Origin of the sequence: Deinococcus frigens DSM 12807 (genome assembly GCF_000701425.1) — a bacterium.
In the GTDB taxonomy this organism is placed as follows: Bacteria; Deinococcota; Deinococci; order Deinococcales; family Deinococcaceae; genus Deinococcus; species Deinococcus frigens.
In genome coordinates this window covers 1-43,368 of record NZ_JNIW01000031.1, presented here as the reverse complement: position 1 = coordinate 43,368, position 43,368 = coordinate 1, and the positions used below count along the sequence as shown (strand labels likewise).

At 66.3% G+C, this 43,368-nt stretch carries 34 protein-coding genes, 1 tRNA gene and 1 pseudogene; 20 read left to right on the top strand and 16 right to left on the bottom strand.

Annotation, left to right across the window (positions count from 1 at the left end):
- The 5 genes from Q322_RS21775 to Q322_RS21770 all read left to right on the top strand — a co-directional run.
- The coding region (locus Q322_RS21775) for an NPCBM/NEW2 domain-containing protein (protein ID WP_156953023.1) at window positions 1–1,506 on the top strand (1,506 nt) is incomplete at its 5' end.
- A 121-nt stretch (window positions 1,507–1,627) separates the two neighbouring features.
- The gene (locus Q322_RS0111900; RefSeq protein ID WP_156953022.1) at window positions 1,628–2,590 is read left to right on the top strand and encodes a GumC domain-containing protein; all 963 of its coding nucleotides are present in this window, start codon (window positions 1,628–1,630) and stop codon (window positions 2,588–2,590) included.
- Between the two features lie 526 nt (window positions 2,591–3,116).
- Window positions 3,117–4,556: a UDP-glucose dehydrogenase family protein gene (locus Q322_RS0111895; RefSeq protein WP_084147962.1), complete on the top strand. Its 1,440-nt coding sequence runs from the start codon at window positions 3,117–3,119 to the stop codon at window positions 4,554–4,556.
- Window positions 4,553–5,557 (top strand): UDP-glucuronic acid decarboxylase family protein, encoded by a 1,005-nt coding sequence (locus tag Q322_RS0111890; RefSeq protein WP_051668486.1) that lies wholly within the window; start codon window positions 4,553–4,555, stop codon window positions 5,555–5,557. Before Q322_RS0111895 ends, Q322_RS0111890 begins: the two co-directional genes overlap by 4 nt.
- On the top strand, window positions 5,554–7,758 hold the full coding sequence (locus Q322_RS21770) for a glycosyltransferase (protein WP_051668485.1): 2,205 nt from the start codon (window positions 5,554–5,556) through the stop codon (window positions 7,756–7,758). Before Q322_RS0111890 ends, Q322_RS21770 begins: the two co-directional genes overlap by 4 nt.
- 345 nt (window positions 7,759–8,103) lie before the next feature.
- Here Q322_RS21770 and Q322_RS21765 read toward each other — a convergent pair whose 3' ends face one another.
- The 9 genes and pseudogenes from Q322_RS21765 to Q322_RS23375 form a co-directional block, all read right to left on the bottom strand.
- A complete protein-coding gene (locus tag Q322_RS21765) occupies window positions 8,104–9,981 on the bottom strand; it encodes an NPCBM/NEW2 domain-containing protein (protein WP_051668484.1) in 1,878 nt (625 codons plus the stop codon).
- 628 nt (window positions 9,982–10,609) lie between these two features.
- Window positions 10,610–11,090, bottom strand: a pseudogene (locus Q322_RS22475) (transposase).
- Window positions 11,087–12,814: an adenine deaminase C-terminal domain-containing protein gene (locus Q322_RS0111875; protein WP_051668483.1), complete on the bottom strand. Its 1,728-nt coding sequence runs from the start codon at window positions 12,812–12,814 to the stop codon at window positions 11,087–11,089. Before Q322_RS0111875 ends, Q322_RS22475 begins: the two are co-directional and overlap by 4 nt.
- A gap of 190 nt (window positions 12,815–13,004) precedes the next feature.
- On the bottom strand, window positions 13,005–13,850 hold the full coding sequence (locus Q322_RS0111870) for a hypothetical protein (RefSeq protein WP_029478129.1): 846 nt from the start codon (window positions 13,848–13,850) through the stop codon (window positions 13,005–13,007).
- A gap of 133 nt (window positions 13,851–13,983) precedes the next feature.
- The gene (locus Q322_RS0111865; protein WP_029478128.1) at window positions 13,984–15,036 is read right to left on the bottom strand and encodes a peptidase C39 family protein; all 1,053 of its coding nucleotides are present in this window, start codon (window positions 15,034–15,036) and stop codon (window positions 13,984–13,986) included.
- Window positions 15,037–15,084: 48 nt separating this feature from the next.
- The gene (locus Q322_RS0111860) at window positions 15,085–16,092 is read right to left on the bottom strand and encodes an alpha/beta hydrolase (protein ID WP_029478127.1); all 1,008 of its coding nucleotides are present in this window, start codon (window positions 16,090–16,092) and stop codon (window positions 15,085–15,087) included.
- A 10-nt stretch (window positions 16,093–16,102) separates the two neighbouring features.
- Complete coding sequence (locus Q322_RS0111855) at window positions 16,103–16,879, bottom strand: nucleotidyltransferase domain-containing protein (protein WP_029478126.1); 777 nt, start codon at window positions 16,877–16,879, stop codon at window positions 16,103–16,105.
- Between the two features lie 230 nt (window positions 16,880–17,109).
- Entirely contained in the window at window positions 17,110–18,798 is a 1,689-nt protein-coding gene (locus tag Q322_RS0111850) for a long-chain fatty acid--CoA ligase (RefSeq protein WP_034418453.1), read from the bottom strand.
- Window positions 18,799–19,023: 225 nt separating this feature from the next.
- Window positions 19,024–19,257, bottom strand: coding sequence for a hypothetical protein (locus Q322_RS23375; protein WP_156953021.1), 234 nt, complete (start codon window positions 19,255–19,257; stop codon window positions 19,024–19,026).
- Window positions 19,258–19,277: 20 nt separating this feature from the next.
- Here Q322_RS23375 and Q322_RS0111845 point away from each other — a divergent pair, with 20 nt between their 5' ends.
- Window positions 19,278–19,895 (top strand): VOC family protein, encoded by a 618-nt coding sequence (locus Q322_RS0111845; protein WP_029478124.1) that lies wholly within the window; start codon window positions 19,278–19,280, stop codon window positions 19,893–19,895.
- A gap of 159 nt (window positions 19,896–20,054) precedes the next feature.
- On the opposite strand, the gene Q322_RS0111840 is transcribed toward Q322_RS0111845, so the two are convergent.
- Window positions 20,055–20,681, bottom strand: coding sequence for a rhomboid family intramembrane serine protease (locus Q322_RS0111840; protein WP_034418452.1), 627 nt, complete (start codon window positions 20,679–20,681; stop codon window positions 20,055–20,057).
- Window positions 20,682–20,750: 69 nt separating this feature from the next.
- Here Q322_RS0111840 and Q322_RS0111835 point away from each other — a divergent pair, with 69 nt between their 5' ends.
- Window positions 20,751–21,773 (top strand): hypothetical protein, encoded by a 1,023-nt coding sequence (locus Q322_RS0111835; protein ID WP_029478122.1) that lies wholly within the window; start codon window positions 20,751–20,753, stop codon window positions 21,771–21,773.
- Window position 21,774: 1 nt separating this feature from the next.
- Here the strand turns inward: Q322_RS0111835 and Q322_RS0111830 are convergent, their stop codons facing one another.
- The 6 genes from Q322_RS0111830 to plsY all read right to left on the bottom strand — a co-directional run bounded on the left by Q322_RS0111830 (window position 21,775) and on the right by plsY (window position 28,419).
- On the bottom strand, window positions 21,775–23,529 hold the full coding sequence (locus tag Q322_RS0111830) for a proline--tRNA ligase (RefSeq protein WP_029478121.1): 1,755 nt from the start codon (window positions 23,527–23,529) through the stop codon (window positions 21,775–21,777).
- 211 nt (window positions 23,530–23,740) lie between these two features.
- Window positions 23,741–24,631 carry a C39 family peptidase gene (locus tag Q322_RS0111825; RefSeq protein WP_211248897.1) on the bottom strand — a complete coding sequence of 297 codons (891 nt, stop codon included), beginning with the start codon at window positions 24,629–24,631 and terminating at the stop codon, window positions 23,741–23,743.
- A 355-nt stretch (window positions 24,632–24,986) separates the two neighbouring features.
- The gene (locus Q322_RS0111820) at window positions 24,987–25,928 is read right to left on the bottom strand and encodes a dienelactone hydrolase family protein (RefSeq protein ID WP_029478119.1); all 942 of its coding nucleotides are present in this window, start codon (window positions 25,926–25,928) and stop codon (window positions 24,987–24,989) included.
- Between the two features lie 255 nt (window positions 25,929–26,183).
- Window positions 26,184–27,203 (bottom strand): aspartate-semialdehyde dehydrogenase, encoded by a 1,020-nt coding sequence (locus Q322_RS0111815; RefSeq protein ID WP_029478118.1) that lies wholly within the window; start codon window positions 27,201–27,203, stop codon window positions 26,184–26,186.
- A gap of 198 nt (window positions 27,204–27,401) precedes the next feature.
- On the bottom strand, window positions 27,402–27,701 hold the full coding sequence (locus Q322_RS0111810; protein ID WP_029478117.1) for a hypothetical protein: 300 nt from the start codon (window positions 27,699–27,701) through the stop codon (window positions 27,402–27,404).
- 109 nt (window positions 27,702–27,810) lie between these two features.
- Window positions 27,811–28,419 carry a glycerol-3-phosphate 1-O-acyltransferase PlsY gene (gene plsY / locus Q322_RS0111805; protein WP_415831129.1) on the bottom strand — a complete coding sequence of 203 codons (609 nt, stop codon included), beginning with the start codon at window positions 28,417–28,419 and terminating at the stop codon, window positions 27,811–27,813.
- Between the two features lie 154 nt (window positions 28,420–28,573).
- Here plsY and Q322_RS0111800 point away from each other — a divergent pair.
- The 13 genes from Q322_RS0111800 (at window position 28,574) to Q322_RS0111740 (ending at window position 43,006) form a co-directional block, all read left to right on the top strand.
- Window positions 28,574–28,663: transfer RNA gene (locus Q322_RS0111800), tRNA-Ser, on the top strand.
- A 731-nt stretch (window positions 28,664–29,394) separates the two neighbouring features.
- Window positions 29,395–30,360, top strand: coding sequence for a LacI family DNA-binding transcriptional regulator (locus Q322_RS0111795; protein WP_029478115.1), 966 nt, complete (start codon window positions 29,395–29,397; stop codon window positions 30,358–30,360).
- On the top strand, window positions 30,357–31,601 hold the full coding sequence (locus Q322_RS0111790) for an extracellular solute-binding protein (protein WP_029478114.1): 1,245 nt from the start codon (window positions 30,357–30,359) through the stop codon (window positions 31,599–31,601). The genes Q322_RS0111795 and Q322_RS0111790 overlap by 4 nt, the downstream gene beginning before the upstream one ends.
- 98 nt (window positions 31,602–31,699) lie before the next feature.
- Window positions 31,700–32,794: a carbohydrate ABC transporter permease gene (locus Q322_RS0111785; RefSeq protein ID WP_029478113.1), complete on the top strand. Its 1,095-nt coding sequence runs from the start codon at window positions 31,700–31,702 to the stop codon at window positions 32,792–32,794.
- 1 nt (window position 32,795) lies between these two features.
- Window positions 32,796–34,325: a carbohydrate ABC transporter permease gene (locus Q322_RS0111780; protein ID WP_029478112.1), complete on the top strand. Its 1,530-nt coding sequence runs from the start codon at window positions 32,796–32,798 to the stop codon at window positions 34,323–34,325.
- Between the two features lie 143 nt (window positions 34,326–34,468).
- Window positions 34,469–36,367 carry an amylo-alpha-1,6-glucosidase gene (locus tag Q322_RS0111775; protein WP_029478111.1) on the top strand — a complete coding sequence of 633 codons (1,899 nt, stop codon included), beginning with the start codon at window positions 34,469–34,471 and terminating at the stop codon, window positions 36,365–36,367.
- Between the two features lie 672 nt (window positions 36,368–37,039).
- A complete protein-coding gene (locus Q322_RS0111770) occupies window positions 37,040–38,014 on the top strand; it encodes a LacI family DNA-binding transcriptional regulator (RefSeq protein WP_051668482.1) in 975 nt (324 codons plus the stop codon).
- A gap of 74 nt (window positions 38,015–38,088) precedes the next feature.
- On the top strand, window positions 38,089–39,045 hold the full coding sequence (locus Q322_RS0111765; protein WP_029478109.1) for a 2-hydroxyacid dehydrogenase: 957 nt from the start codon (window positions 38,089–38,091) through the stop codon (window positions 39,043–39,045).
- A complete protein-coding gene (locus tag Q322_RS0111760; protein WP_051668487.1) occupies window positions 39,042–40,109 on the top strand; it encodes an L-idonate 5-dehydrogenase in 1,068 nt (355 codons plus the stop codon). The genes Q322_RS0111765 and Q322_RS0111760 overlap by 4 nt, the downstream gene beginning before the upstream one ends.
- A complete protein-coding gene (locus tag Q322_RS0111755) occupies window positions 40,109–40,453 on the top strand; it encodes a cupin domain-containing protein (RefSeq protein WP_029478107.1) in 345 nt (114 codons plus the stop codon). Before Q322_RS0111760 ends, Q322_RS0111755 begins: the two co-directional genes overlap by 1 nt.
- Entirely contained in the window at window positions 40,450–41,352 is a 903-nt protein-coding gene (locus tag Q322_RS0111750) for an SMP-30/gluconolactonase/LRE family protein (protein WP_029478106.1), read from the top strand. Before Q322_RS0111755 ends, Q322_RS0111750 begins: the two co-directional genes overlap by 4 nt.
- The gene (locus Q322_RS0111745) at window positions 41,352–42,245 is read left to right on the top strand and encodes an NAD(P)-dependent oxidoreductase (protein ID WP_029478105.1); all 894 of its coding nucleotides are present in this window, start codon (window positions 41,352–41,354) and stop codon (window positions 42,243–42,245) included. Before Q322_RS0111750 ends, Q322_RS0111745 begins: the two co-directional genes overlap by 1 nt.
- The gene (locus Q322_RS0111740) at window positions 42,242–43,006 is read left to right on the top strand and encodes an SDR family oxidoreductase (protein ID WP_029478104.1); all 765 of its coding nucleotides are present in this window, start codon (window positions 42,242–42,244) and stop codon (window positions 43,004–43,006) included. Before Q322_RS0111745 ends, Q322_RS0111740 begins: the two co-directional genes overlap by 4 nt.
- The last annotated feature ends 362 nt before the right edge of the window (window positions 43,007–43,368 follow it).

Sequence of the window (43,368 nt, the reverse complement as noted above, 5' to 3'; positions counted from 1 at the left end):
GACCCCTACGCGGGCGGCAAGTCGTACCCCTGGGTGGGCCAGCCGGACGCCAAACCCAGACCCCTGACGCAGGGCCAGAACTTCCTGTCCGATCTGAGCTACGCGGCGGCCCGCAACGCCTGGGGACCCATCGAACTGGACCGCAGCAACGGCACCCAGCAGGGCGGAGACGGTGAGACCCTCACGCTCGGCACCCAGACTTTCAAAAAAGGCATCGGCGTGCATGCGGGCAGTGAGCTGACATACACGCTCAACGCTCAGTGCTCCACCTTCAGCGCGACTGTGGGCATTGACGAGGAGGTGGGTGAGAAGGGCAGCGTGGTGTTTGAGGTGTACGGGGACGGCAAGTTGCTGACGGCCAGCGGGAAGATGACGGGCGCAGATGCAGCGAAGGTGCTCACGGCCCCCCTTGAAGGGGTCAAGGAGCTGCGGCTGGTGGTGACGAATGCCGGGGACGGGATCGCCTACGATCACGCCGACTGGGCCGACGCCCAGGTGACCTGCGAACTCGCTGTCGTTACGCCACCAGATCCGCCTCCACCAAATCCGCCGCCCCCGCCCGCGCCCACCAACACCTACCGGTATGCGGACATCGCGCCCCAGCCTCAGCGGGTAGGTGAGGCCCAGGGCGAGGTGGTGGGCGGCAAGCTGTACGTGTTCGGCGGCTTCGACAGCCTCAAGTCCTGCTGCACCCCCACGGACCGCGCCCAGCAGTATGACCCGGCCACCAACCGCTGGACCGCGCTGGTCCCCATGCCTGGCCGGGGCGCAACCCACGCCGGCATGGCCACCGACGGCACCGACATCTACTATGCGGGTGGGTATATTGCCAACACGTCCTGGACCGCGCAGGTCTTCGGCACGCGGGCGGTCTGGAAGTACAACATCGCCGGGGGCAGCTACACGGCCCTGCCAGAACTGCCGGTGCCCAGCGCTGCCGGGCAACTGGAATATCTGGCGGGCAAGCTGCATTACTTCGGCGGCACCAATCCCGAGCGCACCCGTGACCTGAATACGCATTACGTGCTGGATCTGGCCGCAGGCGGCAAAGCATGGCAGGCTGCGGCCCCGCTCGCGGTGGCCCGTAACCACCTGGGATCAGCGGTGCTGGACGGCCTGCTCTATGCCATCGGCGGTCAGACCGGACACGACGCGCGCCTGACCACGCTGAACACCGTGGAGGTCTACGATCTGGCCACGGACCGCTGGAAGGCGCTGGCCCCCATGCCGCAGGCGCTCAGCCACATCACCAACTCCACCTTTATCCTGAACGGGCGCATCGTGGTGGCGGGCGGCGAGACGGCGCATGACGTGCCGACCAGTCAAGTCAGCGCCTACGACCCGCGCGGCAACACCTGGACCTCCCTGACCCCGCTGCCAAAAGTGCGGGTGTCGGGTGTGGCGGCGGCCCTCGGGGACAGCTTCATCTTCAGCGGCGGCAATTCGCCGCGTGATGGGGGAACGCAGGCGGGCGGCTGGCGGGCCAGTCCAGCCTCTGCTCCCTGAGTCATTGGCTCCCTGAGTCATTGGCCCGCGAGTCACCAGTCCGCAACCGCCACACGCCCCCGTCCGTCTCCACCAGCCCTGACGCTGAGCAGGCTCCGGGCTTCATAAAGGAAAATGCATGATGCCAAGTTCTTCTCCCCACCCCAATACCACCCACCGCGACCTCGAACTTCCGCAGGTCATCCACCTGCTGCGACGCGCCGCCCTGCCCATCCTGGGCGTGACGGCGCTGGCCGGGGTGGGCGCTTACCTGCTGTCCGGGCTGCAACCCAAGGTCTACGAGGCCACCAGCAGCCTGTTCACCGAGCAGAGCGGCGGCAACAACGCGCTAAACGATAGCCTATTGCGGCCCTCGCCCCTACCGCGCGGCGGTCTGGAACAGGCCCTGCACAGCCCGGCGGTGGTCAAGCTGGTGATCAACCGCCTGCGGGCCGCCGAGATCGCGCCCGCGACAGTTGCCAAGGTGCAGGCTGACCTTCAGGCTGAGCTGAGCACGGGCGGCTTTAAGAAATTGCAGGTGGCCCCTGACTCGAACAGCCCCAGCAACTCCAACAGCGGCGTCGTCTATATCCTGAGCGCCCGCGCCAACACCCCCGAACTGGCCCGCGTGCTAGCCAATTCCAGCGTCGCCGCGCTGCAATTGTGGGACATCCAGCGCGCCCAGCGCCGCTCAGAGCAGGCCCGTATTGCCCTTGAACTGCAACTCAATGTATTGGACCGCACGGCGCAGGACGGAGGTCTCAGCACCGATTCCGTTAACGATCAGACCCGCGCCGCCATTTTGCGTGACCTGATCGTTATCAAGACCTCGCGCCAGAGCGTGTCGGGCACGCTGGACGTGATCGCCGAGGCGGTCAATCCTGCCCGACCCGTGACCCCCCGGCCCCAGCGCACGGCGGCGCTGGCCGCTTTGCTGACCCTGCTGTTTGCTGGCGGCGGCGCAGTGTTGCTGGGCAGTCGCCGCCAGCCCACCGAAACCGCCGTGGCCACGGACCGGGGCAGCGTGCCCGCAGACGCCCCGGCCCTGTACCGCCACGAGTCCAGCGAGGCCCGCAATGTGACGTCCTCTGTGCCGCAGCGCTAAAACCGCACTTCGCCCGAAGCCGCCGGAGGCCCGTCCTTCCGGCGGCTGTTGTGTTTGCCGAGATTGATGGTCCCGCTCCTGTCTAGGGGAGTTTGCGCCAGCCGGCATGCGCCTCCCCGGACCAGGCCCTTTATGAAGCGTTCAGAAGTAGCGAGGCAGAGTCTTCAGGGGCCGCTCTGACCGGGGAAAAATTCGACGGGTACGGTTAATTTTCCCTATCCAGTCGCTGGTCTGTCACAACCTGAGCGGCCACCTCTGGCGCTTCTGGCTGGGCAGCCGAAATTTATTTCTCGTTAGCGCCTTACCGATTAGGCTCGCAGCGTGGGAATTGATCGCAGGCATTTGGCCTTATGCTCAAGCCCAAAGCGGACGCCACAGGCCACCCCACCAGATGTCCGGGGCCGCGCGCCTGACCCGATCAAATTCGCCGTCTAGAGACCGCTCCATCCATCCTTTGCATTCGCCCAGTTCGTGCGCCGGTCCGAGAGCCGCCCTGCCCCCCTACCCTCCGAGGAGATTTCTGAACATGCCACACACCCCTAATCTGCATACCCCCCTGAAGGTCGCCGTCGTGGGCACCGGTTATGTCGGCCTGGGCACCGCCGCCCTGCTCGCGTATTTCGGTCATCAGGTCATGGGCCTGGACATCGATCAGGACAAGGTGGACATGCTCGTGCGCGGCGAACTCCCGATCTACGAGCCGGGCCTGGGCGAACTGATGGCCGAGTGCGGAGGCCGCCTGCGCTGGACCACCGACTACGCGGCGGCCATCCCGGACGCCGACGTGATCTTTATCTGCGTGGGCACGCCGCCGCTGCCGGGCGGACAGCCGGACCTGCGCTATCTGGCAGCGGCGGCGCAGGACGTGGCGCGGCACCTGAACGGCAAGATGCAGGTGGTGGTCAACAAGAGCACGGTGCCGGTGGGCACAGGCGACTGGGTGGCGCGCATCATCGAGGAGCACGCCCTGGACTACAAGGCCCACCAGTACACCGTGGTCAGCAACCCCGAATTTCTGCGCGAGGGCACGGCGCTGTTTGACAGCCTGTACCCGGACCGCCTGGTGCTGGGCGGCAACGACGGCCAGGGCATCGCGCGCCTGCTGGAACTGTACGCCCCGCTGATCGAGCAGGATTTCGAGGCCCCGGCGCATGTGCCCCGCCCGCAGGGATACACCCGCCCCGAAGTGGTGGCGACCAGCCTGAGCAGCGCCGAGATGATCAAGTATGCCGCCAACGCTTTTCTGGCCCTCAAGATCAGCTTTGCCAACGAGATCGCCGGGCTGTGCGAGCGGGTGGACGCCGATATCGAGGAAGTCGCGCGCGGCATCGGCAGCGACGCGCGGATCGGGCGGCAGTTCCTGTCGGCTGGGGCCGGCTGGGGCGGCTCGTGCTTCGGCAAGGACACCTCGGCTTTAATCAGCACCGGCGAGGAATACGGCTACGACATGCCCATCCTGCGCGCCGCCGTGGCGGTCAACCAGGGCCAGCGGCAACTGGTGATCGCCAAGCTGCAAAAGCATCTGCACCGCCTTCAGGGCAAGCGCGTGGCCGTGCTGGGCATGGCCTTCAAGCCCAACACCGACGATCTGCGCGACGCCCCGGCCCACGACGCCATTGCGCGCCTGAACGAGCTGGGCGCGACAGTGGTGGCGCACGATCCGGTGGCGATGCCGCGCGCCCGCCGCGAGTGGGGCCACCTGAACTACGCCGAGGCCGACTCCGCCGAGGCCGCCCTGATGGGCGCGGACGCCGTGCTGCTCATGACCGAGTGGAAGGAGTACACCGAGCTGGACTGGGACGGGGCCGTGCGGACCATGCGCCAGCCGCTGGTGATCGACACCCGCAATGCGCTGCGCTGCGTGCTGTCCACCGGAGTCCTGGAGCAGATCGGACGGCGCGGCCAGGGCCAGACCGTGCCCGCGCAGACCGAGCCGACGCAGGCTGGACCTCAGGTGCTTGGGTGAATGTTCTCCTAACCGGCAGCGCTGGCTTTGTCGGCAGTCACCTGACCGAGCGGCTGCTCGCCGACGGCCACACCGTGACCGGGGTGGACAACTACATCAGCGGGCAGCCGGGCAACACCGCGCTGTTCGTGGACCACCCCAACTTCAAGTTCATTCAGGCGGACGTCAGCGAGGGCATTCCGTACAAGGCCGCCGCCTTCGACGGTCAGACGCTGGATTTCGTGCTGCATTTCGCCAGCCCGGCCAGCCCACCGCACTACCAGCAATTTCCCATTGAGACGCTGATGGTGGGCGCGCAGGGTACCCAGCACGCGCTGGAGCTGGCCCACGCGCACGGGGCCACGTTCCTGCTGGCCTCTACCTCGGAGGTTTACGGCGATCCGCAGGTGCATCCGCAGCCGGAAAGTTACTGGGGCCACGTCAATCCCAACGGCCTGCGGAGCTGCTACGACGAGGCCAAGCGTTACGCCGAGGCCATCACCTTCGCCTATCACCGCCGCCACGGCGTGGATACCCGCGTTATCCGCATCTTTAACACCTATGGCCCGCGCATGCGCCCCGACGACGGGCGGGTGGTCACCAACCTGATCGTGCAGGCGCTGGCCGGACGTCCCCTGACGGTCTACGGCGACGGCGCACAGACCCGCAGCTTCCAGTACGTGACCGATCTGGTGGACGGCACCGTGGCCCTGATGGATCAGCCCGAGTCCGGGGCCGTGCATGCCCCGGTTAATCTAGGCAACCCGGACGAGTACACCATCCTGGAGTTCGCGCAGGTCATCCGCGAGCTGATCGATCCGGATCTGGAGATCATCCACGAAGCCCTGCCCGCCGACGATCCCCGCCAGCGCAAGCCCGACATCTCCCGCGCCCGCGGGCTGCTGGGCTGGTCCCCGCAAGTCGGCCTCCGCGCGGGCCTGACGCGCACGGTGGAGAGCTTCCGCCAGTCCGGGTCCGCCGCTGCCGAGCCTGCTGAACGGACGCCTGTCACCGCAGAATGAGTTCGCCAGTCAAGACGGCCAGCGTGTCCGCCCCGCTGGTCTCGGTCATCACGCCCACGCGCGGGCGGCCCGAACTGCTGCTGTCGCGGGCGCTACGCAGCGCGCTGGCCCAGACGCTGGACACCATCGAGATCATCGTGGTGGTGGACGGCCCCGACCCGGCCACCGAGGCCGCGCTGGCCACCATCCAGGATCCCCGTGTGCGCCTGATCGCATTGCCCCACCCGGTGGGCGGCTCGGAAGCGCGCAACGTCGGTGTGCGGGCGGCGCGCTCGGAGTGGATCGCGCTGCTGGATGACGATGACGAGTGGCTGCCGCACAAGCTGGAGGCGCAACTGGCGCTGGCCCAGGCCACCGTTCAGGACCCAGGAGTCCGCCCCATCGTGGCCTGCCACTGGATCACGCGGACCCCGCGCGGCGACACGCCCCAGCCGCCGCGCCTGCCGGACCCAGGCGAACCCCTCAGCGAGTACATGCTGGCGCGGCGCAGCCCACTGGAAAAGACCTGCGGGCTGGTCAGCACGCTGCTCTTTACTTCCCGCGAGCTGCTGCTGGACGTGCCGTTCACGCCGGGGCTGCCCAAGCATCAGGACTGGGACTGGCTGCTGCGGGCCGCCATGCTGCCGGAGGTGCAGGTGGTCTTCGTGCCCGAGATCTCGGCCATCTGGTATTACGAGGAACCGCGCCCCTCGGTGAGCACCACTCTGGACTGGCGGGCTTCCCTGCGCTGGGCACGCCGGATGTGGGCGCACGGCACCATGACCCGGCGGGCCTTTGCGGGCTTTCTGAACTCGCACATCGTGCCCGCCGCGCAGCATGTGGGGGACCGCCGCGCGGCCTTGACCCTGCTGCCCTCCCTGCTGGCCGCCCGGCCCCGGCCCTTTGAACTGGGGTTGTTCGTCGCCAACTCCGCGCTGCCCACCGACGCCCGCCGCCAGGCCCGCGCCCGACTGGACCGGGTGCTGGGGCGGGGGCAATCCGTCTCGGCGGCCAGGCCCGCTCTTGCCGCAGTTCAAGGTCCGCAGATCAAAACGGTGGCGCTGATCGATCCGCTGTCCGGCGGGCACCACGGCAGCTACGCCGTCACGCTGGCCCAGGAGCTGACCGGGCGCGGCAGCCGGGTTCACGTGATCGGCCCGGTTCCGTTTGTCGAGGAAGTCTGCCGGGCCGTGCCGCAGGCCACCGGACACGTCCTGCCGCTGTTTCCGGGAAGCGGGCCGGACCGTGGCCCGGCGTATTACCGTCTGGGTCGCCTGGCGCGGGACCGCGTGAATCTGCGGTTCCTGCGTGCGGCGCTGCGAATGGCCGGTGGGGTGGGGGCGGACACGGCGCATCTGCTGTGGCTGGACAGCTTCGTGCTGTCGCTCTTGGCCGCGCGCCTGGGCCAGATGAACCGCCCGCCCCGGCTGCGGGCCACGCTGCACTGGGCCTACTTCTTGCAGGAATTCCAGGGTGGGGGGGTCAGTCAGCAGGTCCACCGCCTGCTGTTGCGGGCGCTGGGGGCGCTGGGCGTGCGCGTGATGATGCATTCCAGGGCACTGACGCGGGGGATTCAGGCTGGACTGCTGGACGCCCTGCCGTACCCCACCGCGCTGCCGCAAACCCCGGCGGAGGGGCGCGGATACGTCCGGCAGATGGTGCGCCAGCAGATGGAAGTTCCGCCGGAAGCCACCGTCTTACTGGCCTTCGGCGGCACCCGGCACGACAAGGGCAGTGATCTGGCGCTGGAGGCTCTGGCGCTGCTGCCCTCGCACGTTCACCTGCTGGTGGTCGGCCCCACCCGCGCCTTCGATGCCGACGCGCTGCGCGAGAGCGGACAGCGGCTGGGCGTCATGGACCGGCTGCACCTGCGCCTGGAACATGTTCCAGACGAGGATGTGGAGGGCTTTTTTCTGGCCTCCGATGCCTGTCTGCTGCCGTACCGGCGCAACTTCGCGGGCCAGAGCGGGCCGCTGCTGATCGCGGCGTCGCTGGGTTTGCCTGTGCTGGCCGCCGACGTGGGCGTGCTGGCCGAGACGGTGGAGGCGTACGGCCTAGGCGACCTGTTCGCCCCCGAGGACCCGGCGGCGCTGGCCCGCTGTGTGCTGGAGTTTGACGCGGCGGCCTTTGACCCCCACACCACCCGCTTCCAGCAGGACCACGCCCCCCGGGCGTTTGCGGACGCCGTGCTGCGCAGCTACCTGGGTGGGGCGGAGGATTAGAACATAGGTCCGCATGACAGCATCAGAAGAAAGGACACCTGAAAGCTTCCGTGCTCCCCAATGCCCGGCAACATTCCCTCACGGTCCTGGGCAGCAGAGCCGGTCGTCATGGACAGCCGCCCATGAGGCTGCTCTTCCTCCCCAGGTGGACGCTGGCCCGCCCGTTCGGTCAACAGCAAGCAGCTCTTTTGACCAGCGCTCTAGAAAAGGTTTCCGACTGCCCACGGGCGGCTACGACAGCATTCATCCAGTCCACTTGCACGCCACTTTCCCTGTCTTGAATGAATGAAGCCGGAAAAAGCCCCCTTCAAATGGAGGGGGCTTATGCAGGTAGAGAGGCGTGGGTCAGCGCGGGCCGGTCACCATGCCAGCGGCCTTGGCGCGGCCTTCCCAGGCGGCGATGGCCTGGACCAGCACCTGCGGGTCGACGGCGCGTTTCTGATCCTGGACGCGGGTGTTGTTGCGCTCGGTGCCAGCGTTGACGGACCAGTCCCAGCGGGCATTGGGGTTGCTGGGGTTCGGAACGGTCCAGCCCACGGTATTGCCCTCGGCGATCACGGTGCTGGTGTCATTGGGCGTCTGGCAGTAGTTGCGCAGGTAGAAGCCGGCGTCGTTGTCGGCGTCCAGCAGGGTGCCGTCGCTCAGCTTGCCCAGCGCCAGGATGGTGTTGCCCCGGACGGTCTGGTGGTGGCCGCCCGCCACCGCGATGCCGTAATTGCTGGTCTCCACAACGGTGTTGTTCACGGCCTCGGTGTAGCCCGAGTCGCAGCCGTCGCCCAGCATGATGCCGCCGCCGCTGTACGGGGCGTCGGGACGTCCGGCGAACGCACCGTTGATTAGGTTATCGTGGATACGGATCGGGCTGCCGGGCGTGCCGGTGGAGGCGTAGAGGTTGATCACATCCTCGACCTGGCTCTGGCGCGCCGTGTTGTCCACACGGTTCCAGGCGATCTCGGCCCCGTTCAGGTCACGCATGCCGTTGAACTGCACGAACTGAACCCGGTAGAACTTGTCCTGGAATCCGCCGTTGCCGTCGCTATAACGGCCCTCAATGTTGCGGGCCAGGTTGTTGCGGATCACGACGGTCACGGGCAGGCCCTTGTTGCCCTGCCACCCGTTGATGTAGATGCCGCTGGTCTTTTCCATGAAGTTGTTCTCGATCAGCAGAGAGACGATGCCCTCGGCCTGGAGGAAACGGCCCGGATAGCGGCTCGGGTCATTGGGGTTCAGGCCGTAGCCCTTGCAGTTGCGGACCGTCAGGTTGGCCGAGGTCCACGAGGCGTCGATCAGGTGGCCGCGTCCACGCAGCGTGCAGTTTTCCAGAATGACCGGCTCGGTGGTCTTGATCTTGATCGCCGCGACGGCGGGGTCGTTGCTCAGGTATTCGCCGCTGTAGATGCCGCCCTTGGTGATCACCAGCGGTCCATTGACGACGGCAGGGGCGGGCGCAGGGGCGGGAACCGGAGCGGGAACCGGAGCGGGGATAGGCACAGGCTCGAGGGCAGGCGCGGGGGCGGGCGGGACCACTGCCGCCATCGGGACCACGCAGCCCTGAAGCATTGGAGCGGCCCAGTCCGCGTGATCGTAGGCATTCTTGTCGCCCGCGTCCGTGACCGTCAGCTTCAGCACCTTGCGGCCCTCGATATCGACTTTCAGGCTCTTGCTGGCGCTGACCCCGGTCATCTTGCCGCTGTCGTAAAGCTTCGTGTTGTCGCCGAAGACCTGGAAGACCACGCTGCCCCGGCTGCCCACCTCGTCGTCGATGCCGATATCGGCCACGAGATACTTGCATGCTGCGGTCAGGTTGAACGTGACGGTGGAGTTGGCATGAACGCCCAGACCGGTCGTGTATTTCTTGCCGTTCAGGGTGATGGTCCGCCCATCGCCGCTCTTGATCTCGCCGTTGCTGGCGTTGCGCTCGACCGGCCCCCAGCCGTTGGTGGCCGCCGTCCAGGGCATGTTACTCAGCACATTGTCCCCAGCGGTCAGCGCCTCCTGGGTCAGCCTGGTGCCCGTCTCTTCATCGGTCCAGGACTGGTCCGTGCCGTCATACACGCCGTCCTCAAGCGCAGTCTGCTGGGCATTCACGTCGGCCTGGTCCTCGGGCACGCCGGGACCCGAGCAGGCGGCCAGGATCAGGGGCGCACACCACACCAGCCAGCGCAGCGGGTGGACGGCTGTGGCAGGCGGGGACTGCGGACCAGGGGATGGGATGGGTGACATGTGATTCCTCCTGAACAGTGGATGGTGAGTGGGGAAAGGCGGGTGGTCGGTCTATGGTAAATGGCGTGAAGGTCGCTACAGAGAGGGAAACTTCTTTCGAGTGCCGAATCTACAGAGTGCTCTTAAACGAAATACCTCTAATACTGGATTTAAAACGAAAATACTGGTTTAATAGCCGATCAATGGAGCTATAGCGGGAGAATTAACTCCTTTAAGTACTCTACACCGAAACAGAATATCGGTTCAATAGCCAATCAGCGGGGGTATATGGGGGAGGGTTATTCTCTTTAAGCACTTCGAAGTATGAAATCTGTAAGGAAGTTTTAGAAATTGAACTAATTCTGCTGGTTATAATCCAATGATCTTAATTTGAACAGAAGTAAGAAGTCTGTGAGGAAGAGTATTCTAACTTACTATAGAACGGAACAAATAGTAAATCATCCATCTTTTCAATGACTAAGTTAACAAATTAACTCATTAGTACAGTTTAGAAGAGTCAGGCTTCGCTTAGCGATATTTGCCTGATTAGACTTCATCCCAATTTGGCCCTTACCAATACGGCAAGAGTGCGACTTCAACAGGCGACAGAATGTCGTTTGAAAGCGCGTTTTCAAAACTTTTCAATGCTTCAAACTAAGTTCAGACTGGCCTCTAGAGGCCATCCGGCAAGCGATCCAAAAAGCGGCTGTAATTTATTTGCCAACAGAACGCTCGCTGCCAGGAAATGAAAGCCAGTCAGCGTGCTGCTCAACCGCTCCAAACCACGTCCCAGTCACCTAAATCTTGAGAACCAGGCAAACGAGCGTTCCACCACCCAGCGTTTTGGAAGCAGTATGAAGACCTTCTCGCCTCCGGCCCGGCGGCATCAGATGCCGCCGTTTCACCGGTGTATCCCTGATCAGCAAACAATGGACGATTTTACACGGTGGGGCATCATGGGGTAGGTAGGCCCACAGGCTGCCTGTTTTGGCAATCCACAGCGTGGCATTCAAGACCTCACGAAGTGGATACCTGCGCTGCACAGCGTGTTCCGGCTTTAAGACCAGATGCATCACCATAAAGTGATACAGGTCATCATCAAGGTCACTGGGGTAGGCGCGGCGCGTCACTCCTTGACTATGCCCCCAACAGATTCTTGGCTCCACTTTACGAATTCTTGCCGGACCGGCTCTAGTAACTTCCACTCTTCCACGTCCAGCAGACCGCGTGGAGTCAGTTTCAGCGCCGGGATCACGCTCAGGCCCAGGAAACTGAGGGTGGTCACCGGATAGGGCAGCACGCAACCCAGGGCGCGGGCGGCGGCGGTCACCTCGCCCAGGTGTGCTGCGGCCTGCTGGGGGGGCAGATCGGTCATCAGGCCCGCGTAGGGCAGCGGCAGGCTGGCCCGGACCACGCCGCCCGACACCACCACCGCGCCGCCGCCCATCTCGCGCAGGGCGCGGCCCGCCGCCCGCACGTCCCTGTCGCTGCCGCCCAGAAAAGCGGCGTTGTGGGCGTCGTGCAGGATGCTCAGGCCCAGCGTGCCGCCGCCCCCCATGCCGCTGCCGGAGGTCCAGCACGCCGCCCGGTGGCCGCGCCCGTAGCGGTCCGCCACCACCAGGCGCGCCTCCCCGCTGCCGGGTGCGCCCCGGCCCGTGGTGATCTGGTCCGGGCTGATCTGCATCACCGGCCAGTGGGTTGGCACGTCGAAGGTGGCCGTGTCCCAGCCGGCCCCCAGGTCTATGCCGCCGCCGTCCAGGGGCGGAGTGACCTCGCCGGGCCGGGCCTCGGTGCCGCCAATAAAGGTCTCCAGCACCTCAAACCCCTGCAAGTCGCGCAGCAGCACCATGTCCGCGTGGTAGCCGGGAGCGATCAGACCGCAGTCGTGCAGACCCCAGTATTCCGCCGGATTGCAGGTGACCAGGCTCAGCGCATCCGCCGGGTGCAGGCCGCCCGCCACGCAGGTTCGCAGCAATCGGTCCAGGTGACCCAGTTGCAGCAGTTCGTCCACGCTCACGTCGTCGCTGACCAGCATGGCGCGGCGCGGACGCTCCAGCAATACCGGCAACAGGGCGTTTAAGTTGCGGGCCGCCGAACCTTCACGGACCATCAGCCACAGGCCCGCGCGCAGGCGCTGGCGGGCTTCTTCCGGCGTGGCGGCCTCGTGGTCCGAGTGCAGGCCCGCCGCCGCGTAAGCCATCAGTTCGCGCCCATGCACTCCGGCAGCGTGACCGTCCATGCGCCCACCCACCGCGCGGCCCGCCTCCAGAATGTTCCAGACCTCCTCATCGCCGCCCAGCACGCCGGGGTAATTCATCATCTCGGCCAGGCCCAGCACGCCGAGCACGCGCAGCATACGGGCGGTTTCTGCCGCCGTAACGTGCGCGCCGCCGTCCTCGAACTCGCTGGCGGGCACGCACGATGGCGCGGAGGCCCACACGCGCAGGCCCGAGCTGGCTCCGGCTTCCAGCATCCATTCCAGACCGCGCACGCCCAGCACGTTGACCACCTCGTGTGGCTCAGCCACCACGCCCACCGTGCCGCGCGGCAGCACCGCCCGCGCAAAACCCGCCGGGGTCAGCAGGCTGGACTCGATGTGGATGTGCCCGTCGATGAAACCGGGGGCCAGGAACGCCCCGCGCGCCTCAATGGTCCGCGCGGCCTCGAAGTTCATGCCAGCGCCGCCCAGCGCGGCCACCCGCCCGCCTGCCACCAGCACGTCGGCCTCAAAAATCTCGCGCGTGGCGGGCTGGACCACCTGCGCGCCGCGGATCAGCAGATCGCCCGCCTCCTGTCCCCGCGCCACCCGGACCAGCCGTCGCCGGTCACCCTGCCGATCACTGTCAAACTGCATGGCGCAGTGTACGGGGGGAAGGTCCAACCGTCTAACGGTTCAACGGTCCGGCGGCCAGAAGAAAAGCGCTGGCAGGGGCCTTCAGCGCGTTCGTCGAAGACGAGGCATCACCCTGAGCGCAGCCGAGAAGCTCTCCCGGCTGCGCCCGCTATACCCATGTTTTCGGCTGGCCTCCCTGGCGTTCAGACCGTCAGACTTTCTGACCCGTGTCCTCCATCCCCCCCTTGAACCGCTTGAGCAATTCTCCCCGCTCGGTCAGCGCCCGCTGAAACAGCGCCTGCTGCTGGGCCTGCTGGTAGGCGCGGACGCTGTTCATGCCGCTTCTGGGCGCGGGCTGCGCGTCGGTCTTGCCAGTTTTGGGCATGGGCACGAGGCTACCGAAACGGCGGGCGCGGAACATGCCGGGATGTTCCTCGAAGACCGCCGTCACGCCGTCCGGCAGCGCGGCCAGATGCAGGGCGAAGGCCTGTTCCTGGGCCAGTTCGGCCTGCTTTGCGCCGCCCCCCAGCTCGGTCAGCAGGCGGTCGATCAGGGCGAAGACCTGCGCGGCATAGCCTTCCACATCGCCGCGTGTGGGCAACTCGCCCCGGTGGATCACGCGGTTGCGAAAGTCCGCGCCCAGCGCCGCAGGACTCAGGAAGTCCGGCTCCCGGCCCTCTCTGAGCAGATACGCCAGCGCGAACATGCCCAGTTGCCGCTCGGACTGGCTGGCGACGTGCCTCCAGGTGCCGGCCAAGGCCGCCGTCGCCGCCCCGAAATCCACCGCCGTATCCGAGGCCCGCTCCAAGACGTAGGCGCGCACGTAGAACTCGAAAAAACGTTCCAGCGCCGCCGCAAAACTGGCCACCGCCTCGCGGGCGTAGCCGTCCATCAAAGCGCGGGTGCCCAGATCGAACAGCACCTCGAACTTCTGCTTGCGCACCAGCACGCAGTATCTCGCCCCGCAGTGCACGCAGGTCAGGTCATGCACGCTGCTGTCGGCGTACTCGGCGCGGTTCTCGCGGCCACAGATGGGGCAGGTGGTGGGAAAGTCCATGCTGGGGGTGAGTGTACGGGGTCTGAAGGTCAAACCGTCTGACGGTCGAACCGCCCGGAGCGAGAAATGGCCCGACGGCATGCACGGTTAGACCGTTAGACTTTTTAGACGGCTCGACCGCGCCGCAGGTGCATCACTCCCCAATCACGTAACTCAGCCCTCCGCTGTGCGAGAGCCACAGTTTCTCAAAGGCGGCGCGCGGGTAGGTGCGGCGCACGGTTTCATCGCTGGGCGCGGCAGGATCGTTCAGGACGGGATTCCCGGAGTTGTCGAAGCCGATGAGGACCATCAGGTGACCGCTGCTGCTGGCAAGCGCCGTACCGGGCAACTCGCCCTTCTTCCAGCCTAGGCTGACGGCCAGCGGCAGGCCCGCGCCCGTGAATTTCTCGGCGGCGGCCAGGCTGGGCAGCCGGGTCACGTAGGCGCGCAGTCCCAGCGCCCCGGCGTAGGCGGTGTTAAACGGCCAGTTGCCGTTGCCCTCGTAGGCACGGTCATAGGTGGATTTCGCCGCCTGCGGCACCGTGACGTTGATCCCGTGCGCGGCCAGGATCATCGAGACGCTGGTGGGGCTGCACCACACCTCGCCGCCGTTCGGGTAGATCATCTGCGAACGCCCCGGCACGTCAACGACCTTGCCCCAGGCCGCCCGGTCACTGGCCGTTCCCAGTCCGGCGCTCTGGCGGGCGCGCTCGGAGGTATTGAAGGCCAGCAGGCGCAGGGTGGTTCCCTCGCCGCGCAGGGTCACGCGGTACTGGTAGCTGGTGGCCTTTTTGCTCAGGCGCAGCGTGTCGGTTAGGACCTGTCCGGCGCTGTCCTTCTGGCCACTGGCACTGCTGCGGCCCTCGGCGCTGCTCCAGGTTCCAAACGAGTACCAGCGGGACCAGCCCGCGCCCATCTGCGCCCGGACCTCCACGGTGACGCTGCCCGCGCCCGGCGTGAGCGCGTTCCATGACGGCACCAGCTCGTCGAAGGCTGGAACGCTCAGCGGGGCCGAGGTCAGGGTGCCGCTCGTGACGCCAGGAGGCAGCGTGGCGGCCTCGGCGTGAAGCTGCACGCCTTTGACCTCCGCGCCCGCCCAGTCGGCGGCCCGCTCGTGGATGGTGGTGGTGCTGTTGGGATAGGTCATGGTAAGCGCCCCCGCGCCGCCCAGCGTCAGAAGAAGAGAGAACAGCAGGATATGTCGCATGAATAGCGCGACTATGCCGCTTACGTCGCGGACGGTGGTGAGGAGGATTTACCCCTGCATGTACAGCAACGCCTCCGGCAGCGCCTCGCGCCACGTCATCCAGTTGTGGCCGCTGGGGTATTCGCGGTACTGGTGGGGCAGGGCCAGGTCGGCAAACAGGCCCGCCATGCGCCGATTCGGGCCGGTCAGCCATTCCAGCACGCCGGTATCCAGACTGGTTTTCAGGTGCGTAGGAGGATTCTGGCGCAGCTCCTCCAGCAACCATTCTCCGGCCCCGGTGGTGTCGATCACGCCCGCCCCATCCCGCACGCCAGGCCGGGCGATAAATGCCCCGCTGTGGCTCACCACGCGGCCAAACAGCTCCGGATGCCGCCCTCCCAGATACAGCGAGATCAGGCCGCCCAGGCTCGCGCCCCAGAGTCCTCGTTCCTGAACCGTGACCAGCTCGCCCTCCACACGCGGAAAGACCTCCTGGGTCAAAAAATCCAGGTAACGGTCATTCAGGTAATACTCCTCGTTGCGGTCCCCCGGTTCCACAAAGACTAGCGCCGCGCCCGTCGCCAGCCCCGCCTCCAGCGCGCGGTCCATCACCTCGCTCAGCTTGCCGGTGCGGTAAAAGGCCACGCCGTCCTGCACGTAATAGACCGGAATCGGGGTGCCTGCCGTATAGCCGTGCGGGGTGTACACGATGGCGCGGCGGGTGCCTGGGAAAACGCCGCCCTCCCAGGTCAGGCGCTGAGCCGTGCCTTTCTGCGCCGCTTCCGGGGCCAGCCACAGCGGATGGCGCGCGTACTCGCCCATCACCGCCGCGCGCGGGTAGGGCCACCATGGATTCAGGGACTTCTGAGGGTTGTCGGGGTCCGCGAACGCCTCACCCGCCGCGTCCAGCCAGGCGTATTCCACCCACGCGCCGCGCGGCAGCCGGAGCGCAATGGGCTGCCCCGCCGTGACGGGCAGCGGCGCTCCCTTGCGCCAGTCGGTAAAGTCCCCCACCAGGGCCACTGCGCCGGGTGGGGGGTTGAAGGTCACTTGTTGCCCCGAGACGGAAACGGCCATAGGGGGGATTCTACGTTCTGGGCGCTCCAGCAAGAGTCCGCACAGCCGCCGCCCGCGCCGCCGCCCCGTGGGCCAGCTCGCGTTCCGGGCCGTCCGTCCAGCGTATTGAAACCACCGCGCGGAAGTAAGCGCTCAACGCGGCGTGACCTCTGGCCCAGACATTGCCACCCTCCAGCCCCGCCAGCACGCCGTAAGCACTGGCCCACTTCGCATCGGCCCAGGCATCCCGCGCCCGGTCCAGAAAGACGTTCTCGCTGGGCAACGGCGTTCCGGCAGACAGCAGCGCCACCTTGCCTAGTGCCAGCGTCAGGCCCAGGCAGGCGTAGGCCACCTTCGCGCCGTCGCCAGCGCTCAATCCGCCCATCACCTTGTGCAGCTCCTCGGCGTTGTCGGCCAGCAGCTCGGCGGCCCGCGCGTCGGCGTGTGCCGCCAGCCCGGCCCAGCGCACGGCCCGCGCCCGCGCTTGCAGATCGGCATAGATCCCGTGCGGATCGTGCAGCGCCCGACCCGTTTGCAGCGAGACGAGGTTCCACAGCGCCGCCTCCGGCTCCGTGAACGCCCTGGCCCGGTGCGCGGCGGTGGACCGCTCCACGCTGAGCAGCACGCCATTTCGGTAACTCACCGTGTTGTGAACGAGATCATCCGACTCCACCAGCACGCTGAGGTCCAGATCGCTGAATTCGTCCGCCTCGCCGCGCGCCACGCTGCCGGTCAGGAAGATGGCCTGCACACCGTCTTCCCGCTGGAGTTCGGGCAGGACTTCGGCCAGCACCCTTTCAAGTGACATGGACGCAGCCTGGCACGCCGCCAGTCCTTCAGGCATGGGCCAGATGGCGCAGAGCTGCCATACAGTCCGGTCCGGGAATTGTCATGCCAGCTCAACCCCTCCGCCCTTTCAGGGGACCTCCGCTTGAGGGGAGGCAAATTGCTTTCCCTTCCACTTCATCGCTCACCTAGCCCCAAGCGAACAAAAAAACGCCACCCACACCACGGAGGCGGCGCTTTTAACTCAAACGTTCACTGTGGTTGCTCGGCCCGTACCGGCGAGTGGCCCGCCGAATAGCCCCGGTACTCCTCGCGCAGCTCGCGCTTCAGGAATTTGCCGGTCGCGCCGATGGGCAGGCTGTCGGTCAGCACGGTGGCGTCGGGCAGCCAGAACTTGGCAAAATGGGGTTCCAGCAGGTCCAGCAGCTCCTGATGCGTCACGCTCTGGCCGGGGCGCGGGACCACCACGGCCAGCGGGCGCTCGTCCCACTTGGGATCGTCCATGGCGATCACGGCGCACTGGGCCACGGCGGGATGGGCCATGATGGCGTTTTCCAGGTCAACGCTGCTGATCCACTCGCCGCCCGACTTGATCAGGTCCTTGCTGCGGTCCTGGATGTGCATGTAGCCGCGCTCGTCCAGGGTGGAGATGTCCCCGGTGTCGAACCACAACTCGCCGTCCAGATCGAAGAAGTTGTCCTGACCCGCGCCCTTGTAATAGCTGTTGGCGATCCACGGCCCGCGCGCGATCAGGTTGCCCATCGTCTTGCCGTCGTGGGGCAGGCGCTGGCGGTTGCCGTCCACGATGTCCAGCATGACCAGCGGCACGGTGCGGCCCTGCTTGGCGCGCAGCTTGAAGCCCTCGTCGCTGCCAGGGTCTACATCAAACGGCACGCTGCTGGCGGTGCCCAGCGGGTGCGTCTCGGTCATGCCCCAGGCTTGCAGCATGCTCAGGCCATGCCTGGCGTCAAAGGCGCGCAGCATGGACTCGGGCGCGGCGCTGCCACCCACGATCAGGCGTTCCAGGCCACCGAGTTTATAAGGCTCCCCGGCCTCCTTGGCGCGGTCCAGTTCTCCCAGCAGGCCCATCCAGATGGTGGGCACGCCCGCCGTGATGGTCACCGCCTCGTCCTGAAGCAGCGTGGCGATGCTTTTGCCGTCGCTGAACACCCCGGCGAACACCTGTTTCGCGCCGTACATGGCGCAGGTGTAGGGCAGGCCCCAGGCATTGACGTGAAACATCGGCACGATGGGCAGCACGCTGTCGGCCTCGCCCACGTTCAGGGCATCCTTGGGGGCACTGGCCAGCGAGTGCAGCACGGTGGAGCGGTGGGTGTAGATCACGCCCTTGGGGTTGCCCGTGGTGCCGGAGGTGTAGCACATGGCCGCCGCGTCGTTCTCGTCCAGGCGCGGATAGCGGGCCAGAGGTTCCGCGCCCATCACGAAGGTGTCGTAGTCCTGCACGCCAGGCATCTGCTGCGGCAGCGGTCCCATCACGATAATATGTTCCAGTTTGGGGCAGGCGGCCTGGAGCGCCGGGATCATCGCCGCAAAGACGTTCTCGATCATCAGCACGCGGTCCTCGGCGTCGTTGAGGATCCAGGCCACCTGTTCGGGGTGCAGGCGGATGTTGACGGTGTGCAGCACCAGCCCGGCGCTGGGCACGCCCAGGTACGCCTCCAGGTGCCGGAACGAGTTGACGGCCAGCGTCGCCACCCGGTCTCCTTTCTGCAAGCCCAGGCCCAGCAGGCCGTTCGCCAGCTGCAGGGAGCGGCCTGCCACCTCGCCGTAACTGATGCGGTGCTTTTTGGGAACCGGGTTGCCCGCCTCGTCGCGGCCCGCCGCCAGCAGGCTGACCACCTCGCGCCGGCTGTACTGCCCGCGAATGCGCTCCAGAATGGTAGGAACCGTCAGTTGAACGTCCATCATGTTGCCCTGCATAGTTGAGCCTCCGTGAAAGTAGGGAGAAGAAAAACGGCGGCGGCCCCGTACCACTCCAACTCTGTGCGGCCACCCGGTCTGAACGCTCTGGTGTTTGGGCCGAGTATAGAGAGTGATCGGCGCAGAAGGCGTAGTTCCGCGTGCGTTCCGCCGCCGCCGGGGCAGAGGCCGACAAAAAAACCCACCATAGACGGCGGGCTTGCTTCCCAGAAGGTGTGCCAGGCGCTACCGGCGCGGCGCGTCCTGCCGCTCGGGTTGCGGCATCGGCGGCTTCGCGTGCGCCCCGCCCCGCAGTGGACGCGGCCCGGCGGGGACCAGCACGCCCATACCGTCATCCTGATCGTCACGCGGCGGAGTCGGGCGCTGGGTATCCCGGCGAAATACCCCCGAAAGCCAGCGGTACAGGTTCATGCCCCAGCGTGCGCGCGTGCCCCAGCGAGATTCAAGACCGCAAGTCACGATCTGCGTATTCTGCGGGCATGCCCGCCACCCTGGATCATCTGGTCATCGCCGCCCACACGCTCCAGGAGGGCCGTGCGTGGCTCGAAGGCCGCCTGGGAGTGTCCCTGCAAGGCGGCGGAAAACACGACAACTTCGGCACCCACAACGCGCTGCTGTCGCTGGGGCCGGATTGCTACCTGGAAGTGATCGCCATAGACCCCGACGCCCCCGCGCCGGGTCGCCCCCGCTGGTTCGGACTGGACACGCCTGGCATGCACGAGCGGCTGAAGGACGGCCCCGCATTGATCCACTGGGTGGTGGCAGTGGAAAGGCTGGAGCCTGGGCCAGAGGTGCTGGAACTGTCGCGCGGCGAGAACCGCTGGGCGCTAACCGTGCCTGAGAACGGGGAGCTGCCCATGCACGGCGTCGCCCCCTCGCGCATCCAGTGGCATACGCCCCCGCCCCCGACCCGCCTGACCGATGTGGGCGTGCGCCTGGGACGGCTGCGCTTGGGCACGCCGACGCCCGATACCCTGCGCGCCGTGCTGGACGATCTGAACTTCATGGGCGAGGTGGAGGTCTACGAGGCCCCGCAAGCCGAACTGCGGGCGGTGCTGGAGACGCCGCACGGATTGGTGACGCTGGCGGATTGGTGACGCCGCACGGATTGGTGACGCCGCACGGATTGGTGACGCTGGGAGAATGGTGAGGGGTGGCCCCTGTCAGGGGCGGTCTGAATGTCCAAACGTCTCAGGAGCAAACCGCCAGTCCTTCAGCGTCCAGACCTTTTCCAACTTCGGCAACTTCCCGCTGATCTACCGTCTCTCATCCACCCTGCCCGGCCTGCGCCCGTGCAGCAGCGCCGCCGCCAGTAGCCCGGCCAGGAAGCCGAACAGATGCGCCTCCCACGACACCGCCGGATTGCCCGGCAGGACATCCCACAGGATGCCGCCGTACAGCGCCCCGGCCACCACCGCGACGCCAATGGCGGCGGGCGTGCGCTCCCACCAGCCCACGCCCAGTAGGTAGGCCAGGTAGCCGAAGATCAGTTCGCTGGCCCCCAGATGCACGCTGCCGCCACGCGCGAACAGCCACACCAGCCCGCCGCCCACCACCACCACCACCAGCGTCACCGCCACAAAGCGCCCCACGCCACGCACCGCGCTCATGAAGGCCAGCACGGCCAGCGGCACGGTGTTGGCGATCAGGTGGGGAAAGCCGTAGTGCAAGAAGGGCGCGGTCAGCACATGCCAGAACGTTCCTGGCGTGCGCGGCTCTATGCCGTAGGAATCCAGCCGCCCGCCAAAGGCGAACAGGTCGATGATTTCCTGCACCCAGACTGCGGCGATCAGCGCGGCGGTCACGGCCAATGCGGAACCTACTGGAGCGGGAGCCAGCCTGCGGGGTACGCTGGTGGGGGGAGACGCAGGGCGGCGTTGCATGGGTCCAGTTTGACTGAGACGCCAGCTTTCCAATGCGGACGAATACCCCAATGCGTGGGAGGTCAAAGGATGCTGGGGACACAACTGAGCAGGGCAGTCTTTCTCGTGGTGCTGGGCTTTCTCATGACGTTGGGCCTGGCCGCTCCGGCCAGCGCGGCAGTCCCCCAGTGGAAGGTCAGTACTGTGCAGGGGCAGAAGCTGAAGGTGCCGGTGGGCTGGCAGGTGATCAACCCCAAGGCGGGCGTGATCGTGCTGAGCGATCCCGCCACGCCCACAGGGCCATTCGGCGGCGAGGGTTTCGGGATGTTTCTGGTCTGGAGAGCGGACCCCAGCGGTCTGAGCGCCGCGCAGCTTTCTGAACGGCTGATAGAGGACATCACCGGCAAAACCGTTTTCAACTTGATCGGCGAATCTAGCGCCCAGGGCGTTCTCAGCCGTCTGTATCTGGGCGCGGAGGGCAAGCAGCAGTACACGGTCAGCACCGCCAGCTATGCCGGGGACCGCGCCGCCGGGCGGGGCCAGTGGGTCACGGCCTTTCTGGAACCCGAGGCCCGCTTCAATGACCTGGGGGGGGCGATGTTTCCCTTCGCGGTGCTGGGCAAGGTCAGCGACGCCGAACTAAGTGCGGGCATCGCCAAGTCCAAAAAGGAGGCGGTGGTCATGCAGACGGCCCCGCCCAAAGCCAGCGCCGCCAACCCTGATCCCCGTTGTCAGCCGCTCAAACCAACAGGTGACGCCTTTGAAGATGCCAAGACTGCCATCGGCCAGATCGGCTGCGAACCTGACCCCATCCTGGCGGCGTTTGGAGCCTCACTCAAGGCCCAGCAGGACGAAGCCTTTAACAACTACGCGGAGTCCCTCCGCCGCTCCAACGTGGCCTGGGACAACTACATGGCGACCCTTAAGGAATACTGTTCTGGCAAGAACGCCAAAACCGTGGCGGAATTGCAGGCGGTGCAAAGCACCTGCCAGGTGTCCATGCAGGCGGCCTCCAACTCGCTGAACACCTGGCACCAGACCAACCAGGGCATCCTGTTCAACAGCGGCAATCAACCGTGGTGCTACGCGTACCTACGGGGCAATTGCCGCTGAATCAGGCGTACAGCACGGAACGCAGATGCGCCGCTATCTCACCCAGCGCCACCTCCTGAACCTCGCCGCTGCGCCGCGCCCGGACCTCTGCCTGCCCCCCCGCCACCCCGCGCCCCAGCGTCACGCGCCAGGGAATGCCGGTCAGATCGGCGTCGGCGAACTTGACGCCCGCGCGCAATGAGCGGTCATCCAGCAATACATCTACCCCGGCGGCCTGTAATTCAGCGTAAAGCGTCTCGGCGGCTTCCACCTGCGCGGCGTCCTTCACGTCCACCACGGTCAGGATGACCTCGTGCGGGGCGATGCTGGCGGGCCAGACCAGACCGCGCTCGTCGGCAAGCTGCTCGGCCAGCGCCGCCGCCAGCCGGGTCACGCCCAGGCCGTAGCAGCCCATCGTGGGCGTCTGCGGCTTTCCGTCTGCCGCCGTAAAGGTCATGCCCAGCGCCGCCGTGTAGCGCGTGCCGAGCTGGAAGATGTGGCCCACCTCGGTGCCCCGCGCCGGGAGCAGCGGCTGGGCCGGATCGTGCGCGGAGGCCTCGCCCGCCTCCGCCTGCCGCAGATCGGCCACCTCGGGCAGCGGGAAGTGCTGGTCCCAGTTCGCGCCCACCACATGCCAGTCGGTCTCGTTGGCCCCGGTGGCAAAGTTTCGCGCCTGCGCCGCCGCCCCGTCGCACAGGCGCAGGAACGTGCGGTCTGCGCGGTCCGGCAAGTCGGGCGCGATATAGCCCAGCGGCAGATCGTCGGCCCAGTTCTCCGTAGCGGCCACTTCCAGCGAGGTCAGCGTGCCATTCACCCGCGCCAAGACCGCGTTCCACAGCTTGACCGGATTGACGCTGTGATCGCCGCGCAGGCTGACCAGTACGGGCCGGGTGCAGGTCTGATCGCCGTTCAGATGGCTGGCCTCGTACAGCACGTTCTTGACCATCTGCGCGGGTTCGCAGCCCAGCACGGCGCAGGCGCTTGCCACAGTTGGCGTGCCGGGCGTGTGGCGGCGCTCGAAGGTGTCGAAAGGACTGACCGGGGCCGGGTGGGCGCGGGAGACGGCCTGTTCCGCGTTGGCCGCGTACAGACCGTCAGCGGTGTAGAGCAGCGTGTCCTCGCCCACGTCCGACAGCAGCAGGTATTCGCGGCTCTCGGCCCCGCCGATCATGCCGCTGTCGGCCTGCGCCGCGCGCCAGTCCGCGCCCAGCCGGGTCAGGATGCGGGCGTAGGCGTCGCCCATGACCTCGAAGGTGAGGGCCAGGTCCTCGGGCGTGGCGTGAAAGCTGTAGCCGTCCTTCATCACAAATTCGCGGGTTCGCAGCAGCCCGGCGCGGGGCCGCAGTTCGTCGCGAAATTTGCGGCCAATCTGGTAGATGCTCAGGGGCAGGTTGCGGTAGCTGCCCACCAGCCCGCTCGCCACGGCTACGGCGGCTTCCTCGTGGGTGGGGGCCAGGGCCAGCTCGCGTCCGCCCCGGTCCGTCACGGCGAACATGACCCGGTCGGCGCGGGTGTAGGCGTCCCAGCGCCCGGACTGCCGCCACAGGGCGGCGGGTTGCAGCAGCGGAAAGCTGACCTCCTGCGCCGCGCCGTCCAGTTCCGCGCGGATCAGGGCTTCGAGTTTGTGCAGCACGCGGGTCATGGGCGGCAGCATGGCGTACAGGCCGCTGCCCAGTTGGCGAATAAATCCGGCGCGCAGCAGCATCCCGGTGCCGCGCGTGTCTGCCTGGAGCGGCGTTTCCCGCCGCGTGACGAACGGGCCTTGGGATAGGCGCATTTTCTCTCTCCCTTCTGAGTTGTAAAAACGACGGGTCAAGCGTCACGGGGACGCGTCCGGCAAAATGACGTCTTTACACCCCAGAGGGCGGCGGGCGCACGGGCAGGCCCGCACCACTACGCAGCAGACCAACGGGCCACTGTGTCTGGGGGATCGTCTGCTCGCTCATGGGCTAAAGGTACAGGGCGGAGGAGAGGCGGGTCAAGCGGGGTCAGTCTTCCAGCGCACCCTGTGCCAGCGCGCGAAATTTCTGTAACTCCTTGCTCCTGGGAAAGGCGTCCAGCGCGCGTCCGGTGATCTGAAGCATCTTGGTGTACCAGCCCGCCTGCGTCCACGCCTCGAAGGCTTCCTGGCGGTACAGGTAATAGATGGTCGGCACGCCCAGATTCACCGCGCGGTCAAACTGCCCCGCCGCCGTCTCGGGGTCGCCCAGACGCAGGGCGGCCTTGGCCAGACCCCACCAAGCGTAGGGGTCGCCGGGCCGCGCCTTCACGTCCTGCTGGGCGTGTATCCGGGCATGCTTCCAGTTGGCCGTGGCATTAAAATCGTCGCCCAGTGCCGCCCGGACCTCGGCCTCTCGGGCAGGGGGATAGGCCACCAGATACTCGCCGTTGTAAAAGCGCCACAGTTCGGTCATCTGCGCGGCGCTCAGGCGCAGAGAGGGGCCGCGCAGGGGATCGCTGAGCACGAAGGTGCCGCCGCTGTAGCCGTACACCGTGCGGAAGTGCGCCACGTTGCTGCCTGGCTCCAGGCGTTGCTGCACCACCACCGGAAGGCCGCGCGACACCAGTTCGCGCAGCACGGCGGGATCGCCCGCATACCGGATCACGCTGCGCAGGCCGAAGCGCCCCAGGTAGGCCGCCAGTTCCAGACTGCTGACCTGCGGGTCGCCGGGATAATCCTTCATGGCCCCCGCCGCTGCCGACTGCGTGACGCGCGTTCCGTGATACCCCAGCACGGTCAGGGCGGTGACGGGCGCGCAGTTGTCCGGTCCCTGGTACTCGTGGCGAATGTCTTTGAGGGTGACGCTGGCTGGAAGGGCCGTAACTCCACCGCAGCAGACCAGAATGGTCAGAGAAAGCAGGCGGAACATTTTGAGCATGAAATTTCTCCCTGGGGATCGTATCTGGCAGATTCGTCCCCGCCCCTGCGGGCTTCATTTAACGCCGGGACAGGGTCATGTCGTTTTCGGTCCGGGTTTAGATCAGCTCCATGGAGCATTTATCCGTATTACAGCATCGGGAAAGGGGACTCCCGATGCTTCCATTCTCTCCTGCGGAGCTGTGCCAGTCCCGAATGCTCGGTAAAATCCACTCACGGTCCTGGGCAGAACAGACGCCCATAGAAACGCTTCTCCTCCCCATGAGGACACTCGCCGGCCCGTTCGGTCGAAAGTGAACAACTCTTTTGACAAATGCTCTGGGGTGAGCGTGGCCCTTGGCCCACTGACTTACAACCTACGTTTTCAGGTACTTGCCAAACCACGCCAGCGTCTGCGCCCAGGCGTTGTCGGCGGCAGCCTTGACGTAATTGCCGCCGGTGTCGTTGTTGAAGGCGTGCCCCGCGCCGTCGTAAATCTTGATCGCGTAGGTGGTGCCTGCGGCCTTGAGAGCAGTTTCCAGCGCTGGAATGCCCGCGTTGATCCGGGTGTCGGTGCCGCCGTAAATGCCCAGCACCGCCGCCTTGATGTCCGGCACTTTGGCCGCATCCGGCGCGGGGCCGTAGAAGGGAACGGCGGCCACCAGTTCGGGCGCTTCGGTGGACAGCCGCCAGGTCAGGCCGCCGCCAAAACAAAAGCCCACCGCGCCGATCTTTTGCACGCCCGGCTGCGTTTTGAGAACTGCCAGTGCCGCTTTCAGATTGGCGATGTGTTCATCGCCGGACGTCTGGGCCAGGTAACTGGAAATCTGCGCGGTGTCGATGTACTGCTGGGTGCCGCCGATCTTGGAGACAAGATCCGGGGCCATCGCAATGTATCCGGCCTTTGCCAGTCGGCGCGCGATGTCCTGAATGTGTGGCTGGAGGCCCTTGTTCTCGTGAATCACGATCACGCCGGGCGCGGGGGCATTGCCCGCCGGACGGGCCAGATACGCCAGGTTGGCAAAGCCATTGGCCTCGTAGGTCACAGGCTTGACCACGATGGCCGGGTCACGCGGATCAACCATGCCCGCACCCTTGGCCGGATCGGGCTGGGGCGGGGCGGTCTGGGCGCTTGCCAGCTCGGCGGAGGTGATGCCCGCGATGCCCAGCGAGGTCAGCAGCACCCGCGCGCCCACCACGCCGCCGCCCAGCAGGGTCATGCGGCGCAGGAACTCGCGGCGCTGCAACTCGCCCTCGTGGTAGTCCTCGGCAAATTCCTCGACGACGTAGCGAAACAGATCCTGACGGTCTGGAGCCATATGCAAAACCTCCTGGCAGGGGGCGGGCCGCAGCCCTGGTCGGGAAGCGAACCCTTCGCTGAAGTAACGCAGCGACGGTGCGGGACGGAAAGCGATGATGTTAAACGTTCTGTCCCGAAGTTATCACGCCGCGTCAATTGCGTTCTGTGCGCGGGACTCAGATTCTGGAGTTGATGACGAGCATTCGGCGCAACTGTTGGCAGCAAGACAGCAAAAACGCCCGCTCCACGGAGAGAGAACCGGGAAGACGGTTTCCTACGCCCGCTGCTTTTCCCTGAGTGCGCCGTGTTCCTGCAAATATTCCGCGATCTGCACGGCGTTGAGAGCCGCGCCCTTGAGCAGTTGGTCCCCGGCCACAAACAGATCGATGCCGCCGTCAAAGACCAGCGACTCGCGGATGCGGCCCACCTCCACGTCGTACTTGCCGCTGGCGGTCAGGGGCATCGGGTACACCTGGCCGCCGGGGTCGTCGCGTACCTCCACCCCGCCAGAGCGCGACAGCAGCTCGCGCACCGCGTCCGGCGTGGCGGGGCGCTCCAGCTCCAGCGTGATGGCCTCAGAGTGCGTCCGCAGGGTGGGAATGCGGACCGCCGTGCAACTGATCTTGAGGCTGTCGTCGCCCATAATCTTGCGGGTCTCCCAGACCACCTTCATCTCTTCTTTGGTGTAGCCGTTGTCCTGAAAGGCGTCGATGTGCGGAATGACATTGAAGGGAATCGGGTGCGAGAAGACCTTGTGGCCCGCCTCCTGGCCGTGCAGGACCATGTGGGTCTGCTCCAACAGTTCGTCCATGCCCTTCTGCCCCGCGCCGCTGGTGGCCTGGTAGGTGGACACGATCATTCGCCGCACGCCGTACTCGCGGTGAATCGGGGCCACCGCCAGCACGGCGACGGCGGTGGTGCAGTTGGGGTTGGCGATGATGCCCCTGTGGTGCAGCGCGGCCTCGCCGTTGACCTCTGGCACCACCAGCGGCACTTCCGGGTCATAGCGGAAGGCGCTGGAATTGTCGATCACCACCGCGCCGCCGGCCACCCACGCCGGGGCCTTTTCCTTGCTGATTGCGCCGCCCGCCGAGGCCAGAATCACGTCGGCATCGATTGCGCCTTCAGGGGTGACCTGCACGGTCAATTCCTGGCCCCTGAAGGTCAGCAGATGGCCCGCCGAACGCGGCGAGGCGAACAGCAACAGTTCGTCAAATTTCAGGCTGCTCTTTTCCAGCACGCCCATCAGCTCGTGTCCGACGGCTCCGGTGGCTCCCACAATGGCTACGCGCATAGTTCATCTTCCCCTTGAAATAAAAAGTCCGCCACGCGGTCTGCGGGCGGCTGAGTGCAACAGGCCCGCCGCTACGGAGTAATGGTGAAGGCGGAGCGGCTCATGCACGCAGGGTAGAGGCTGGGCGGGGGCGGGTCAAGCGGGCTGGCTAGGCCACGTCCTTCCCGCCTTCAGACCTTTAAGAGGCACAGACCGCCCCTATTTCTTCTTCCGCAGGAAACTGAGCCAACCGGCCCTTTCCGGGCGCGGCCCGGGGGCGAAATCCTCGAGCTTGATCTCGGCCTCGGGGTGGGGGGCGGCCTCCCAGCCCAGCGGCGTGGCGATCAATCCGCCAAAGCGTCCGGCGGCGTACAGGGCATGTTCGTGCTCCTGCGCCTGGCTGAGGGCGCGGGGGTCCGCCATGCCCTGCAACATGGCCTGAAGGCTGTCGTCATCGCAATTCCAGCAGCCCTGCGAGAAGGTGGCTTCCTTGCCGTAAATCCTGATCCTGACGGGCATCTGTGTTCTCCGGTAACGGGGGTCATCCGCTGGGGTTGATCCGCTGAGGTGGGGCGTGGATTGTAAGACCCGCCCAGAATAGCGCAGCCGCTCCCCGCCCTACGGCAATTCAGCGAACTTTCTCGCCGATCCGCGATTCTTTGCCCGCCATCAAGCGTCCGATGTTGGGTCGGTGTTGCCAGACCAGCAGTGCCACCAGGCCCAGCACGACGGCCATCAGCCACAGCGGACGTCCCAGCGCCACCACCACGATGGCCGCTGCCAGCCCGCCCAGAAGGCTGCCCGCGCTGACATGGCGGGTCAGGGACATGGTGGCGACGCCCATCACGAAGGCCGCCACGCCCACACCGGGATCGAGCGCGGCGATGGTGCCAAAGCTGGTGGCAACGCCCTTGCCGCCCTTAAATCCCAGAAATGGACTGAAGTTGTGACCGATCACAGCGGCCACGCCGCACAGCCCCACCCACTCCGGCGGCAGTCCCAGCGCGCGGGCCAGCCACACCGCCAGCGCGCCCTTTAAGATGTCGAACGCGGCCACCAGCAGCGCCGGCCCTTTGCCCAGCGCGCGCATCACGTTGGTCGCGCCGCTGTTGCCGCTGCCGACCCTGCGGATGTCCACGCCGCGCGAACGCGCCAGCCACGACGCCGCCGGAACGGACCCGATCAGGTAAGAGACCAGCACCGCCGAGAGCGCAAGCAAAAGGGTGGACACAATCACACCTCCGATTGTAGGCCCCCATGCAGGTGGAATGACCCGCCGGAATAGTGAACCGGGTCCGAAGGGAGCCGGCGGGGCAGGCGGGCCACCGGTTTGATTTTCCCTGCCTCACCCGCTACTCTGCTGTGCGCCCGCCGCAGTGGAGGGCAAGCTAGGAACGGTGTCCGAGTGGTTGAAGGAGCACGCCTGGAAAGCGTGTATAGGGGCAACCCTATCGAGGGTTCGAATCCCTCTCGTTCCGCCAGAGCGATGAAGAAGCGTCCCGAAGAGAGAAATCTGTTCGGGGCGTTCCTGTATTGTGGCCTCCAGGGGTGGCTCTGGCCTCCGCTAGAGCAGCAGACCGGGTTGCTGTGGGCAGCACTGAGCAGGAAAGGCCGTCTCGTCTGAGGGACGCAGGAAGCTGGAGTGTCGGGACCTGGACGGAGCGGCACGCTCGAAGGCAAGCCCCCGCCAGTCGGCTCCGCAGCCAACTGCCTGTGGGTGCCGCCGAGAGACGTGAATGGCCGAGCCAGCCGAAACGCTCCCCGCCTCTCCCCGCAACGCCCGACGTGCAATGCGGCAAAAAGGTGCAGGGCAACCAAAGGCGTTTTCGCCGTCTGGTATGAGGGCAGGCTGCGCCCGCGTGGCCCCCTCCTCGGCCTCTATCCAAAAGGGGGAAAGGCGAGAAAGCCCTGGCCTAGACGATGAATCGTGCGCACCGGGTGGTCTGGGGAGAGCCAGGTGTGTAACGCCGGAGGAGTGAGCCGGGTGTGTCAACCCCACCCCTTGACAAATCCCCAATTCGGACGACAATAAATCTTGTAACCGCTTACAACACGTTTTGAAGTTTAGAGGCCACCGTGTCCTCATTCGCCCACGATGAACCACCACACTCCTCCAGTATTGCCATTGCTGTAACCGGTTACAAGTCCCAGCCGTCGTCCGTCCGTCGTGCCTTCCTCGCGCCTCCGGCGAAAAGGAGCCAAGCTGTCAGGTATGTCCTCACCCCGGCCCACCATCGACGACATCGCCCACGAATCCGGCGTCAGCACCGGCACGGTCAGCCGCGTGCTGAACGGGCACAGCACGGTGGCCGCCCGGACACGGGACCGCGTGCAGGAGGTAATTGCCCGCCTGGGCTACGCGCCGGACCCCGCCGCGCGGCACCTGAGCTGGCGTACCGGGCAGACGCTGGGGCTGTCATTTGACCGGGATGACCCGGTGCTGCACCCTTATATGATCCTGTTTCGACGCGCGCTGGAGGCGGGGACGGCGCATCAGGGCGTGCAACTGCTGGAACTGCGCGCCGACCTGACCCGGCTGCCCAGCGCGGTGCTGGTGATGCACGCCATCGACGGCGACCCGCGCCTGAGCTTTCTGCGGGATGCGGGCGTCCCTGCCGTGCTGATCGGCCACCACCCTGACTTCTTCTGGGTGGCTCCCGACGACGTGGGCGGCGCGCGGCTGGCCACCCAGCAACTGACGGGTTCTGGACATCGCCAGCTCGCCTTTCTGGGGGCGGGGCCAAGCCAGGTGGCCCAGGACCGCCAGCGGGGCTTTCTGGCGGCGGCGGCGGCAGTGGGCGCACAGACGGTCAGCCTGCCCAGCGATTTCACGGTGCTGGGCGGCTACCGTGCCGTGCGCCGGGCCTGGGAGGGCGGCGCGCGCTTTACCGGCCTGTTCGCCCAGAGCGATGAGAGCGCCGCCGCTGCGGTGGCTGCGCTGCAAGACCTGGGCGTGGACGTGCCGGGGCAGGTCAGTGTGGTGGGCTTCGACGGCCTGCCCGAACTGCCCTTGCCCATCCGCCTGACCACCGTCGCGCAAAACATCCCCAAAATCGCGTCCACGGCCCTGACGCTGGTGCAGGAGGCCATCTCGGGCCTGTCCCCGCGCGGCGAATTTATCCCCGTCGAACTTATTCGCGGCGCGACCGTTGCGCCTTTCCCTGGAGGGAAGCCATGAAAAAAGTACTGAAAAAAGCACTGTTTGTCAGCCTCGCCGTCCTCGTTGCCGCCGCCGGTTCGGCCTCGGCGCAGACCACCATCAAGATCAACGGCTACGGCGGCCAGGACCCGGCCATTGTGGGCGATCTGATCAACCGCTTCGTCAAGCCCGCGCTGGCAAAGGACAAGATTACGGTGGTCTACCAGCCGCTACAGGGCGACTACAACCAGCAACTGACCACCCTGCTGGCGGCGGGCAACGCGGGCGACGTGTTCTATGTGCCCGGCGAAACGCTGGACGGCTACGTCGCCACCGGCAAACTGCTGGCCCTGAACGGCGTCGTCAACACCACGCCGTTTATCAAGAGCCTCAACGACGCCTTTACCCGCAATGGCAAGACCTACGCCATTTCCAAGGACTTCAACACCCTGACCCTGATCTACAACAAAGACATCTTCGACGAGGCCAAGGTGGCCTACCCCAACGACAACGACACCTGGACCAGCTTTCAGAACAAACTGGCAGCGGTGAAAAAGGCACTGGGCAACGACTATTACGGAGCGTGCCTGGCCCCCGACTACGCCCGTATGGGGCAGTTTGCATTTGCGGCGGGCTGGCAGCCCTTCGACAGCAAGGGCAAGACCAACCTGCTTGATCCGGCCTTTGTCTCGGCTTTCAACTACTTCACCGGATTGAGCAAGGACAAGGTGGGGGTGCAACCTTCCGAGGTGTCTCAGGACTGGTCCGGCGGCTGCCTGGCGTCGGGCAAGGTGGCCGTGGCCATCGAGGGCAACTGGATCGTGGGCTTCCTCAAGGACAATGCGCCCAACCTGAAATACGGCACGGCGCTGATCCCCAAGAACGACAAGACCGGCAAGCGTGGCAACTTCGTGTTCACCGTGGGCTGGGCCATCAATGCGGGCACCAAGAACAAGGCGGCTGCCGCCAAGGTGCTGAACATCCTGACCAGCCCGAACGTGCAGCAGTACGTGTTGGAGCAGGGTCTGGCGATTCCCAGCCGCACGTCGCTGCAAAACAATGCCTACTTTAAAAAGGCCACGCCCGGCGCGGAAAACAGCAAGGTGGTCTTTCAGGGCGCGTCGTCGGGGACGGTGCGGCCCTACTACTTCGGCAACAAGGGGCCGGACTGGGCCAAACCCATCAGCACCGCTCTGGCCGCCGTCCTGAGTGGGCAGAAGTCCAGCGCCGACGCGCTGAAGCAGGCGCAGCAGGAAATGGACACCCTGCAAAACCGCTGAGCTGACAAGCTGACATCAGAGGGGTTGGGAGGCGGGCAGCAACTTGAAGATGCCCACCTTTCTGACCCCCAGCGTTCTCCCGCCGGAGGGCCGCCACCATGCTCAAGAAGGGACAGACCTCAGCCGCCTACCTGTTTCTCGCGCCGTTTCTGATCACCATCGGGATCTTTTTCTTCTATGCCTTTGCGCGGGCCATCTACTACTCGCTGACCGATTTCAACCTGTTCAACACGCCCAAACTGATCGGCATCAAGCCCTATGTGGACGTGCTGTCCGATCCCTCGTTTCGGCGGGCGCTGAGCAATAGCCTGGTGTTTGCCGTCATTACCACCACCCTTCAGACCATTGGGGCGCTGCTGATGGCGGTGGCGCTGAACAACAAGATCCGGGGCATGGCCTTTTTTCGCTCGGCGTGGTACATGCCCAGCATCACGTCCAGCGTGGTCATCACCCTGATTTTTTTGTGGCTGTTCCAGCGCCGGGGCGTCGCCAATTACGCCATTACCCAGTGGCAGACCTATCTGCCGTACACCCTGACCCTGCTGGGCGTGCTGATCGCCGCGCAGGTGGCGCAGGTGCTGTGGGAACGCGCGCGCGGGCTGCCCGCCGGGTGGTTCGATCCCGCGCTGGCCGTCATCAGCCTGCTGATCGCGCTGGCGGTCACGGCCACCCTGAGCTGGACAGGGGTGCTGTCGGTGCGGGACGTGGCCCCCTACGACTTCCAGTATTTCTCGGACCGCTGGATCAGCATTGGCGGCGCGCGGCTTCTGAGCATCCCGATGCTGGTGATCATCATTCAGAACACCTTCACCACCATTCCCACGCTGATGCTGTTTTTCCTGGCGGGGTTGCAGAACATTCCCGGCGCGCTGTACGAGGCCGCCGACATCGACGGGGCGACGCCCATGCAAAAATTAATGAACGTCACGGTTCCGATGCTGCGGCCCGTGACCTTTTACGTGATCACGGTGGGACTCATCGGCACCATGAAGATGTTCGATCAGGTGGCAGTGATCGGCAGCGCCGCGCCTCAGGACACCCTGATCACGCTGGCGTATTACGTGTACATCAATACCTTTAAGGCCGGGGCCGCGCCGGTCAACCTGGCCGCCGCCGCCGCCATCGTACTGGCCGCCATCATTCTGGTGATGGTGTTCTTGCAGCGCCGTTTCATCAGCTCCGAGGCGGTGTGAGATGACCACGACTCTTGCCGAAGTCCGCAAGAACGCCGCCGATCTGGACCGCTGGCTGGCCCGCCGCCGCTGGGCGCGCGCGGGCTGGCTGTACGCCTTTATGCTGGTCATGAGCATCTTCTTCCTGGGGCCGTTTTTAATGGGCCTGCTGAGCAGTATGAAGGACAACCCCAACGAGTACCCGCCCCGCCTGATCATTCCGCAACTGACGCCGCAGTACATCGGGCGCGCGTACAACCTGGGCGTGCAGGGCGCGGGCAGCGGCTGGAATGGGGGGCTGGAGCCGGGCCGCACGGTCACCTTCGACGTCAGCGTGCGTTCCCCGGCAGACGCGCCGCAAGGCCCGCCTACCACGGCGCTGTTTCCGTATCAGCCCACCAGCCTGGTGGCCATTGCCCGCCAGGCGCAGGCCACCGAGTACGCCACCGTGAGGACTGTGGAAACCGGACAGGTGGGCGAGGTCCGCAGCTACCGCATCACCGTGGACTACCCCGCGCTGACGGCGCAGCAGGGCGAGGTCATTGCGGCCAGACTGGCGACACCCGATGAGAACGTGAACGCCAAGCTGCCCGGCGGTCAGATCGTGGCGGTCACGCTGGACACGCCCGCAGCGCAGGACAAACAGTATTCGTTGAACGCCACGCAGGCGGTGGAACTGGTCAAGGCGGGCGACAAGTACTACCTGCGTGGCCCGGTCTTCGAGCGCACGCCGCTGCAAATCGACGTGCAGCGCGGCCAGAGCATCACCGCCAGCACGCTGCCCCCCAGCGACCGGCAGAACTTCGGGCGCAGCTTTGCCTACCGCAACATCACCCCCGGCGTGCTGGGCTACACCTTCAACAACTACCGCCGGGCGTTCAGCGAGACCACCAGCCCGCAGACCGGGCGCAGCCTGTTCTTTTCCTGGGTGCTGAACACCTTTCTGTACGCCTTCCTGCGGGTCAGCGCCGCCATCGTCTTTTGCTCACTGGCCGGATATGCGCTGGCCCGCATGGACTTTCCCGGCAAGAACCTCATCTTTATCGTCGGTGTGCTGTTCGTGCAGATGGTGCCGGATCAGGTCAACCTGGTCAGCAATTACGTGCTGCTGCAAGACCTGGGCCTGCTGAACATCTGGGGCCTGTGGTTTAACGGCCTGGTGGCGGCGGGCGGCGTCTTTCTGATGAAGCAGTTCTTCGAGGGCATGCCCAAGGAACTGGAGGAATCCGCCGCCATCGACGGCGCGGGGCCGCTGATGACCTTTTTCCGCGTGATGCTGCCGCAGGCTGGGCCAGCCCTGATCGCCCTGGCGATTACCCAGTTTCAGGGCGCGTGGAACGACTTTTTCTGGCCGCTGGTGATCCTGCGCCAGAACACCGATTACCTGCTGACCGTGGGGCTGGTCAACTTCCGGCAGCTCTACGGCGGACAGGGCGATTACGGCCTGATCCTGGCGGGCGCGGTTCTCAGTGCCATCCCCGTGATCGTGATCTTCGTGATCTTCCAGCGTTACTTTGTGGATACGGGGTCGGACAGCGCGGTCAAGGGGTAGAGGCTTCGTCGTTTCAAGATTTGGTGGTCAAACGGTCTAAGCGCTCAACAGCCAGACTTTCCACGTCGACCATTGATTTTTTGCGGTTAGACCGTTTGCCGGCTAGATGGTTTGACCTCCCCTCTCATGTTCAAGGAGCCTCGATGCTCAGTACCCGCACCGTCCTTAAAGAAAATGACCTGTATCTCGTTGGAGACGCGCATTACGCCGTTGCCGAGGGCGAGAGCGGCCTGTACCGCCGCGACACGCGCTTTCTTTCGCGCTACAAGTGGCATCTGGACGGTCAGACCCCGCAGACGTTGATGCAACACGAGCGCTTTCCCTTCTGGTTGCACGCCCAGAGTGCCAACGCCAACGTGGGGTACACCATGCGCGTGGGCCTGTCCCGCGATCTTCAGATTACGGCCACGGAGCTGCGCGACACCCTGCACGTCACGCGCTACGTGGGGGACGGGCCGCACACGCTGACGCTGGACCTGGCCGCCGATTTTGCCGATATGTTCGAGGTGCGCGGCTGGCCCTGCAAGGCCGGTGCCAGAGAGGTCGGCACACAGGTCACCACGGACGGCCTGAGCTTCTCATATACGGCGCAGGACGGCCTGGACCACCGCGCGCTGGTCCAGGTCTCACCCGCAGCAGAGTGGACTGGCGAGCGGCTGAGCTGGACCCTGAGCGGAGAGGAAACCGAGATCGTGGTCAGCGTGTTTCCGCTGCTGGCCGATGAACAGCCGACGCCCGGCCACCCGGACGCGCTGGCCGCCGAGTACACCGCAGTCCAGGCCGGCATCGGACGCGATGTCAAGCTGTCCGATCCACGGGACGCCCGCGTGCTGGCCCGGAGCGTCGAGGACCTCCGCAGCCTGAGCTTTCAGACCGCGCAGGGCGCTTTCCCGGCAGCGGGTCTGCCGTGGTTCGTGGCCCCCTTTGGCCGCGACAGCGTGATCATTTCCCTGATGGTCAAGGACCATCTGCCCGATGTGGCGCTGACCGTGGCGCGCTACCTGGCGGCGCACCAGGGCGTTGGATACAACGCGGTCACGCTGGAGCAGCCCGGCAAGATCCTGCACGAGCTGCGCGTGGGCGAGCTGACCCGCACGGGCCGCACGCCGCACCGCCCGTATTACGCCACCGCCGACGCCACGCCGCTGTTCGTGTGGCTGGTGGGCGAACTGAGCGCCGCGCATCCTGACCTGGCCCGCGAACTGCGCCCGAACTGGGAGGCGGCCCTCCAGTGGTGCCTGACCGACGGCGATCCCGATCACGACGGTTTTATCGAGTACACGCCCGACACCGAACCCGGCGGCATCACCAACGCGGTCTGGAAGGACAGCGGCGACAGCACCTTCACCGAGGGCGGCGTGGACGTCAGCGGGCACGTGGCGGTGATTGAGGTTCAGGGTTACGCCTACGCCGCGTATGGGGCGGCGGCGCGCATGTACCGCCTGCTGGGCGAGGGCGGGCTGGCCGCCGAATGGGAGGAGCGTGCCCATGCGCTGCGCGAACGCTTTCAGGCGGCCTTCTGGTGGCCCGAACGCGGCTATTACGTCCACGGTCTGAACGGCGACAAGCAGCCGCTGCGCGTGCTGGTCAGCAACCCGGCGCACACCCTCTGGACCGGGATCATTCCGCCCGCATACGCGGCGCAGGTGGCGAAAACCGCGCTGGGCGAGGAGCTGTGGAGCGGCTGGGGCATCCGCACGCTGGGAACGCGGGAAATCCGTTACAACCCGGTGTCATACCACAACGGCAGCGTCTGGCCGCATGACACCGCCGCCGCTGCGCTGGGCCTGCACCGCTACGGTCTGAATGCCGAGGCCCGCAGCGTGGCCCGTGCCCTGTTCGACGCTGCCCGCGCCGCCCCCGACGCCCGATTGAGCGAACTGTTCGCTGGATTCCCGCGCCAGGACGGGACGCCGCCTGTTCCATATCCCGCCGCCTGCCACCCGCAGGGCTGGGACGCGGCGGCGGTGCTGGCGCTGGCACATCTGCTGGGGGACGAGCTGGGCGACGAGGTGCCTGACCCGCAGGAAACGCTGACTTGAGGGCCGTGTCAGGCTGGCGCGCCAGGGCTTTACGCTGAAACGCGGGAATCCCACCGACTGTTAGGGAACCAGAGCAGGGTGGTGTTTTCTGCCACCCGCTTCGCTCGGGTTCGTGCTCGACCCATCGCCATCTGATACGGATTCCGGTTGAACAGTTATGAAATAACTGCGAAACCCGACCAACGGGAGAAGGGAAAGTACGGATTCCAGAATGGTGTTGGCTTTTGGTGCTGTCCCAAAAGATAACTGAATGACCGGAATCCGTATGGTCTCAGCACGGCACGGCTTGCCATTGCAGTGTTGCCGTCAAGTCTGATTCAGGGGTGGCCGCCACAGTTCAACCCCTCTGCGTCGCAGCTTGACGGGTCCGCCCCTCAGAAGGAAGGCGAGGACACATGGAATGGTCGTGCCAGTCATGCCCCCTGACTCCGCTTGCGGGAAAAAGAGCTGGGAGTAGACTGAGGGGTGCTGCCCTTCCGTTCTGCCGCATCCTGACCCCCACCCTCCCTTTGATAGCGCTATCATCAGTGCGTTGCGACAGTCCAGCTTCGCGCTTTTTGCGCGCCTTCACTTTCCTTCCCTGGAGGGTTCCATCTGACCCGTACCCGATCTTCCTCTTCCCCCGGTCCGGCCCGAAACGCCCGCAAACGCCAGGGCGTCACCCTGAGTCAGGTGGCGCAGGCGGCGGGCGTGGCGGTCATGACCGTCAGCCGCGCGCTGAACACGCCCGAGGCCGTTTCCCCCGAACTGCGCGCCCGCATCCACGAGGCGGTGGCGCAGCTCGGCTATATCCCGGACCGACTGGCCGGCAGCCTGGCGCGCGGTTCCGGCAGGGTGATCCCGGTGCTGATTCCCACGCTGCACCATTCGGTGCATGTGCCCACGCTGGACGCGTTACATGACGTACTGGACGCCGCCGGATACCATACCCTGCTGGGCACCACCGAGTACGATGTGGCGCGCGAGGAAGAGCTGGTGCGCGCCCTGCTGGGCTGGCGGCCCGACGGCATCATCCTGTCCGGGATCGATCACAGCGAGGCCACCCTGCGGATGGTGGGGGCGGTGGGCGTGCCGGTGATGGAACTGCTGGACCTCTCGCCGCGTCCGCTGGACCTGAACGTGGGCTTCGATCACGCCGCCGTGGGCCGGGCGGTGGCGCGCGACCTGATCGAACGCGGGCGGCGGCGGGTGGCCTACGCCGGGTCGATGACCGACAGCGATCCGCGCAGCGTGCGCCGCATGGCCGCCTTTCAGGCCACGCTGGCGGGCGCGGGCCTGCGCGCCGATCTGGTGGCCCACCGCGAAAGCCCCAGCTCGATCACCGTGGGCGGCGAACTGCTGGCCGAGCTGCTGGGCCGCTGGCCGGACATGGACGCCGTGTTCATGATCAACGACGATCTGGCCGCCGGGGCACTGTTCGAGGCGCAGCGCCAGGGCATCCGCGTGCCGCAGGACCTCGCCATCTGCGGCTTCAACGATCAGGACATCGCCGCCAACCTCAACCCGCCGATCAGCACTGTCCGCACGCCGCGCGCCCGGATGGGCCGGGTGGCCGCCGAGATGCTGCTGTCCAGCCTGCGCGGCCAACCACCCGCCCAGAAGCGCGTCGATCTGGGCTTCGAGATCATCCACCGCCAGACCACCTGAACGCCCCATCCAATATCTAGCCCTATCCAATATCTAGTCCCATCCAGCCCCTGCCAGTCGCTAACGGAGACCCCATGACCAGACCTGACCTGCTGATCGTCGCCCCGATGATGCCCCTCGTGATGGAGACGCTGGAACGCGATTTCCAGACCCACCGCCTGTGGGAAGCGCCCGATAAGGCGGCCTTGCTGAAAGAGGTGGGCGGGCGGGTGCGGGGCGTTGCCACCAACGGCGGGGCGGGCCTGGCGCGTGAAGTGATGGACGCCCTAGGCGCACTGGAAGTGGTGGTCATCTACGGCGTGGGCCTGGAGGCCGTCGATCTGGCCGAGTGCGCCCGCCGGGGCATTGTGGTCAGCAACACGCCCGACGTGCTGACCGCCGACGTGGCCGATCAGGGGTTGGGGCTGCTGCTGGCCCTGGCGCGCCGCGTCGCCTACGGGGACCGCTATGTGCGCGCCGGACACTGGCCGCACAGGGGCGAGATGCCGCTGACCACCCGGCTGGGCGGCAAGGTGGCCGGAATCCTGGGTTTCGGGCGCGTGGGGCAGGCGCTGGGCCGCCGCCTGGAAGCGCTGGACATGACGGTGGTGTACAGCAATCCGTCCCCGCCGGACGGGGCCACCCAGCAGCGTTACCCGGACGCCGTTTCCCTGGCCGCCGCCAGTGACGTACTGATCGTCGCGGCGGCGGGCGGAGACGGCACACGCAGCATGGTGGACGCGGCGGTGCTGGACGCCCTGGGGCCGCAGGGCATGCTGGTCAACGTCTCGCGCGGCAGCATCGTGAACGAGGCCGATCTGGTGGCGGCGCTTCAGAACGGCAAGGTCGCGGGCGCAGCGCTGGACGTGTTCGCTGCCGAGCCGCAGGTGCCCTCAGAGTTGCTGAACATGGACAACGTGGTGCTAGCCCCCCACGCCGCCAGCGGTACGGTGGAAACGCGCGGCGAGATGGGCCAACTGGTGCTGGACAACCTGAGCCAGTATTTCGCAGGCGGCACGCTAAAAACCCCCGTGTGTTTGCCCACCGCGTGAGTCAATCACTGGTGATCCACGCGGCGGGCGATCTGCGGCTGGAGGACTGTCCAGAGCAACCTCTCCAGGCGGGTGAAGTGCGTGTCCGCCTGGGGGCGGGCGGCATCTGCGGCTCGGACCTGCACTACTTCGCGCATGGCGGCGTGGGCAATTTCCTGGTGCGTCAGCCGCTGACGCTGGGACATAAGGTGGCCGGGACCGTTCAGGAGGTGGGGCCGGGGGTGACGGGGCTGGCTCCTGGCGCGCGCGTCGCCGTCAACCCGGTGCGGCCCTGCCTGAGCTGTGATCAGTGTCTGGCGGGCCGCCCCAACCTGTGCCGCAACGTGCTCTTCTACGGCTCGGCGGCGCGCTTTCCGCACGTCCAGGGGGCGTTTTCGCATAGCTTTGTGGCCCACCAGTCGCAGTGTTTTCCCATCCCGCACCACCTTTGCTTTGAAGTCGCTGCTCTGGCTAAGCCGCTGGCCGTCACCCTGCACGCGGTCAACCAGGCCGAGCCGCTGCTGGGAAAAAGCGTGCTGATCGTCGGTTCTGGTCCCATCGGCGCGCTGACCGTGCTGAGCGCCAGACTGGCCGGGGCGCGGCAGATCACCGTGACCGACTTGCAGGATCAGCCGCTGGCCGTGTCAAAGCAACTGGGGGCCGAGCGGACCGTGAATGTGGGCCGCGAGTCATTGGACGAACTGGAGGTAGACACGGCTTTTGAGGCGTCTGGCACGCCTCCCGGCCTCGCCTCGGCGATCTCGGCCCTCGCGCCGGGGGGGACGCTGGTGCAACTGGGCATGTTGCCGCCGGGCATGACCCAGGCACCGCTGAATCTGCTGCTGGCCCGTGAATTGCGCCTGATCGGCTCGTTCCGGTTCGTGGATGAGTACGCGCGGGCGCTGGAGCTGCTCGCGGCGGGCAGGGTAGATCTGAGGCCCCTCCTGAGCGCCCGCTTCCCGCTGTCGCAGGCAGCAGACGCCTTTGCCCTGGCCGCAGACCGCACGCGGGCCATGAAGGTCAGCCTCGTGCCGGACGATCTCCATCTCATGCCAGACGATCTCCATGCCACCACAGGAGCCTGATGACCCAGCCCAGCTCAACTGACCTTCTCGCCGTCGCCCACGCCGCCACCACGCTGCCCCTGCAACAGGTCTTCGCCAGCGGGCCAGGTCACCGCGCCCGCCTGAGCGTCATGCAGGGCGTTGGGCCGTGGCACCACCATCCCAACACCACCGAGACGTTTGTCGTGCTGGAGGGCGCATTGACGCTGGATTTCCGCAGCGGCGACTCGGTGACGCTGCGCGCGGGCCACAGCCTGACCGTTCCCACCGGCCTGTCGCACCGTTCGCGCGCCAGCGGGCGGGCCGTCAGCCTCAGTCTGGAAGTCGCCGAACCGCAGGTCGTGTTAGAGGAGGAACCCGCGTGAGCCATCCGTTTCCCGGTCTGGAACACCTGATCCCCGCCGACGCCACCCTGCAAAAACTCGCTGGCGGGGCCACCTGGGGCGAGGGGCCGGTGTGCCTGGAGGACGGCGCGGTGCTGTGGAGCGACATCCCCGGCAACCGCGTGCTGCGCTGGCATCCGCAGGACAGCACGCCGGACGCGCCGTTCAGCGTGGCCGTGCAGCCCTCGCACTTTCACAACGGGCACACCCGCGATGACGCCGGGCGGCTGTACGCCTGCTCGCACGGCGAGCGCGCGGTGCTGCGTTCGGACGACGCGGGCCACAGTTGGCACTCCATCGCCACTCACCACGGCGACAAACGGTTGAACAGTCCCAACGACATCATCGTGGCCCGCGACGGCGGCGTGTGGTTCTCCGATCCGCCCTACGGCCTGATCCAGCCGCACGAGGGCTACGGCGGCGAGCAGGAGCAGGAGGGCTGCTGGGTCTACCGCCTGGACCCCGATACCGGGGCGGTGGAGGCCAAAGTCTGCGATCTGCTGCGGCCCAACGGCCTGGCCTTCAGTCCCGACGAGACCACGCTGTACGTCACCGACACCAGCAAGAGCCACGATCCGGCGGGCCACCACCACATTCACGCCTACCCGGTGTCCGGCAACGACGTGGGCGAGGGCCGCGTCTTCGCCGTCGTCGATCCTGGCCTGCCCGACGGCATCCGCATCGACGCACACGGCCACCTGTGGAGCAGCAGCGGCGGCGGCGTGCAGGTGTTCGCCCCGGACGGCACGCGGCTGGGCGTGGTGGATGTGCCAGAAGTCATCGGCAACCTGACCTTCAGCCACCTGGAACCGTACCTGTATATCGCCGCCAGCAGCAGCCTGTATCGCCTGCCCGTGTCCGTCAGGGGGGCCAGGTTCTGATGCCCCAGTCCAGACTGGCCGTCATCGGCACCGGCCTGATGGGCCGCCCGATGGCCGAGAACCTGCTCAAGGCGGGCTACGAGGTGATCGTCTACAACCGCTCGCCCAGAAACCCGGCAGCGCTGGCCGAACATGGGGCGACGGTGGCGGCCAGTCCCGCTGAGGCCGTCCAGCACGCCGATCTGGTCATAACCATGCTGCCCAACGGCTCCGTCGTCTCGGAAGTCCTGCTGGGTGGAGTTCTCGGGGCGGCGCGGCCCGGCACGCTGTTCGTGGACATGAGCAGCATTCACCCTGCGGTTGCCCGTGATCTAGCGGCGGCGGCGCAGCACAGAGGCCTGCGGTTTCTGGATGCCCCGGTCAGCGGCGGCACGGGCGGCGCGGCGCGCGGCGAGTTGGCGATCATGGCCGGGGGGCCAGCAGACTGGATCGACGAGGCCCGGCCCATGCTGGACGTGCTGGGCCACGTTACGCCTGTCGGCCCGTCCGGTAGCGGGCAACTGGCAAAACTGGTCAATCAGGTGATCGTGGCGGTGACAATCGGCGCGGTGGCTGAGGGCCTGACCCTGGCCCGCGCGGGCGGCGCGGACCCGGCCCGCGTGCGCGAGGCGATTCTGGGCGGTTTCGCGCAGAGCCGCATCCTGGCCGAACACGGCGCGCGCATGATCGAGCGGCGTTTCCAGCCCGGAGGTACCATCACCACCCAGATCAAGGATCTGGACGCCGCGCTGGACGTGGCCGACAGCCTGGGAGCCGCCATGCCGTTGACGACGCGCGCCCGTGAACTCTTCGCCGACTACGCGCAGGCCGACGGCGGCGCGCGGGCCGGGGATGACCACAGCGCCCTGGTGCGGCACATTGAGGCGCTGGGCGGCCTGCTGGTGGAGGGATGATCTCTAGCCTGTTCGATCTGAGCGGCCAGCGCGCCCTGATCACCGGGGGCGGCGGCGGCCTGGGGCTGGCCCTGGCACGCGGTCTGGCGCAGCACGGCGCGGCGGTGGTGCTGAATGGCCGGGACATTGGCAAGCTGGACGCCGCCGTCCAGGGGTTGCGGGACGAGGGCTTCGAGGCCAGCGCTGCTCCCTTTAATGTCACGGACGAGGCGGCGGTGCGGGCTGGAATTGCGGACGTGCTGGCAGGCGGCGAACTGCACATTTTAATCAACAACGCCGGCATTCAGCGCCGCGCCCCGCTGACCGAGCTGACCCTCGACCTCTGGAACGAGGTGCTGACCACCAACCTGACGGCGGCGCTGCTCGTCTCGCGCGAGGTTGCGCCGCATTTTCTGGCACGCGGGAGCGGTAAGGTCATCAATATCCTGTCGGTGATGTCCGAAGTCGGGCGGCGCACGATTGCGCCCTACACGGCGGCCAAGAGTGGCTTAAAGGGCCTGACGCGCGCCATGTGCGCCGAGTGGGCGGAGGGCGGCATTCAGGTCAACGGCATCGGCCCCGGCTACTTCGCTACCGCGATGAACGCTGCCCTGCTCGCCGACGGGGCGTTCACCACCTGGGTCAGTGGCCGGACTCCTGCCGGACGCTGGGGCAACCTGGAAGAACTGGTGGGGGCTGCCGTGTTCCTGTCCTCGCGGGCCAGCAGCTATGTCAACGGTCAGGTCATCTACGTGGACGGCGGCATGCTCTCGGTGCTGTGACAGCCGCTCTCGCCCCCTGGTGGCAGCGAATCACTCAGGAGTTGCACCTATGAATAGCGCGGGAGCAGCGTCCCAGACGATAAATCTTGACCTGCTCGCGTGGGGCGGTTTCTGCCATTCTCTCGCCTTCCTCCGCTCCCCCGCATCTCAAAAGCCCAGTGTCTCAATGCTGTCGTCATGCCTTTCATCATTTTCCCGAACCGATCACGCCTATCCAATTTCGCCAGACCAGTCTGGCGATTACTCTGGGATTCTCCCGCCAGGAGAGGTTTTCTCTGATTATGCAGGTGCAACTCCTGAGAATCACCCCGGGAAGAGGCTTGCATTCCGCAATTTGTTAGCGCTATCATTTGTAACAACAC

What these genes read in the sequence shown, in the direction of transcription:
- Q322_RS0111755 (WP_029478107.1), top strand. Translation starts at nt 40,109, where the DNA reads ATGACCCAGCCCAGCTCAACTGACCTTCTCGCCGTCGCCCACGCCGCC.
- Q322_RS0111875 (WP_051668483.1), bottom strand. Translation starts at nt 12,814, where the DNA reads ATGCAGTTTGACAGTGATCGGCAGGGTGACCGGCGACGGCTGGTCCGG.
- Q322_RS0111740 (WP_029478104.1), top strand. Translation starts at nt 42,242, where the DNA reads ATGATCTCTAGCCTGTTCGATCTGAGCGGCCAGCGCGCCCTGATCACC.
- Q322_RS0111865 (WP_029478128.1), bottom strand. Translation starts at nt 15,036, where the DNA reads ATGCGACATATCCTGCTGTTCTCTCTTCTTCTGACGCTGGGCGGCGCG.
- Q322_RS0111870 (WP_029478129.1), bottom strand. Translation starts at nt 13,850, where the DNA reads ATGGACTTTCCCACCACCTGCCCCATCTGTGGCCGCGAGAACCGCGCC.
- Q322_RS0111855 (WP_029478126.1), bottom strand. Translation starts at nt 16,879, where the DNA reads ATGTCACTTGAAAGGGTGCTGGCCGAAGTCCTGCCCGAACTCCAGCGG.
- Q322_RS0111785 (WP_029478113.1), top strand. Translation starts at nt 31,700, where the DNA reads ATGCTCAAGAAGGGACAGACCTCAGCCGCCTACCTGTTTCTCGCGCCG.
- Q322_RS0111745 (WP_029478105.1), top strand. Translation starts at nt 41,352, where the DNA reads ATGCCCCAGTCCAGACTGGCCGTCATCGGCACCGGCCTGATGGGCCGC.
- Q322_RS0111835 (WP_029478122.1), top strand. Translation starts at nt 20,751, where the DNA reads ATGCTGGGGACACAACTGAGCAGGGCAGTCTTTCTCGTGGTGCTGGGC.
- Q322_RS0111845 (WP_029478124.1), top strand. Translation starts at nt 19,278, where the DNA reads ATGCCCGCCACCCTGGATCATCTGGTCATCGCCGCCCACACGCTCCAG.
- Q322_RS0111795 (WP_029478115.1), top strand. Translation starts at nt 29,395, where the DNA reads ATGTCCTCACCCCGGCCCACCATCGACGACATCGCCCACGAATCCGGC.
- Q322_RS0111775 (WP_029478111.1), top strand. Translation starts at nt 34,469, where the DNA reads ATGCTCAGTACCCGCACCGTCCTTAAAGAAAATGACCTGTATCTCGTT.
- Q322_RS0111895 (WP_084147962.1), top strand. Translation starts at nt 3,117, where the DNA reads ATGCCACACACCCCTAATCTGCATACCCCCCTGAAGGTCGCCGTCGTG.
- Q322_RS0111840 (WP_034418452.1), bottom strand. Translation starts at nt 20,681, where the DNA reads ATGCAACGCCGCCCTGCGTCTCCCCCCACCAGCGTACCCCGCAGGCTG.
- Q322_RS0111810 (WP_029478117.1), bottom strand. Translation starts at nt 27,701, where the DNA reads ATGCCCGTCAGGATCAGGATTTACGGCAAGGAAGCCACCTTCTCGCAG.
- Q322_RS0111780 (WP_029478112.1), top strand. Translation starts at nt 32,796, where the DNA reads ATGACCACGACTCTTGCCGAAGTCCGCAAGAACGCCGCCGATCTGGAC.
- Q322_RS0111830 (WP_029478121.1), bottom strand. Translation starts at nt 23,529, where the DNA reads ATGCGCCTATCCCAAGGCCCGTTCGTCACGCGGCGGGAAACGCCGCTC.
- Q322_RS0111765 (WP_029478109.1), top strand. Translation starts at nt 38,089, where the DNA reads ATGACCAGACCTGACCTGCTGATCGTCGCCCCGATGATGCCCCTCGTG.
- Q322_RS0111815 (WP_029478118.1), bottom strand. Translation starts at nt 27,203, where the DNA reads ATGCGCGTAGCCATTGTGGGAGCCACCGGAGCCGTCGGACACGAGCTG.
- Q322_RS0111850 (WP_034418453.1), bottom strand. Translation starts at nt 18,798, where the DNA reads ATGCAGGGCAACATGATGGACGTTCAACTGACGGTTCCTACCATTCTG.
- Q322_RS21765 (WP_051668484.1), bottom strand. Translation starts at nt 9,981, where the DNA reads ATGTCACCCATCCCATCCCCTGGTCCGCAGTCCCCGCCTGCCACAGCC.
- Q322_RS0111900 (WP_156953022.1), top strand. Translation starts at nt 1,628, where the DNA reads ATGCCAAGTTCTTCTCCCCACCCCAATACCACCCACCGCGACCTCGAA.
- Q322_RS0111790 (WP_029478114.1), top strand. Translation starts at nt 30,357, where the DNA reads ATGAAAAAAGTACTGAAAAAAGCACTGTTTGTCAGCCTCGCCGTCCTC.
- Q322_RS0111825 (WP_211248897.1), bottom strand. Translation starts at nt 24,631, where the DNA reads ATGCTCAAAATGTTCCGCCTGCTTTCTCTGACCATTCTGGTCTGCTGC.
- Q322_RS21770 (WP_051668485.1), top strand. Translation starts at nt 5,554, where the DNA reads ATGAGTTCGCCAGTCAAGACGGCCAGCGTGTCCGCCCCGCTGGTCTCG.
- Q322_RS0111820 (WP_029478119.1), bottom strand. Translation starts at nt 25,928, where the DNA reads ATGGCTCCAGACCGTCAGGATCTGTTTCGCTACGTCGTCGAGGAATTT.
- Q322_RS0111860 (WP_029478127.1), bottom strand. Translation starts at nt 16,092, where the DNA reads ATGGCCGTTTCCGTCTCGGGGCAACAAGTGACCTTCAACCCCCCACCC.